The following is a 56833-nucleotide window of genomic DNA, read 5'->3' on the forward strand; positions in this document are numbered from 1 at the left end:
GGTACTTACCGAACTTGACGTGCATAAGGCCGGGCACGGTCGCGGTTTCGTCGGCGTCCTTGTAGTACTGCACACCCTGGACCAAAGAAGATGCGCAGTTGCCCACGCCCACGATGGCCACCCGCACCCCACCACTACCCACACTGTCGACCATCGGTCACTCCCTACTCGGTGCGAAACGGATCGCCCGTTTATCGCGATCAGCTACGCGAACCCGAAGCACATCAGACAAGCGGCCGAACAATTGCTTCCGGTCGACGCTGACGAATCCCAGGCAGCTACGACTGTAGGAGTGGCACCTGACAACAATGACGCAGCCGCCACGCGGCTACCAGACCGAAAACCGCAGGGTGACGATGTCCCGCACCCAGGAATCCGATCGAGTGCGGAGCAGGTATGGGTTAGTGCGGAGGCAATGGTGATGATCACGCGAACGACCCGTTCGGTGCCGGTGAAATCCGTTCTCCCGTAGCTATCCCGTAGCGCCTCCGATCGCTGCTCTCCGATAGCCGAAACATGTGACTGTGTCGCGCGAGCGGTGCCCCCGACACTGGAACCGAAGAATGCGATCAGCAGGGAGCGGATGTGCGGGTAGGACTACTCGGTGCCGGACGAATCGGTGCATTTCATGCGAGCACGCTCGCGGCGACATCCCGGGTCGAGTCGCTGACACTGTGGGACCCACGCGCCGACGTCGCGCGAGTCATTGCGGAGCGAGTGGGCGGGCGCGTCGCGGAATCTCCTTCCGCGTTGCTCGGCGACCGGCTGGACGCGTTGCTGATCTGCTCGCCCTCGACCACCCACGAGGACATCCTCGCCGAGGCCGTGCACAAGGGCATACCCACCTTCTGCGAGAAACCGGTGGCCACCACCCTCGACGCGACGGCGCGGCTGCGCACCCTGGTCGAATCCACCGATGTGCCGGTGACGATCGGATTCCAACGACGTAGTGACCCCGGCTACCGGGCGCTGCGCCAACGCGTCGTATCAGGCGAACTCGGCAAGCTGTATCTGGCACGCATGATCTCCGCCGACGAAGCTCCGCCGCCGGCGGAATACCTGGCCTCCTCCGGCGGGCTGTTCACCGATCAAAGCGTGCACGACTTCGATATCGTTCGCTACATCACCGGTGCGGAGATCGTGTCGGTGTACGCGACCGGCGCGGCTCTCACCGGAGCCGCCGGGTTCGCCGAGACCGCCGACATAGACACTGCTGTCACTGTCCTGACACTCAGCAGCGGCACGATGGTCTCGCTCACCAGTTCTCGGCACAGTGCGGCCGGCTATGACGTGACCTTCGAACTGGCAGGCAGCAGCAGCGTCGCAACGGTTTCAATGGCTACCCGCCGACCCGCCGCGGACGGAGTGGCCGATGTCGTCGCCTCCGACGGGGGATTTCTGGCCACGTTCGCCGACGCCTACCGGGCCGAGGTCGGCTATTTCCTCGACTTCATCGAGGGGATCGGCGACAACCCCTGCTCGATGCGAGACGCATACATTGCTTTCTCGGTGGCACAAGCGGCGGATCACAGTCGGCGCAGCGGGATTCCGGTACGGATCGACCAGCATACTTTGGACGGGATTTTACGATGACTCTCGGGATCGCACTGATCGGCACGGGGTGGATGGCTCGTGCCCACACGCATGCGGTGCGGGCCTTGCCTGATCTCGGCCTCGACTTGCCGGACGTCCGCCTTGTCACGGTGGCGAGCCGGGACAAAGCCAGGGCTGGCTGGGCGGCGGACCGACTCGGCTATCAGCACGCTACGGACGACTGGCGGGCGGCCATCGATGATCCCGGCGTCGATATTGTGGTCAACGTCGCTGCCAATGAATCGCACGCGCAGCCATCGATCGCCGCGTTGAGTGCGGGTAAGCATGTGGTCTGTGAAAAACCGCTGGCTATCGATGCGACTACCGCGGCGACAATGGCCGCGGCCGTGCCGTCCGATTCGGTCGCCGTGTGCGGATACAACTATCGCTTCGTTCCGGCGCTGCGGCTTGCCCGCGACCTGATCAAGGAGGGTCGGCTCGGGACCATCCGTCATGTGCGGTTGAGCTATTTGCAGGACTGGGCAGCCACCGCCGCCGCTCGCGACGGCTGGAAGTTCACCGATCCGGTGGCGGGTAACAGTGTCGCCGACTACTCGCACATCATCGACCTGCTGTGCTGGCTGGTCGATGAGCCGACCCGGGTATGCGCGAGCATAGCCACGCTGGCCGAGCCCGAGGCGCCCGCGGGTCTGCGCCGGGCCGAGCCCGGCACCGACCACGAGGACTGGTACGCGGCGCTGGTCGAACTCACCTCGGGCGCGACCGCAGTGCTCGAGGCGTCCCGGGTTGCCACGGCCAGTAAGGGGCGCCAACTGGTGGAGATTTTCGGGTCGGAAGGGTCGCTGCGCTGGGATATGGAGGACATGAACCGACTGCACGTCGCGCAAACACGTGACGATGAACAAGATCCGCGCACCGCAGGTCCACGCGCAGTGCTGGTAACCGAACCTTGTCAGCCTTTCATGGAAGCCTGGTGGGCGCCTGGCCATATCCTCGGCTGGGAGCACACCCTTGTACATCAGTGGATCGCGGTGCTGAACCAGATCACAGGGCAGGGCAGCACCGACGATCGGGCCGCGTCTTTCATCGACGGCCTGCGTGCCTGCCGGATTACCGACGCGATTCGCCGTTCCGCCGCGGACGAGGCTTGGTGCTCGATCGAGCGGGGGTAAAGGGCCGGGGTATACGGCTTCCAAATGACATTCCACAAGCGTTCTGTCATGATCGACCACGCAGGGGTCAACTGAGGCGTGGGATCGCATGGTCGATGATGAAATCAGTGGCAGCCCCGGACAATTGGCAGCAATAGTACGGATGTATCGGCGTCGCTCGGGTCTGACTCAGCAGGAGACAGCTGAGTCTGCCGGACTGAGCGTCGGTGCCCTACGTGATCTCGAACAGGGCCGAGTGGCCCGCCCTCGCGGATCGACGCTGCGCAGGCTCGGGGACGTGCTCGAACTGTCCCATGGCGAACTCACCGAGTTGCTGTGCGAGGTCAACGACGGTATCGCTGTCGGCCTGCGCATAGAAGTGCTCGGCCCACTCCGGGTTTGGGCGCACGGCAAGATCATCGACCCCGGGTCGGAAACACAGCAGCTACTGCTGGGCATGCTCGCGCTGTCGCCGAACCATCCGATACCCAGGAACGCGCTGCTCGGAGTGATCTTGGGTGACGGTCGAGAAGGCATGCGGGGTCAGGCCGGGCATTTGCTCCAATCTCGCATCTCGCGGCTGCGCAAACGCCTACAGCCCGACCAGTCGGAGTCCGGCCCCGACGACGTCCTCGCGGCGGTGCACGGCGGCTACCGTCTGTCGGTAGCCGACGGACAGCACGACCTGAAAATCTACTACCGCACGGTGATTCGAGCCCGTGCCGCCCGTGAGCACGGAGACCTCACCCTGGCCTGCGAACTCTTCGCCGAGGCAGCCCGGCTGTGGCGAGGCGAGCCATTGACGGGGCTAGACGCTCTGCAATCTCATCCGACAGTGGTGCGGCTGGCGCACGACTATCGGAGGGTTGTCGTCGAGTACGCGGCGGTCGCCGCCGAGCTCGGTCGATACGACGAGGTACTGCCCTTGCTGTGGAAGGCGGCCGATACCGACCCGTTGAACGAGGCTGTCCATCGTGAACTGATGCTCGCGCTGACAGGCGCTGGGCAGCAGGCCGCCGCGCTCTCCGTTTTCGATACGCTGCGCCATCGTCTCGCCGACGAGCTCGGCACCGATCCTGGACCGCGCTTGACCGCCGCCTATCACCGCATACTGCGCCAGGAAGTCGCTGCGCCGGAGCCGGAGCCGATCACGGCCCATCGCCAACTCCCGCCCGCGATAACCGATTTCACCGGGCGGGCGGCGCAACTGCGGGAACTGCGGGACGCCCTGCCCGCGCCGGGCGAGAGCGACTCGATGACGATCTGTGCGGTTCTCGGCATGGGCGGGGTCGGCAAGACCAAGCTGGCGGTGCAAATGGCGCACGGATTGCTCGCCGAAGGACGCTACCGCGACATCCAACTCCATGTGGATCTGCACGGCTATGCGAGTCTGCCGGCCGCAGAGCCTGCGGTAGTACTGGGGTCGTTCCTGCGCTTGCTGGGAGTGTCGAGTGACCGGATGCCCGCGAGCCTCGACGAACGATCCGCGCTATACCGGGATCGCCTCTACAACAAGCACGCACTGGTGCTGTTGGACAACGCCGCGTCCGAGAGTCAACTGCTTCCGCTGCTCCCCGCCGGACCGAACAATCTTGTCTTGGTCACCAGCAGGCGGACGCTGTGGCTGGATGGCGCCCACGCGTTGTCGCTGCCCGAGTTCACGGCGGATGAGGCGCGGCGAATGTTGGTACGTGCCCTCGGCGAGGCCAGAGTGGCCGCCGAACCCAACGCTGTCGACCAGGTGCTGAACCGCTACGGCAGACTTCCGCTCGCGGTAGCCCTGGTTGCACGACGGCTGCAATCCCGCTCGACCTGGTGTTTCGCCGATTTCCTCGAACGACTGGACGAGGTCGGTGGCCCACTGAACGAGCCGATCCGAGGCAGCAGGCACCTGCGGACCGTCTTCGACCTTTCCTATCAGGCGCTCGACCCCGCCCATCAACGTTTGTTCCGGCTGCTCGGATTGCACCCTCGTGACAATTTCACCTTGTACTCCGTTGCAGCCCTTGCCGGTCTCACCCCGGCGCAGGCCCGGCAGCAACTGGACCGTCTGGTCGACGAGCACATGGTCGTGGAGGTAGGCAGACAGGACTATCGGTTGCCCGGTTTGCTCGCCGACTACGCCCGCGACCGCGCCGCGAACACCGAACCCCCACAGGAGCGGCGATCCGCGCTCACCCGTCTGCTGACTTCTCGTTGCACCGTTGCCCCGAGTACTTGGCACGATGATCTGTCATCTACACCGTAGGAAGCGTTCCGTTGCACGCGTCAGGGACCGCAGTTGTGCCTCCCTCTGAATTCTGTTGTGCCCGTGGCTGTTTCGCACGATCGCCGAAGTGGCCCGCTAGTTCGGCCGCGACGACGACCCCGAAAGATCGAGGCTAGACATCGTCGGAGGGCTTACTCAGAACGCTCGCGCCGAGGAAACGGCACACCTGCAGGGCCAGCGCGATATCTAGTTTGTCGGCCGGGGCGGTGCTGCCACGGGTTGCCTTTATCGCCTTGGTAATCCGGTACTTGACGGTGTTGCGGTGCACGGTGAGACTTTGCGCGGCGTGCACATGGCTCTCGCCCTTGGCGTAGTAGGTGCTGAGCGTATGGCGCAGGGTTGCCGCCTGTTCGGTGTCGTCGGCGAGTTCCCCTAGAACCTCGCGCACCCAAGCTCTGGTGGAGCCCAGATCCTTGGCCAGGAGGGAGACCACTGCGACGCCCGGGTCCCCGAACCCGACTACGGGACGAGACGACGGCGAGCCGGGTACGGTCGCGACGAAATAGGCGGCACCGGCCTGTTGATGCGAGCGGCGGAATCCTTGCGGGCCATGGCCGGGCAGCCCGACGGCAAGACGAGTGCCATCGGTGATGTTCGCGATCGCGTACAGCTCGGCGGCATCGGTGACAGGGTGATGCCGACCGAACGGCAACCATACCCACGCTGTTCGCCGGTCGATGGCCGTGACGATCGGAGGGCCGTTGGTGCGCATGGCCCGTGCGATAGTGCGCGCCTGGGTGTCCAGGCCGTTGAACGCGCCCGACTGCTCAGGGCCGGGACGCCACAAGATCAGCGCCAGGTGGGTTCGGCTCAGGCGGTAGCCGGTCTCGCTTTCGAAGGCGCCGACGTCGGGTCGGTCAGCGGAGAGTAGGGCGTGCACAGTAGACGAACGCACGCCGCCGCGGGCGTTCACCCACCGGATGCGTTCAGCCTCATAGGCATCGAAGACGTAACGAGTAATCCATTCGATGTAGCTGTAGATGATCTCGGTGAGTCGTTTGATGACGGCCATTGCCATCGGCGCAGGCAGCTCTCGGCGGTCGATTTCGTCGTAGCAGATGCTCAGCATCTCATGCTGGCCCATGTGATATGCACGTACCAAAGAGTTGGACGGAACGTCGCGCTGAGCCAGCCGGAGCGCGTATTCGACGGATGCGGTGGTCGGTTGGAGACGGTCGACGGGAATATCGTTGACCAGTACGTGGATGACAGTGGCGAGATTGCCGTGCACACTGGCCTCGAGCATTTCCCCCAGTTGCGGATCGTCGAGCTGGTCGATTTCGCGAGCCATCCGGGTACTCATTCTCTCGGTGATCTCGCGTTCGCGCGACTTCAGCTCACGGGCCATCTCCGCTATCGCCATGACGACCTCGGCATCGGTCACGACCGATACGCGCGACGGCTGGCGCTGATGGAATGGCACTGGGGAGAGAGACATGATGCGCCTACTGCCTAATTCGTGGGCGATGCCGCGTCCGCAAGCACCGCAGCCCGACTCGGGGGCGTGCCGGCCGCCTACGCCGTGCACACCTGCTCGGGGTGGAATGGCAAGCAGAGGATCTGCCGCCGACAGCGACTACCGACCATGGTCGTACCGCATTGGCCGTGGAATCGAGCATCTGAGCCTCCGGGGATGGACGGCTCGGTGGGAGCCCGCGACCGTTGATAACGAATGCCCGCTCCACGTAGCACGGAACGCGACCGTTGAGCAACAGCGTTTTGGCCGAATACTAAGGCCTGCACACGGAATCCGCGCACGATGTGCCGCGCACCCAGCCCTCGTGCTCATTCTTCGGTGAAGACCTCCCAGCGGGTTCGACCCGCAAAAGAGTGGTCGTGCCCACCGCCGCGCGGCAACATCCATCCGGAGCCGTGATCATGATGATGACGAGACCGCCGGGGACTCCATCGGGCGTACCCACGGACCGGTGTCGTCACGGACGCCGGAGGCGGCTCCGGCCGGTACAAAGTTCGGGTTCTCGATCATCCCGGCACTCGGGTCGTTCTTGTCCCGCAGCACGCCCATCACTTTGTCCGCCGGAATTCCGTCTTCGACCGCTATCTCGTTCTCGGGTGCGATAAGTCTTCCGTCCCGCATCAGATTCCAGTCATCGATATTCACAGCTCCAGTGACATCCTGGATTACGTAGACATACCCGTCCGCTCCATACCCGTGCGGACCGTCCGCATGGTGGGCGGCGTTGGCGGGGCTGGTCGAGGTTGCGACATAAGCGGAGTCGCCGTATTCGCCCTGATGATCGCCGAGGTCACGGTTGTCACCTCTCGGTGCGAAGCCTTGTTCGAATATCACTTCCGGGGGCCGTGTATCTCCGCGATACAGACGTCCCATATACGGCACCAAGCGAGGATCGACTGAGAACGGAAGACCGAAGCCGCCCTCTCTGGCCTGTCGTTCGAGTCGATCAGCCAGTTCCCACATGCCCTGGTCATACTCACGGCCGGTAATCCCTCGACTTTCGAGGCCGGCGCGCTGAAGCCGCATGGCCTCAGCCCAGGTCGCCTCGTCCAACACCAAATCGGCGACCGACGAGTTCGGATTGAAGGTCGCGGGCATGCGATGCTGTGCCACGTAGCTTCGTATGTCCTGGTAGCTGGGCGGCGGATCGGCGTCGATCACGAACACCGGCCGTTCGGGCGTTTCGACGCGTGCCGGTTGCACGGTGTCCATCTCGTCGTCGGCGCGGACACCGTCCTGGTCGGTGTGGCGAGGTTCCTCGGCACGTGGTCGCGGTGCCGAACCATCCTGACCACTGTCATTGTGGGTGAATTCCCTTCCCGCGCTACGGACGAGAGCCGCGCCACTGCTGTCCCCATCGTCCGCTCCGGTCGCGACGCCCCGCATGTTCCCGGTCGTGCCGAAATAGCGGGACCTGATGATGAACGCCGCTTGCCCGGCGATATTGCGGGCACGCCCGGTGGCGGCCATCATGGCATCTATAACAGCCCTATTCATCCGGGTCCTCACACGTTCGTCCGCCACCGCGTCGCAACAGCTAGCACTCGGAGTCGAAGTACAACCCGTTCCCCAGGGTAACGAAAAACGGCCCGGAACAACGTGTTCCGGGCCGTTTCTGTAGTAGCGGGGACAGGATTCAGAATTGAGTGCTCAGGCGTTCCCGCCGGGTTGCGTCGGAGAGGGACGGCGCGTCGTGGATGTTGTGCAGCGCAGGTCAGTACGAGCCAACTCGGCTTCAGAACAGAGGTTCCGTCGGAGCGGGACCTAGTTCGAGGCGCTTGCTTGTCGGATCGAGTTGGCACCGCAGCCGAATTCCGGTTCCAGCGGTGAGGTCGACCTGATACGAGGCCGATCCACCGCCGCGTGACAACACCTCGACAGAGACGGGTCCCGTTTTTTCGACCGGAACGGCGACAACGTCGGCCAGACCGACCGAGTAGTTGGTCGTGAGGCCGGCTCCGTGCCAGACCTCACGACCGTCCACAAGAACCCGTAGGTCGTCGTCCTCGAATCCTTCGCCGATCTCGAGTTCTAGACCTTGATCGGATTCTCTGGGTTGCACCGGATCCTCACCTCTCACTTATTCAGTCCGAATTTCACTTCTTCAGTCCGTCGACGATGTGCGCCGGTACATGCTTCGAGCGAGCGAACTTGACCGCATCCTCGCGTGTCTGGTTCGCGGCGGCGGTATCGCCCTCGATGCGATAGCCCGTGGCGAGTCGCGACATGACATCCAGAACCGTGAGGTCGTCGATGCCCTTGTCGCCTTTGGACGCGCTGATGACCGCCGACAGATGCTTCTCCGCGCGCTCCATGTCGCGGGGCCGCACCTCGACGGTGCCGTCGGGTGCAACCCGCGTGAACTCCCGCGCCGCGTTGGTGCCGAGCGCAAAGTCGGCGTAGACGGCGTTGGGATTCTTGGGGTGTTTTTCGAGGAGCGTTTCGAGGGCCTCCGTTCCGGCGGCGAGGTACTCGGAGTCGGTGCCTTTCAGGGTGAACACCATGCCGACATCGTTGGTGAGCAGGAGTTCGGCAACATCGTCCTCCTCCCGGGTTCGGGGTGCGCCGATCCTGATGGTCTGTCGCCGCGAGACCACCTCGCTTCCATCCGGCGTCGCGTAAACCGCCTGCACGTGATAGGTACCCGGATCCTCGAATACCTGCCCGACCACGGCGTCATAGCCGATGTAGGCGCTCACCGCCACGTTGTCACCAGCGTGCACGGGCACCAGTTCCGGTTCCGCGCACGCCGTCACCGATGGCCGGTGCACGAAGCGATCGCCGCGAGGACGATCGATCAACACTGTGACAACACCGAACTTCGGGTGCAGTTGTTCGGAAGTGTGGACTTGCTGCTCGGACTGCGACGTGAGCTGGATCTCCAAGACCACGGGCGTCCCGAGCATGGGATGGCTGGGGACTGCTGTGACGTCGAGCCGCAAACTCGTGGACGTGGGCTCGCCATTCGCCGAACTCTGGTTATTTTCCATGGCAGCGCCGGTGCCGAATGGGTTGCCGCCCATGATGACATCGTTTCGGAAGCCGTGCCGCAGATGCGCCAGTTCGAGCCTGTCGAATTGGAATGGGAAGGCGCCCCAGAACGCGGCTTCGCCTCCGGGGGCGGATCCTCCCGGCTGGTAATTGCGTGGATAGTTCATCCATGACAGCGAGCCCAGCCGGTTCGGGAGCGGGGGACTCATGCTTTCCTTGTGGAAGGAATGGAAAAGGTTGAAACAATGCCCGAGCTCGTGGACATTCACATAGAGCTGTTCACGCAAATTCTGCGCGGTCGGTGCGGAGATCGCCTGGTAGAAACTGGCGCACCCTTGCCGTTGCGGGCCCTGCTGGTCGAACATGATTCCGCGAAGGCCGGTGCCGAATGAGTGTCGCATTGCGTGCAACAACCACACCTGGAACTGGGGGACGTCACGGAACCGTGAAAAATGTGTCTCCATTGCGTGGTGCAGGCTGGCATTGTTCCAGACATGGTTCGCCGGTGTCGCGATGATGTTGTCGCGGCCGGTCCCGAGGATTTGGATACCGGCCTCCAAGTAGGCGCCCGCGGTGGAGAGCACCCGGGCCGGTCCACCGCTGGGTAGCGAACCGGTGTTATAGCTGGTGAACGAAGGCACTCCGGCCTCGATGTCCTGTTCCAGTGCGACCGTCCGGAACGCGGCCGATTCGTGGCCGCAGACATATGTTGCTCCGGTTGCCCCACTGGGGGTGCTCCAGCGGAGGGTCGCTGGGGCCGGCGGCTGGAGGATCGTGGTTCGGGGAATGATGACTGTGGCCACCGTGAACGTCGTGGACCAAGTCTGGCGTGCGGTGCCCCTGATGATGATCTGTGTTGGCGTGGCAGAAATGGTGGTGGCATCGACGGTCCATGAACCGAAGTACGAGGTCACGCCGCCGGAAATGGTGTAGTAGTCACCACTCAACTTGCCGAGCGGGTTGTTGCCGTCCACGTCGACTCGCAGTTCGAGCTGGAATCCGGCAATCGGCGATCGATATCGACCGCTGACCTTTTGAACGAGAAGGCCGGCTCGTTGCTCGGCACGCCTCGCAGCTTCGTCGCGTTCGAGTATCGTGGGCGGCTCTTGCTCCGCCTCCGGTTCGAGGAGACCGACCCCGTCGCCGGCGGGGTCGGTCGCAGACGGCAGCCCTGCCTCGACAGCCCATTTCGACCGTGCGGCGTCGAGCTTCGCTGAATCGATGTCGACCGTATTCTCTTCTACGGGCACTGCATTCGGATCGATCACAGAAGTCATGTTTTATCGCTCCTTGCGTGCTCAGAGGTGAGTGATTACTCGCTGGCTTCGTGAACGCGTTGCCGCTCGCCGGTGGAAGTCCGGTGCGGGTAGCTATCAGAAGGACCTGCGATTCAACCGCTGGAACCGGCAGAGCCAAGACCTACGTCAGTGATCACACTCCTCCAGTTCGCGAGTCGACGCGGTTGAGGTGATGCGATGCGGATAGCGTTTCCGTGCAGCGCAATTTCCACATCCGGGTGGGGCTTGGCGCTCGTCAGAGATGTTGGCGCACTGATCTGTCCGCAAATATCGGACAGGCAGGGAATGTGGCCACGTCCTCATAGATATTGCAGTTCGAGCTAGCGGATTGATGCTACCCAGCTATCGTTGCGGAAGTCGAGTCTCCGTTTATCGCTGAACGATCGCAGCTCGGCTATTTCTATGTTCAACGAGTGACAACCGCGCAACCGTTCACACCACTCCACAGGAATCGTCCGCGTACCCAGGAGGTGCAATGATGCGTCGACTCGTCATGTGCTGCGATGGCACTTGGAACACGCTGGGCCAGTTGGCGGTTACGAATGTGCGCCGTTTGTACAACGCCCTCGCCGATACCGCGACGGACGGGGAGGAACAGCTGAAGTGGTACCGGCCCGGAGTCGGGACCGAGAGCGGTGGTCTGGCCGGCTGGCTGCTGGGAGGAGTAGCCGGGGTCGGGTTGTCGAGCAACGTGATGGACGCCTACCACTGTCTCACCACCACCTACCGACCTGGGGACAGAATCGCGCTGTTCGGTTTCAGTCGCGGCGCCTACACCGCACGCAGCCTCGCCGGGCTGATCGCGGCGTGCGGGCTGATCGATACCACGTGCTCGGACGAAGACGAGGGCTGGCGTCAGATCCGGCAGCTGTACCACCGGCGTTACCGCCTGCGGCGGGCCGCCGATCAAGGGTGGCGCGACGCTCTCCGCTTCACCTACGACCCGGAGCAGAACGATCCGATTCCGGTGGACTTCATCGGAGTATGGGACACCGTCGGAGCGCTGGGTATCCCGGACAACCTGGGCTGGCTCAACCTGTTGGACCCCGCCCGTCGGCATGCCTTCCACGATGTGAGGCTCAATCCGGCCGTGCGCCACGGTCGCCACGCGGTGGCACTCGACGAGCAGCGGGGGCCGTTCACTCCGACGCTGTGGTCCGACCCGGCGCCGAACCAGGACATCAAGCAGGTGTGGTTCCCTGGCAGCCACATGGACGTGGGTGGTGGCCACCCGGAGACGGGTCTGAGCGACGGCGCGCTGAAATGGATGATCGACGAGTCACGCGCCGCGATCGGACTCGAATTCAGCAAGGAGGTCGAGGACCAGATACGGCCCGACGCGCTCGGCACGCTGCACGATGACAACCAAGGCGTCTACGGCTTGCTCGAGCCGTTGTACGAGCCCTTTCTTCGCCCGCTACTGGAGTCTGTTTGGGAGCCGCGACCCCGCGCCGCCCCCGAGATCGACAAGGACGGGAACAACCCCTTGCTGCACCGGTCGGTGTATGAACGTCACCAGACTCCACCGATCACCAGCGGCCCGTACCGGAGCACCCGGACACTCGCACCAGGTGAGTCCAGCACGGTCAGCGTGTCCGCACGTGATCCGTGGAACTGGACGGGCCTCTACCTCGAGGCCGGCGACTACACCTTCGCTGCGCGGGGTCGGTGGAGGGATCTCGACACCCCGTCCGGGCCCGCCGGCACCACCGGCTGGCGTCGCTTCCGCCCCGGCGAGGTTTTGCGCTTGGCCAGCACGCTGGTCGGTCAGGGCGAGCGGTTGTTCCAGCGCGTAACCCGCAACCCTAGGGCCAACTTCCTGCTGACCCGCCGGGACGAAGGCATGCCATGGATGTCGCTGATCGGCGTCGTCGCCAACGACGCGATCCCGCTCGAGGGCGCACAGGCTCTCCACCAGCGCATCGCCATCGGTGCAGGAACCAACCACCGGATATGCCACTCCGGGTACCTGTATGCATTCGCCAACGACGCGTGGAGCTTCTACGACAATAACCGGGGCAGTGTACAACTCGAGGTGACCAGGAAGGGTTGATGGCGATAAAGGTCTAGAAGACCGAAAAATGGCCCAGGTCAGAGAGATTGAAATCTCTCTGACCTGGGCCGTTTGTAGCGGGGACAGGATTTGAACCTGCGACCTCTGGGTTATGAGCCCAGCGAGCTACCGAGCTGCTCCACCCCGCGTCGGTAATTCCAGTGTACTCGACTTGCGAGAGCCCTTTTACCAACGGCCTGGTCAGGTTTCAGCGAGGTCGGCGGGCGGCGCGGCGGAGGTGGCGCGGAACGCGGTGTTGACCTTCCGGTTACCTGAAGCTTCATGATGGCCGAGTGGCAGGTTTCGGGTCGGATGAGTTGATCACTATCGGGGTACTGGCGCGGGCGAGTGGGCTTACCCCGAGTGCGTTGCGGTTTTACGACGACTGCGGGCTGTTGGCTCCCGCCAGGGTCGATGAGGTCACCGGGTATCGGTATTACGGCGAAGCTCAGTGCGGACGGGCGGTAATGATTCGGCGGCTCCGAGGGATAGGGGTGCCGCTGGAGGTCATTGCCGAGGTTTTGGCCAGCGATGTCGAGAGGGCGGAGCAGTTGCTCGATGCGCATGTGCTCGACCTGCGGCGGCGAGCGGATGACGCGGCCGAAGTTGCGCGCGCGATCAAGGAGACGCTCGGGGATGAGGCAACGGCGCGGGTCGGCGCGGCCGCCGCGACACTTGCCGCAGCCATCGAGCAAATGTGTTCCGCTGCGGCTCGTACCGATGAAATACCGGTACTCACAGGCATTTTGATAGAGGCGAGCGGCAGTTCGTTGACGTTGACGGCGACCGATCGGTACCGGCTTTCGACCAGGACGCTCGCGCTGCGGCGGCCGGTCGATGACTGGTCGCTGGTTGCCGAGGCGGGTGATCTCGCGTCGATCGGGTCTTGGCTTGGTGAGGTCGAGGACGCCACCGTGGCGGCCGTGGCGGGAGAGCTCGTCTTTGTCGGCGGCCGCGTCGAACGCCGATGCCGCACGATCGATGAACCGTTCCCGGACTACCGCGCGATGCTGGCGGGGTTGACACCGGTGCGGACACGTGTGGTTGTGGCACGTGACCAGCTGCTGGAGATGATCGAGGGCGACGACACGATCGCCTTCTCCGTCGACGCCTCGGAGTTGATCGTGTCCTGTGGCGACGGTCGGGCCGGGCGACTGCTCGCGACAGTGACCGGCCCCGGCATCGCTCTCGCCTTCGCGCCGACCACCCTGTTGCCCGCGATCGGAGCCGCGCTCGGCCCCGAAATCATGCTCGACATCGCCGCTCCCCACTTACCGGTCCTCCTGCGATCGGCGACCGACGGCGACCTCACCACGCTGGTGATGCCCATAAACAATTCGAACCCGAAGGGACACAGCAATTAACGCTTCCCCTGCCTGAAGGCAGGAGATTCACAGCTCAGACCGCAACCGAACCACCCACCCGAAGGAGGTGACCCGCTTGTCTCACACCCTCAACACTGCTGTGGCCACGCTCTGCCACAACCAGAAGCACCCTGGCAGCGTTCCGATCCCGACAAGCGGTGAAGCCACACTCGGAGCATCGGAAAGTTCTCTCGTCCAGGTCAAGTCGCTTGGTTCTCGCGAAACACTCACTGCACGTCATCGACGTAAAAGCAGGCTGAACCAACACCACCCTCCGGCCAGCCCGCACACCACACTCGACCAACACCCGCTTCGCCGCACCAATCGCCGCATCCGCCGCCTTACGAGCCAACGTGGCCTTCGCCAAGAACTTCGGCTTGAAATCCTCCACCGCGATCAATCCATGCTCGGCGACAACACGTTTCGCCCACACCCGCGAATTTTGCCGCGCCGCTTTCTTATGCAACTTCGCCGCCTCATGGGCGGCCCGCTTGTAACCGCGAGACTGCGGGCCACGCTGACCGCTGCGCCGCCGCGCCATACAGCGTTGCGCTTTTGCGAGTTCCGCCGCGCACCGTTTCCGATAACCCAGAAACGGCAGATCGAACCGCGTGTCGGTGGTCGTGGCTGTGACACTCACACCCCAGTCGACACCGACACCCTCAACCGCTGGTATCGCTTCCACTTCACGGCGGACGACGAACGAGGCATACCAATACCCCAGACTGTCCCGGGTGACACGAACCGACGTGGGTTCGGACGGCAGGTCCCGCGACCAGATCACTGGGATGGAAACGCCTTTCGGCAGCAGCAGCCTGCCCTCGCGGATGCTGAACCCACGCACGGTGTACTCCAGCGACGGCAACACCTTCTTCCGCGCTTTGAACGCCGGTCGCCCGCGCCCTTTCACCTTGAACGAATGATCAAGGGCTTGCGCGTATGTGCGCAGTGTTTGCTGCTGGGCGACTTGGGACCCGGCCCGCAACCACGAGGTCCTGGCACGCGCCTCGGTCAGCAGCTTCCCGAGTTTGGAGAAGGTAGGACGGTCACCCGATTTCTGTTGATACACAGCCTCATTCCACACAAACCGGCACCGATCCCACTCCGCGAGCAGTGCCCCGCCTGCACACCAGGCCGCAGCCGATAGCTGTAACGCACCACCTCCCCCATACCTGACAACCTAACCGACCCCACCGACAAACCGCCCCGACCTAACCTCTGGAAGGAGGACGGCGCTTCCTCTCCCCCGTAAACGAGGGAGCATCCGCGCCACACACCCGATGACTACCTCGACCACATCTGAATCGCCGAACGAGACGATGGCGGCAATCACCCGTGCGGTCGCGCTTGGTCGCAAAGGCTCTACCAGCGGTGCTCGCGCCGCTCTGCTCGAGATCTGGGATTCGCTCGGACCACAGGGCGATCCGCTGCACCGCTGCACATTGGCGCACTACCTGGCCGATCTGTACGAAGATGCGGCGCAAGCGCTTTCTTGGGACATCCGGGCGCTGGACGCGGCCGACAGCCTGACCGCCGAGCGCATGGGGCAATACGATTCCCAGGTCGATGTGCGCGGCTTCTACCCGTCACTGCACCTGAACCTGGCGGACAACTATCGGCGGCTCGCCTCCTTCGACGCCGCGCGACGCGAGATCGACGCGGCCCGTGACTGTCTGCACACACTCGGCGACGATGGGTATGGAGCTGTCATTCGCAAGGCAGTCGCCGAGGTCGCCGAGTCGATTCGGTTGCAGGACACAGCGCGCAGGCAGTCCGCACCCGACGGGCGTTGAGGCGCAGCATGGTCCGATACGCGCCACAAAGTGCCGTCGCCTCACCTTCCGAATGACGCGGCCAGCGCCCCGCCCAAGATGAGTCTCGCCTGGATGGTGCCATCGGAGGCTTGGTCACCTTGCACAACAATCATGGTGCCGATGCGCACGTCAGAAGCGCGGGGGGAAGCCAACATCAGGACCCGAGTGCGCGTGTCGACCCGCACCAGGGCAGTGCTGCCGAGCACGCCTTCGACGGTAAGCGTCGACCCGTCGTTCGCGGTGACCTTCCCGATGGCCAATCCGCGGAAGAACTTAGTTGCCTTCGCGACCGGCGCGACCTTCGTGCTCGTTGGCGCGACAGGGGGCGCCTTGGCACTCGACGAGCTGCCGGTCGAGGTCGAGTTGTCTTGCAACATAAGAGGTAGCAGCCCGATGAAGATCAACAGCAGCACCCCGATCCCGATCAACAATCCGGTTCTGCTGGGCGGCTCCGGCTGTAGCTGTGGCTGTGGCTCTGGGTCCGGCTGTGGCTGCTCCGGCGGAAAATTCTCGCCGGTTTCGACGCTCGCCTTGCCGTAGAGCTCCTCGCCGGGCGAATACGGTACCGGCGGACCGAATACCGCCGTCTCGGGCATGGGACCCGGATTGCCAACCGTGCCTTCGCCGCGCCGCCCCGACTGCTCGCCACCGGCACCGACCCGCGCCGGCCCCGACACTGGCGCACGGCGCCGCTCGTTGGACCAAATCCTGGGCGGATCGGACCACGGTGTCTTCGGGGCGGACATTGATAAATTCTAGGTGAATGCCAAGCTCGGACCTATCGAACGGCACCATGCACAGTCGCTCTTATCGACTAATACAGTTGTGGCACTTGATATTTCGCGAACACATCGAGCACACGCTTCCCGACACTGGCAACAATCCAATCGCGAACGATGCATCGGCGTTCACGAGGCTACACACCAGCAAGCCGACGCACCCGATGACGGCGCGCGGTTTGCCCCTCCCCCGCCGTGCTAGACCCCCTCGGCGAGCGCGGCGATTCGGGATCGGTGACGTTCTTGGAGTTCGCGGGAACGGCGCAGGAAGTCGATGACGGTGCCCAGTTGAGCCGCGGTGTAGTGCGAGATTTCCCGTGCCCCTTCCTCGGCGATCGGGCCGTAGATCTGCATGATCGGAGACAGTGCCGTCTCGGTGATACGAATGAGCACCTTGCGGCGATCCCCCGGCTCGGGATGGCGCACAACATAGTCGAGTTTCGAAAGCCGATCGAGCATGGTCGTCACGCTGCCGCTGGTGAGACCGAGTTTCGCGGCGAGTTCGCCCGGGGTGGAGTCGCCGCCGAAAAGAATCTCCAGACAGCGCAGATCGGTCCTGTTGACGCCGAGGACCGCCGCGGCCGTCTGATCTACGGAGTCGACGGCGGCCTGTAGCGCCTGTGACTCACGACCGGCCTGCGCACGGAGCTCATCCAAATTTTCTCTTGACATTCAAACCTCTTGATAGTCAAACTACTTATGTCTTGATTATCAAGATACATCAGGACGAAGAGATCTAGAGGAGAGACACTATGAAGAAGGCACTGATCATCGGCGGCGGGATCGCGGGACCGGTGACCGCCATGGCCTTGCGGCAGGCCGGACTCGAGCCGATCGTGTGTGAGGCGTATGACGACGTGGCCGGAACGCAGATCGGCGCATACCTTACGGTCGCCGTGAACGGGCTTTCCGCGCTCGCGCTGCTGAACGCCCACAGCATTGTCACCGAGATCGGCCATCCGAGCGGCACATTGTCCTTCTCGACCAGCTCCGGTAAGCACATTACCGATATGCCGATCGGCGGAACCCTCCCCGACGGCACCGTCACCCACAGCGTCAAGCGGCGCGATATGTACCGAGCGCTCAATGCCGAGGCGGCCCGGCGCGGCGTGCGCTACGAATACAACAAGCGGTTGGTGAATGCGACGCCGACGGCACAGGGCGGCGTCAGCGCTACCTTCGCCGACGGAACGACCATCGAGGCCGACGTGCTGATCGGCGCCGATGGAATCCGCTCCCGTACAAGGGAAATCATCGACCCCACCGCACCGAAGGCACACTTCCTCGGGATTTACGGACTCGGCGGGTTCGTCACCGACCGCTCACTGCATGACGCACTCGGTCTGCGGCCCGGCGTTTACAGCATGATTTTCGGCAAGAAGGCATTCTTCGGCTATTTCGTCGCGCCGGACGGCGAGATCTGGTGGTTCGCCAATATGCCTCGCTCGCGCGAACTTTCACGATCCGAGAGCGAGAACACGACCCCGGCCCAATGGCGTGATCAACTCGTCGCATTGCTCTGGGCCGATCGCGGCCCGGCCGCGCGCATCGTGGCCGCGACTCCCGATGACACCTTCGTGCCCGGCTTCAACCAATACGACATGCCGACGGTCACAACGTGGCACAACGACAACATGGTTATTGTCGGCGACGCCGCACATGCGGTCGCCTCCTCCTCCGGCCAGGGCGTGTCCATGGCGGTCGAAGATGCCGTGATGCTGGCGACCTGCTTACGCGATATCCCCGACACCGCAACGGCATTGGCCGCCTACGAAGACCGTCGCAGGGAGCGGGTCGAGCGCGTGGTCGCCCACGGCGCGCAGACCAGCGGCGACAAGGCATCCAACGGCTTCGGTCGACTTCTGGTCCGGCTGGTCACGCCGTACTTTCTGAAGAAGGCGGCGAAAGCCGGTGTCGCACCACTGAACTGGATGTTCGATTACCGGATCAACTGGGGGCCGGAGCACCTCGCGCCTGGTCAGCCGGTGATCGATAGGTCACGTTGACGCACTGCGGAATTCGGGGTCGACTCGAGAGTCCTGTCCAGGTTGGTGCGCATGGTGGTCGCGGAGTCCAGCAGGTAGTTCTGCCGAACCTTCCACGGATGGCGGTCACCTTGACGGGGAAAGTCGCCGATGGAGCGTTGGACGTATCCGGAGGCGAGGTCGAGCAGGGGGCGCTCGGCGAGTTCGCCATCCGGCTTGGGCACCACCGCGGCATAGCCGTTCTTGTCCATGTGCTCGAGGATTCGGCAGACCAATCGCGAAGTCAGGTCGGCGCGCAGGGTCCACGAGGCATTGGTGTAGCCGATGCAGACCGCGAAATTGGGAACACCGGTGAGCAGCGCTCCCTGCCAGACGAATTGGTCCGACAGCGTCACGGTCCGGCCATCGACCTGCGGGGCGATGCCACCGAAGGCAAGAAGTTGCAGGCCGGTCGCGGTGATGATGATGTCGGCCTCCAGGATTCGGCCGGACTTCAGCCGAATACCTTCGGGGACAAAGGAATCGATGTGATCGGTGACGACCTCGGCTTTGCCCCGTTTCATCGCCTTGAAGAAGTCGGCGTCGGGGACGGCGCACAGGCGCTGATCCCAGGGGTCGTAGCTCGGGGTGAAGTGTTCGGCGACCGCCTTTTCGTCCTTCAGGATGCGGGTGGTCAGGTCGGTGAGCAGTTTGCGCGCGGCGGCGGGACGGCGGCGGCAGTACTGGTAGAAGCCGATGTTGAACAGGATGTTCTTGGTGCGGATCAGGCGGTGCGCGAGGTTGGGTGGCAGCGTCGCGCGCAGGCGGTCGGCCACCTTGTCGCGGCCGGGAACGGCGCTGATCCAGGTCGGCGAGCGTTGCAGCATGGTCACCAGTTCGGCCTTGTCGGCCATCGAGGGAATCAGGGTGACGGCGGTGGCGCCGCTGCCGATGACGACGACGCGCTTGCCCGTGTAGTCGAGGTCTTCCGGCCAGAACTGCGGGTGCACGATCTGTCCCGCGAAGGTGTCCGCGCCTGGGAAGTCAGGGGCGTGGCCGTGGTCGTAGTTGTAGTACCCGGCGCATGCGTATAGGAAGCCACAGGTCAGGGTGCGCTGCGCGGTGTTGCCCGCGGCGTCGCGCTGTTCGAGGGTGAGCGTCCAGCGGGCGGTGTCGGTGGACCAGTCCGCGGCGACGACCTTCGTCGCGTACCGAATGTGCCGATCGATGCCGAACTCCGTGGCGGTCTCCTGGACGTAGCGCAGGATCGACGGACCATCGGCGATCGATTTGGCGTCGCGCCACGGCTTGAACGGATAGCCGAGGGTGAACATGTCGGAGTCCGAGCGAACACCCGGATAGCGGAACAGATCCCAGGTACCACCGAGCGCGTCGCGCGCCTCGAGTACCGCGTACGTCTTGGTCGGGCACTCGGATTGCAGCCGGTGGGCGGCGCCGATCCCGGACAGTCCCGCGCCGACGATCACGACATCGAGGTGTTCCGGAGCTACGACAGTCTCGGTCATGACTCCAGTGTGGGAGGGTTTCGAGGCAGGTTCTTGACTTTGCGCGACAAGTATTTGACTCTGGACGACATGTCGGTGATTCGGTCCGCGGGACTGCGCGGCTTTCGCGCCACGGTGGCCGAGCTGGGCGGAGACGCCGAGCAGTTCGCCACCGCCTGCGGCCTGCCGATCGCCGCCCTCGACGCCGACGACATGCTGGTACCCGACCAGGCGGTCGCCGCGGTCCTGGAACTGGCAGCGCATCGGCTCGGCTGTCCCGATCTCGGCCTGCGCATCGCGCGCCGCCAAGACCTCGACATGCTCGGCCCGCTCGCGCTGGCCATCCGCAATTCACCGACCTTGGCCGATGTTGTCGAATGCTCCTCGCGCTATCTGTTCCTGCACGCCCGCTCATTGAGCCTGATCCTCGAGCCGGATCCGTATGGGGACCGCGGGGTGATCGCACTGCGCTACGGCGTGCAGCCCGGCTATCCGACACCGATCCAGGGCACCGACCTCGGCCTTGCCTTCGTGCATCGCACGATCCAACGCCTCGTCGATGATCGCTACGGTCTGCGCTCGGTCGAACTCCCCTACCGACCGGAGGCGCCGATCCAGACCTACGAAGAACTATTCGGGGCACCGGTGCGCGTCGATCGCCCCGCGGCGATCTTGCGGGTGCCGAGCAGCCTCGCGACGCGCGCACTGAGCGGCGGCGACGAAAACCTGCACCGCCTCGCCATGGCCTTCCTCGCCGAACAGTCCGGTGGCGCGAACGCGTCCATCGTCCCGCAGGTGCGCGCGGCCGTCCAACAGCTGCTCGGCACCGCTCCCCCCGAGATCGGTACCGTCGCACGGCTTCTGACCGCACACCCGCGCACCCTGCAACGCCGCCTCGCCATCGAAGGCACCTCTTTCGCCACCATCCTCGACACCGCCCGCCGCGATGCCGCGCGCCGTTACCTCACCACCACCGACATGCCCATGAGCCAAATCGCCTCCCTGATCGGCCTATCCGAGCAATCGACCTTCACCCGCTGCACCCAAAGATGGTGGGCCGCAACACCCACCGCCATCCGCCGCGAAGGTACCCACGGCCGCCCGTGACCCCGCCCCTTCCCTGAGTGGCTCCTGAGCGTGTGGGCTATTCGACGTCTCCGCCGACACCGAATTGTTTGCCCGGTGGCACGCTGGTCGGTATGACCGCTGTCTCCGACGACGAACTGGACCGCGACGCTCAGCCCGTGCACCTACCACAGCCGATGCCCGATGAGCCGCGGATCGCCTCTTACTCGTTCCGGCGCACGCGTTTGCGGCGTCCCCGCCCACCGCGCGACTTTATGTATCGTCGAAACGTGTCCGGCCTTCGACGAGCTGGTTTGCTGATCAGCACGCTGCTCGTTTTGGTATTCGTTCTCGGGCTGGCGGGCGTGCCGGTCTACATCCACCCACAGACCGATCCGCTGCGGAAGGCGGATGCGATCGTTGTGCTCGGCGGGACGGCCTACGAGCGCTTCGATATGGGCCTCGATCTCGCCGAGCGCGGATACGCGCCGCAGCTGCTGATCTCGCGGTCGACCGGTATCAACGACGCCGCGATGGACAAGTATTGTGCGGGCCGATTCGATTTCACGGTCAGCTGTTTCGTGCCGGATCCGTGGACGACCGATGGCGAGGCACAGGAGATCCGTCGGCGCACGGAGTTGTACGGGTGGCGTCACATCATCGTGGTGACCTACACCCCGCATGTGTCGCGGGCCAGGTACATCGTGAGCAAGTGCTTCGACGGCGAGTTGACCATGGTCGCGAGCCCAAGTGACTCCGGAGTGAAGTTCTGGACCTGGATGTACATCCGCCAGTCCGCGGGCTACATACGCGCATTCTTCAGCCGGGGCTGCTGAAGCACCGGCAAAGATACGGTCTGCCTCCTAAAGTGAACAGGACACGCGAGCCTGACAGGGGGGTTCGTGGCCGGGGTGTCTTGCGGGAGAGGAACCTCCGTTGCGTATCGATGATTTGCGATCGGTCGGCGACGACGAATTGGCCGCCGATCTGTGCATTGTCGGGTCGGGCCCGGCGGGGCTGACCCTCGCCGCCGAGCTGGCCGGAACGCCGCTGCGGGTGCTGGTGCTGGAGAGTGGCGGCCTCGAATTGTCCGACGAGGTGGACGCACTCGCCGATATCGACAATGTGGGTGCGCGCAGGGCCCAGTCGAACCGGGTCTCCGGCGATCGAATCCTCGGCGGCGCATCCCATACCTGGAGCGGACGCTGCGGGCTGCTCGACCAGCTCGATTTCAGTGACCGCCCTTGGGTTCCCCACTCCGGCTGGCCGATCGGCGCCAGCGAGCTCGCACCCTTCCTGGACCGCGCCGCCGAGCACATAGGGATCGGCTACGGCAGCGGCTTCACCGATGACGCGTTCTGGCGGTTGGCCGGTCGCCCGCAGCCGACCGACTCGCTCGATCCCGCTCGATTGCGCCCGTACTTCTGGCAGATCAGCCGGGATCCGGTGGATCCGTTCGACTGCAAGCGATTCGGCGCGCATGTGAAAGGTCTCGTCGCACCGAACATTCGGGTGTTCCTCAACGCGACAGTCACCCATATCGACACCGATCCCGACGGCGCTCGGGTGGATTCGGTCCAGGTGGCGGGGACCGAACCCCGGCCGCGAACCGTACGGGCCGCGACATTCGTGCTCGCCACCGGCGGCATCGGAAATCCACGGCTGCTGCTCGCCTCCCGGCGGGTCCGTCCCGAGGGCATCGGCAACCGGCACGACCTGGTCGGACGGTTTCTGATGGACCACCGCTGCGGCGCGGTCGGCGCGCTCGACCCATCCGTGGCGGACACCGTGCTCGAGCGTTTCGGCAAATACGTCGTGCGGACACCGCACGGCAAGCACACCTTTCTGCACGGTGTCGCACTGTCTCCCGATATCCAGGAGGCCGAAGGCCTGCTCAATTGCGCGCTGTGGCTACAGGAAGTGCCCGCCGAGGACGACCCATGGGATTCGGTGAAGCAGCTGCTGCGCGGCCGTGGCACCAGGCGCGACGCGAAGGTCGCGCTGGCCAACTCCGGTTTGCTGTTGTCCGGTGCGCGGCGCAGGCTCATCCAGCACACCGGATTGCCGCACCGGCTCGACCGAATCGAGTTGCGCTGCATGGTCGAACAGTCGCCGAACCCGGACAGCCGCGTCACGCTGGCCGACCGAGCCGATCGGCTCGGCATGCCGTTGGCCAGGATCGACTGGCGGGTGAACGCGCAGGAGGACACCGCTGTCCGTCGCGCGGCCGCGCTGGCGATCGGGGAATTCGCGCGCCTCGGCTTCCCCGCACCCGCCCTCTACGACTGGGCGCGCGAGGGGAGTACGTTGCCGCTCCAGCTCACCGACTGGGCACATCCGACAGGAACGACCCGCATGTCGGCGCACGCACGCGACGGGGTCGTGGATATCGACTGCCGGGTACACGGCGTGGACAACCTGTTCATCGCGGGCAGTTCGGTTTTCCCGACCACCGGGCATGCCAACCCGACCCTGACTATCGTGGCGCTCGCGGTCCGGCTGGCCGATACTCTGCGGACTTTGACATAGTGTGCGGCTCATGGACGAGACGACCGAGCCGGGCACCGGTGCGCCACATCCGCACGAGCCGCACGGCGAGGGCTTGGCGTCGAGGCTGAACTGGCTGCGCGCGGGCGTGCTCGGGGCGAACGACGGCATCGTGTCGACCGCGGGCCTGGTTGTCGGTGTCGCCGCGGCGACGACGAATACGTCGTCCATCTTCACCGCGGGCATCGCGGGGTTGAGCGCGGGCGCTATCTCGATGGCGGTCGGTGAGTACATCTCGGTCAGCACCCAGCGTGACTCGGAGCGCGCGCTACTGGCAAAGGAACGCAGGGAACTCAGCGAAGAACCGGACCTCGAATTGGCCGAACTGGCCGGCATCTACCGGGCCAAGGGCTTGTCGGCGGACACCGCACGGCAGGTCGCCGAGGAACTGACCGCTCACGACGCCTTCACCGCACACGCGGAGGCCGAGCTCGGACTGAATCCGAGAGAACTGACCAGCCCATGGCAGGCGGCCATTTCCTCGGCGATCGCGTTCACCCTCGGCGCGCTGCTGCCGCTACTGGCAATCCTGTTGCCGCCGACAACGGCTCGCATCCCGGTGACCTTCGCGGCGGTGCTTGTTGCGCTCGCGGTCACCGGCACCGTGAGCGCCCGCCTCGGTGGCGGCCGTCGCGGCAGGGCCGTTTTGCGTGTTGTCATCGGCGGCGCACTGGCTATGGCGATCACCTACGGCATCGGCCAGCTCGCCGATGTGTCCGGGATCTGAAACCCCCTGAGACACGGTGGTGGCCGAGGAGCGCGATCGCTCCTCGGCCACAGGGTCCACTACCGCAGACCTGACATCGCACACGCGGTCAGCGTTTGAAGGCGTCCTTCAGCTTGTCCGCAGCACGTTTCGCGTTGCCGCGAGACCGGTCTCGGCGTCCCTCCGCCTCGAGCCGAGCGTTTCCTGTCGCTGCGCCGAAGAACTTCTTGATGCTGCCCCGCGTCGTCTGGATTTGATGCGAGATTCTGTTTTCGATGCTCATATCATCCTCTGCTGTCCGGCGTTCTAGTAATAGTGACGTCGGCCGCCGACAGGGCGGCCCACCGATCCGGCTACGAACAGAACAGCTCCGATAATCAGCAGGATGATGCCGGCTGTGGTGAGCAATGGAATACCGATCAGGTATCCGACGACAAGCAGAATCAGTCCAAGGACAATCATTGTCATTTCCTTACTTTTTCGGCCGGGGCTGCCCCGGCAGGTTGGCGCATAAACCGGTTCCAGCTCCAGACCGACTTCTCGCCCGACGGCGAGCCTGCGGGTCGAGATGCGGGCGGCGCCTTGGCAGGCGGCGTGGCAGCAGGTGGCGTATCGCGGCGCACCGCGGCCACTTCCTTGCGTGTATGCCGTAGTTCGCGGCGCGTCGCCATGCCGCGTCGAGAACTGCGCCAGAAACCGGCCAACAGCAGGCTCAGCCCCAGCATCCCGACGGCGCCGACAGCCGCTCCGTAGCCGAACAGCTGCCCGGCATTGGCGGTGAAGTGATAGTCGAACATGGCGAAATCATTCGTGGACGTGCTCACTTCGCCCATGTTGGCCGCTACACCGGCCACGCCGATGATTACCGCGGCGATCAGGACGACGAGTCCGATAAGTATGATCATGATAATCCCGTTGCGTTGGTTGGTATTACAACCTCGATATTCCCGGTAACCCGAGAGTCAAACAGCCGCTACCGATGTGTTTAGAACCGGTCGATCGGGATATGGCCACCACATGACATACACATTCGATATGCCCAACTATTCCGATGAAAGCGCCAGGGCTGCCGAACAGACACTGCTCGGCCTCGGCGGCGTGGATTCTGTTGACGTCGACAGGTCCTCGGAGACGATGACTGTGAATTCGACGACGCTCAGCTACGCCGAAGTCCTCGACGCGATCCGCTCGACCGGAGTCGCCGCGAAGTAGCGCGGCTAGCGCCGCCCTGGATCGAGGCGGCGCGTCACGCGATCGACCAGATCTGGCGGCATACCGGGTTCCCGGTGTGCGGCAAGGGCTTCGCGGCGGCCCGCTTCACGGACATCGTCTCTGATGTCGCGAATTTTGTTGGTCAGTTCGAGGTTCCGGGCGGCCTGCGACTTCGCGTCCGCGTCTGCGGCTTCCGGGTCGGCGCGCGCGAGACGCTGGTGCAGATTGCCGCGCAGCCGTTCGTAGACGTCATCGGACAGGGCCTCTGATTCGGCTATCTGCTCGAGCCGCGTCAGTTCGGCGCGCACGCCCCGCTCCCACAACTGTCGTTCGAGCTCCCGTTCCTTCTTCGTATTCGCGTGCACGCCGGTGAGCCGGACCACCAGCGGCAGCATCGGCCCCTGGTGAACAAGACCACGAGGTCCATGACCGTCCAGTCTGCGACGACTGACAGCGGATCCTCGCCAGCCGCGCCGGACCCTCCGGGACGCCCCGTCGACGGGGCCGGGCGGTGCGTGACCACGTCGTGCGGGCGCGTGTACTTTGGTGCGCGTCGGGCGGTCGCGGGAAATGTTGGCAGACAACGGGGATGGTGATCGGTGCAAGAGATTTTCGATGCCGAGTTCGCGGCGAATCCGTGGCCGGTGCTCGACCGGCTACGCCGCGAGGGTGGCGTGCACAGGGTGCGAACTCCGGATGGACCGCCGGCCTGGCTGGTGACGCGATATCACGACGTGCGGGTCGGATTGCTCGATGATCGACTGGTCACCGACATTCGCACGGCAGGCCCGACGGACTACCGGGGCTTCGCGGTACCGCCACCACTGGACGCGCTGCTTGTCACCGCGCATGCCGATCACGCGCGCCTGCGCAGGCTGGTGACCGGCGAACTGTCACCGCGTCGCCGCACCGAATGGGCCGAGCTCGCCCCGGCACTGGTCGAATCCTTGCTGCGGGATATCGATTCCGATGCGGAAGTGGATCTGGTCGAGCGGCTGGCGGTGCCGCTGCCGGCCGCGGTGCTCGGCGAGCTGCTAGGCCTCGGCGGCGGCGAACAGGAAGCGCTTGCGGCATGGGCGAATTCGACCTTGCTCACCTGCGCCGCCCTCCCACGGGCCAGAGACACCCTCGCGACGATGCGGGCCATCATTACCTCGGCGATCGAGCACGCGCGGGCCGAGCGAGCCGACACCATGCTGGGCAGGGTGGTCGCCGCACACGACGACACCGGGTCGCCGTCGGAGCAAGAGCTTGCCGGGTTGCTGTTCTACCTGCTGTTCGTCTGGTACGAGGTACTCGCCGACCTGATCTCGGGTTCGATCCTGGCCCTGCTGAACAATCCCGACCAGCTGCCCGTCCTGCACTCCGCGGCGGACAAGCAGCCTGCCGTGGAAGAGCTGCTGCGCTATCTGTCGCCACAGGTGCTGGCCGGGCCCCGTTTCGCGACCACCGACCTGAGATTCGGCGACTACACGATCCGAGCCGGGCAGACAGTGCTGCTGTGCCTGGCCGGGGCCAACCACGATCCGAGGGTGGTTACCCGACCCCGCGAATTGGACCTCACCCGCAAGCGCAACCCCCACCTCGGCCTCGGTTACGGCCTCCATTCGTGCCTGGGCACCGCGCTGGTACGCACCATTACCGCCGCTACTCTCGACGCGGTATTCGCCCGTTGGCCCGGCACGGCTCTTTCGGTACCGCATCGAGATATCCTGTGGCGCTCCGGGTTCCGGCATCGTGGTCCGCTCATGCTGCCCGTGAAACTCGGCTGAGCAGCAGCTCACCAACGCCGCGGCGGCCCGGCCATGACGGCACGCTTCCAGCGTTCCTCGCGGCTGAGGCGGATCGGCACCGGCCGCCACCAGGTGACGCAGCGCCAGATCCATTCGAGCGGGCCGTAGCGCAACCAATGCAACCAGTAGTAGCTCAACAGCGCCTGTACCGCGATGATCGCGGCGGCCAGGCCGAGCAGCCTGCCATAGTGGGTCGAGCCGGAGAGCCCGAGCCACGGGTCGGCGACCAGAATCAGCGCGGTGGCCGATACATAGTTGGTCAGCGCCATCCGTCCCATCGGCTCGAGCACCCCCGAGAACAGTTCCCCGACATCTGTGCGCAGGAACAGCAGGAAGCCGGTCAGGTAGGCCAGCGCGCCGAGCAGCCCGGCTACCGGCGCGGCAGCGCTGATCCACAGTTCCGAGTACGGCGTGCGGAACTCCCAGACGCTCGCGGCCACGGCTGCCGATAGCGACGCCACGAAGGCCACCGCGAGCGGCCAGCCGCGACCACGCAACCGATCGACGAACTCCAAGTGGTCGGCGGCCAGGCCGAGCAGGAACAGTCCTGGCACCAGGCCGAGCCCGCCACCGAGGGCGAGCGCGACACCGATGGTCCCCGCTGATCCGGCAAGCAACAGCACCCAGCCAGGTAGACCCGCCGCAGGCAGCAGGATCACCGATCCGACGATCGCGTACGGAAGCAGCGCTTCGCCGGGTCGAAAAACATGATGGACCGCGCCGAGCACGCCGAGCGCAACCAGCCTGCGCGCCAATACCAGGCGCGGCCGATCCGTGCGCTGCGCCGCAGTGTCGAGGAACAGGGCGAAACTCAGCCCGAAGAGGAACGAAAAGATCGGCAAGAATCGGCCCTCGAACAGCACCGACAGCACATGCCGCGTCGGATCGATGACCCCGGGGGTCACCGTCGCCGACATACCGGTGAGCTGCCAGATGTCGACTACCAGAATCCCGCACAGCGCCATCCCACGCACGGCGTCGAGCTCGTGGATGCGCGGACGCGCGGCGAGAGCGTCGTGATTCATGCATCCACGCTATCGAGACGCGGCGTGTACTTGCCGCTTCCCGGATGCGGAATCGCGCTATGTCGGAATTGAAAAGAACTTTGACCGGCGCGCTAGCCCGAACCCCCGTGCACTTGCCCGGCGCCGAGTACGGCGAGGCGAACTCGGTTGGTGGCACCGGTCTTCGCCATCAGATTGGCGATGTGGGTTTTGACCGTGGTGACGCCGAGGTGGAGTCGGTCGGCGATCTCGGCATTGGACAGGCCGGTGGTGACCAAGGCCAGTACCTCGGCTTCGCGCGGCGTGAGCGGCTTGGCCGGAATCGGCACGGCGCCGGGCCGGGTCGCGGAATACCGGTTGTCCGACGCACGTGCGGCCACCGCCGAACCGACCAATCGTTGCAATATGGCCTGGGTGAACGGGGATTCGCCCGCGGCGGCGCGATGGATGCCGTCGAGCAGGTCGGTCGGCGACGCGTCCTTGACGAGGAATCCGCACGCACCCGCCGCGAGGGCCGGGTAGAGGTGATCGTCGTCGTCGAACGTGGTCAGCACGAGCACCCGAATCGAGGGGCGACCGGCGAGAATCCTTTCGGTGGCACGAATTCCGTCCATACCCGGCATCCGAAGATCCATCAGAACGACATCCGGAGACATCTGCTCGGCAAGCCGGACCGCGTCAGCGCCCCCGGCCGCCTCCCCCACCACGTCGAGCTCGTCATCGGTTTGGCAAAGCATCCGCAGACCGGCCCGCACCAACTGCTGATCATCGACGATGAGCACACGAATGGTCATGAGCCACACCGTGCCACAGTCACTCCTTCTGGCAACCGAACTGCCTGGCGGAAAAGCATGCTCACGACGGCACTCGTGCCCCGGCCGGCAACCGGGCGATCAGTTGCCAGCCCCTGGTGCCCGGTCCCGCGTCGAAGGCGCCACCGAGTAGCTCAACTCGTTCGCGCAGCCCGACAAGTCCGAGACCATGCCCGGTTCCGTTGGGCTCGGTATGTATCCCGGTGTCACGTAACACGAAATCGACGGTGCCATCGGCACCGACGTCGACGATCAGCGTTGCCTTCGTACCGGGGTCGGTGTGTTTCGCGATGTTCGCGATGCCCTCCTGTGCCAGTCGCAAGAGCGTCAGTGCGCGTAGTGCGTCGACGGTGGTGACGGTGTCGCATATGTCGACCTCGACGGTGCGGCCCAGTTGCACGGCACGGTCGGCTACGGCGGTCAGTGCGGCAGGCAGATCGGTTGGTGCGATGAAGGATTCGCTCGCCATCGCGGGGTCGCGCAGGACCGAAACGAGTAGGCGCAGGTCGGCGAGGGTTTCGGTGCCGCTGGCATGGATGTCGTCGAGCACCTCCCGGATGGCGGGCGGCGCGTCGGGAACCGCGTGCCTGGCCACACCGACGCGAAGCACGGTCGAGGAAACATGGTGGGCGATCAGGTCGTGCAACTCCCTGGCGATGGCGGTGCGCTCCAGTGCCCGCGCGGCGGCGATATCGGACTCACGGCGTTGCGCGATCTCCCCCGCGGCCCGCTCGGCCCGCTCGGTACCCGCACGCGCCGCGCGTAGCAGGCTGCCGACCAGCAGTGGCGCACCCGCCATGACGAGCGCGCGATAGCTGGTCGCGGCGACCGCCCCTGCCGGATGCAGCAGGTACGCGCCGCCCAAGGCCGCCGAGGCCACCAGCGGTCGCCAGCCATCGCGGCGCGCCGCCAGTTCGATCAGGGCGATGGCGGCGGCAACCTTCGGCACCACCGGCCCGACCTGGCCGATCTCGAACCCGAGCACCAGCAGCCCGGTCGTGACGAACGACGTGGCCAGCGGCCAGCGCACACCACCCGCCGTCGCCACTATCGCGAGCAGCCCGATCACCCAGTCCACCAGACCTGGTGAATCCGAAAGCAGCAGCAGACACCCCGCGGCCAAGGCGCCGAGCACGATCAACCGCACCGGCAGCGACCGCGCATCGAGCACCCACTCGACACCGCGAGTCACACCCACCGAATCCACCACCCAGACCATGATGCCCGGCACCCGCAACATCCGGTTCCTCCCGCAGGAGGAGCACCTCTCCTCCATCGGGCCACACCACCAACACCCGAGGAGACCTACGGCCGGGCCGACCTATGTCGCTCCCGGACGGCCTATCCGACTACTACCGAGGAGGAGCCGGGCCCCTACTCGAGGCCGGGACTCCGGCCCATCGAGGGAATCGCTTGGCCGTCGCTTCGGCCACGGTTGTGGCATGACAACCGATGAGAACGACATCGACACAGCAACTTCCGGGGCGACCTCGGCCGAGCCGAATCGGCGCAAACTGTTCGGTTTGGCTGCTGCCTCCGGGCTGGTGGTCGGCGCGACCGCTGGGCTGGCGGGTGGGGTTGCGCTCGGTGCTGATTCGAATCCGCCGGTGTTTCGTCCTTCGGGCTTACGGCGCTTCGAGAACAAGGTTGTGCTGATCACCGGCGCGACCTCGGGGATAGGGGCGGCCGCCGCTCGGCTGTTCGCCGCCGAGGGTGGGCGGGTCGCGTTCTGCGGCAGGCGGGTCGAGCGTGGGCGGGCGGTGGAGCAGGAGATCCGCGCGGCAGGTGGTGAGGCGACCTATTTTCGTACCGACGTCCTCGTCGAGGACGAAGTGCGGGGGTTCGTCGACTCGGCGGTGCGCACCTATGGCGGGCTCGATGTGGCGTTCAACAATGCCGGGATCACCATTCAGAAGAAGCTGCACGAGTACAGCGCCGAGGAGTTCGACCGGGTGCTGCACACCAACCTGCGCGGCACCTTTCTTGCCATCAAATACGAAGTGCCGCATCTGCTTCGGGCGGGAGGCGGCACCATCGTGGTGACCGCGTCCAGCAATGCCCTCGCCACCGACACGAGCCGCGGCGCCTATACCGCGAGCAAACGCGGCCTCGCGGGTCTGGTCCAGGCCGCGGCCCTCGACTACGCCGCCGACGGCATCCGCGTCAACACACTGATCCCCGGCACCACCGACACCGAACTGATCCGCCGAGCCTCCGGCATGGAAGCCCTCCCCGACGACGCCTGGCAGGTCGCGATGAGACAGTGGGCCAAATCGAACGTCCCCGGCCTCGGCCGCCTCGCCACTCCGCACGAGATAGCCTCGTTCGCACTGACCCTCGCCTCCGACGAACACCCTTATCTCACCGGCGCCCAACTGGTCATCGACGGCGGCAAAACTGCCCACGCCTAGCACTCGGCGCCACCATTTCACTACGCTCGATATCGAAAAAGCCCGTCGCGGTCGGCATTCAGGGACAGTCGTCGGTGGCGGCGGACGAAGATGCTCGGAAGCCATTGGGCGGCATCGGGTTCTGTGTCGATGCCGAATGATTCGGTGCCGGACAGGAGGGTTCGGAGGGCGATTTTTGCTTCCAGGCGGGCGAGGGTGGCGCCTACGCAGAAGCGGATGCCTTTGCCGAAGGCGAGGTGGTTGCGGGTGGTCGGGCGGTCGAGGCGGACAACATCGGGGTCGGGGAAGACGGCGGAGTCTCGGTTGGCGGCGGCCCAAAGTAGGAGCAGGTGGCTGCCCGCGGGGAGGGTGACATCACCGAGGGTGGTGTCGGCGATGACGTGGCGGTGATGGGCGCGGAAGGGTGATTCCACGCGGAGAGTCTCCTCGAGGAATGGCACGATCAGGTCGGGGTCTGCGCGCAGGCGGTGCTGGAGGGCTTGATCGGCGGCGAGTAGGCGGGCGGCATTGCCGATGAGGCCCGCCGTGGATTCGCCGCCCGCACCGACCAACTGGATGAGAATCAGCACCGCGACCTCGGCGGTGAGATCGCCTGCGGCACAGGCTTTCGCGAGGTCGCCGAGCAGGTTGTCGCCGGGGTCGGTGCGCACGTTCGTGAGCTGTTCGTGCAGATATCCGGCGAGTTCAGCGGCGGCCGCGACGGCTACGCCGAGCCGCTCGGTCGTGACGACACCGCCGAGTAGCTCGGTACTGGTGTATCCCCAAGCCACGAGCTGCGGAATATCCTCGTCCGGCAGCCCGATCAGGCGAGCGACCAGCGTCATCGGCAGCCGGTCGGCCAGTGCCGACATCCATTCGATGCGACCGTCTCGGAAACCCTCCTCCCACAACCCATCCGCGGTCGCGACGATGGTCGTCTCCAGTGCGCGAATACGTTTCGCGACAAGGGCGGGCAAGACCGCCTTGCGATGCACCATATGGGTCGGATCGTCGCCCGTCGCCAGGACGTGAATGGCCTGACCGCCGCCGTCCATGTCGAACACCGCGGCCGAACCGTCGGATTGCCGCACCAGCACGCCGGTGAGATTCGAGGAGAAGTCGGCGGCCCGCGCCGTCGCCTCGGCGACCAGATCCCAGCGGCTCACCAGATAGAAGTTGGTATCCGCGACTCGATGCACCGGTGCCGTGGTGCGCAGTCGCTCGTAGAGCGGGTACGGATCGTCGAGCAACTCGTGGTCGAACACATTGATCTCATCCAATGCCCGGGTCATCCGATTCGCCTTTCCTCACGCACGGCAACTGCTTGCGCACACCAGGTTTCGCGTTGGCGACCACCCCGTCAATAGTTTCGAAAAGATGAGAAGTCGACCTCGAATCACCAGGTCAGCCCAGGTCTCAGGCGGCTCGCCTACCTGCGAGCGACCCCGGATACCCCTTCCGAAATGTCTCACTGTGAGACAAAATTGACCAACCGTTTCTATCGCAGAATTAGGAGCAACGGCGATGACCGACCAACCAACGCGGACACATTCCACCCAGACGCACCAAATCCCGTCGGTTGGCCCGAATGATGTGGGCACTGCCCGACAGCCCGACTGGCTTGCCGGCGGTGACCGCCGCGCGCTCGCCATCGAACGCATCCATGCCGCCGCGGCCGAGCTCATTGCACGCGACGGCATGGCCGGACTCAATATCGACCACGTAGCCGCACGCGCGGGCTGCTCCCGCGCCACCGTCTACCGCTACGTCGGCGGCAAATCCGCCTTGCGTGAGGCCGTGCTGACCACCGCGACCACCCGGATCGCCTCGACCATCCAGCGTTCGATCGGCGCACTCACCGGCCCCGACCGCATCGCCCGCGCAATCCTCGCCGCCCTGGATGCCGTGCGCGCCGACCCTGTCGCGGTCGCCTTCCTCGCCGCGACCACTCCACAGGAAGTCGACAAATACCTCGCGGGAAACCCCCGGCTCGCGGATGCCGCGACCGCGCTCACCGCAACCACCGACGACCCGGCCGCCGGGCAGTGGATAGTTCGGGTAGTGCTGTCGCTATTGTTCTGGCCCGCCACCGAGCCCACCAGCGAGCGCGCACTCGTCGACCGATTCGTAGTCCCCGCCTTCAGCCCGTAGCGACAGTCACCGAAACGGGTTCGACCGCACCGGACTCACCGGCGACGAATCGGGCGGCGAGCACTAGATCTGTTGGGTGGTCGGGTCACTGTCGCAAAGGCGCGCACACAGTTTCGCGAGGGCGCCGGGGCGGGGCGGGTGATGTGCCTGGCTAGTTTTCGCTTCATTGCCGCGGTTTCAGCGCATTGCCCATGGGGCGATGGCTTGAACGGCGGGCCAGCCGAAGTCTTCGGTGTCTTCGTCTTCCACGAACCACAGCCAGTTCCTGACGGCGAGGACGAGGGTCCAGGCACGAGCGCGGTCGGCGTCGAGGTCGGCGATATCGACGATGGTGGCGAAGCGGTCGTCGAGGACGGACTCGGTGCGCCGGTTCCACAGCAGCGAGAGCATGGTGTACTCGAGGTCGCCGATCAGCGGCTGCGGGTCGATGACCTGCCAGGGTTCGCGGATGCCGCCGAGGACGTTTTCGAAGTGCAGATCCTCGTTGACCAGCAGCCGGTCGGCGGTCGGTCCCAGTTCACGGCATACCTCGACCGCGGCGTCGAGCATCTTGCGCGGGAACGGGGAGCCGAGCCGCTCCCACTCCTTCGGCAGTTCCTCGACCCAGAGCTCGGACTCGCGGCGCAGGTCGCGGGTCATACCGGGTGGTGCCGCAATGGCGAGCCGACGGAGCAGGCTCGCGATGATCGGCACGGCTTCTTCGATCGGCTCGGTGGCCAGCGATCGGCTCGGGTCGAGACGTTCGAGCAGCAGCACACCCTGTTCGGCATCGCTGTCGAGCAGCAGTGCCGCGCCCTGTCCGCGCCAGGCGGCGAGCGCGACCGGCTCGTCACGTGTTTCCGCGTTGAGATAGCTGAGTTTCAGTACGGCGGGTTCACCGTCGGTCCTGAGCACCGGCAGTACCAAACTGGCATATCCGTGCATCGGCGCTCCGACGAGGCGCAATTTCCACCGGTCGGCGTATTCGGCGGCCAGCGCGGGCACTCGGTTCAACCAGAGCTCGGCCGCTGGTTCCATACCGACCAGGCGGGTGGCGAAGAAGTCCGGGACGACAATCACCCATCGAGCATCTCAGCCATGTCCATCGAATTTCCCGACCGTCAGCCCTGGAGTCACCACTTAGCCGTCAACGCGCGCCGGACGTAGCGGGAAGCGGTCCGTGGCCGCCGGGCGCGGTGGGCACGGCGGGCACGGCGGGCACGGCGGGCACGGCGGGCACGGCGGGCACGGCGGGCACGGCGGGCACGGCGGGCACGGCGGGCACGGCGGGCACGGCGGGCACGGCGGGCACGGCGGGCAACGGACCAGGCGTGGCAGGCAACGGTCCAGCCTCACCGGGCACAGCGGGCAACGGTCCAGGCTCGCCACCACCCTGCGCCTGCGGCACACACTCCCATCGCTCGTTGCGCAGGTGCCACTGCGCGACGGTGTTGTCATGTGAGCAGTCGTCGCCGATCCGACGCGCATGTTGCGGTGGTGGCAGCGGCGGGGCACTCGATGGGCGACGGGACTGCGATAGCGGCGGCGGCAGTCCCACGGATGTCGCGTTCGGCGTCGAGGTAGCGGTCGCGGGTGGGGTGATGACAGGGCCGTCGGCCTTCTGGTCGGCTTGCAGGATCAGCGCGATCGCGACCACCAGCGTGAGCACCGCGGTCATCACGGCCGCGATAACCAGTACTCGGCTGTCGTCGGGTCCGCCGTCTGGTGCGGAACTGCCGGGTTCCTCCATCGCACCGCCTTCGTTTCGAGTCGACCGTCACGAAAAGCTCGCCAAAAGGCACGCTACCGAAAGTTGCGCGGTAAAAGATCAACTTCCGCGCATCGTGTCGTCCCAGGTAGAAGCCACCAACATCCGGATGCCGGAAACTTGCTCGACTTCTCGAGGTGCCACTCACGACCGCTATGGACTTGCGGCCAGGAACACAAAAGCCGAGAACAATGCCAGGTGGACGCCGCCTTGGAGCAGGGTCGCCCGACCGGGCACCACGGTGAGCACGCCGACCACGACTGTCAGACCGAGCAGGACCATCTGGGTCGCACCGAGGCCGAGCACCAGCGGGCCCTCTAGCCAGATAGTCGCCAGCACGATCGCGGGAATGGTCAGACCGATGCTCGCCATCGCCGAGCCGAGCGCGAGGTTGAGACTGATCTGCACCTGATCGCGACGGGCCGCACGCACCGCGGCGAGAGTCTCCGGCAGTAACACGAGCAGCGCGATCACCACACCGACCGCGGAGGGCGGCAGCCCGGCCGAGGCGACCCCCGACTCGATGGACGGGGACACCATCTTGGCCAGCCCGACGACGCCGACCAGCGAGACGAGCAGCAGCGCCAGGCTGATCAGCGTGGCACGCACCGACGGCCGATCATCATGAACGTCTTCGTCATCGGCCACGACGCCGTCGGCCTCCACCGGCAGGAAGTCGCCGGGGTGACGCACCGTCTGCACCATGACGAACAACCCGTAGAGCGCCAGCGAGGCCACCGCGGCAAAGGCCAGCTGCGCGGCAGAGAACTCCGGCCCCGGCTTGCTCGTGGTGAACGTCGGCAGCACCAGACTGAGCGTGGCCAGCGTCGCCACCGTGGCCAGCGCGGCCCCGGTGCCCTCGGCATTGAACACCGCGACCCGCCGACGCAGTGCCCCGACCAACAGCGAAAGACCGAAGATGCCGTTGCAGGTGATCATGACCGCAGCGAACACCGTGTCGCGCGCAAGTGAGGCGGTCTTCTCACCACCGGAGCTCATCAAGGTGAGGATCAGCGCCACCTCGATCACCGTCACCGAGACCGCGAGCACCAACGATCCGAGCGGCTCGCCGACCCGATGCGCGACGACCTCCGCGTGATGCACCGCGGCAAGTACCGCGCCCATCAACGCCGCGACCACGATGATCACACCCACCGAATGCAGACTTCGCCCCCAGGTGACGGCCAGCGCCACGGCGGCCAATAGGGGTACGAGCACGGTCCAGCGGGCAGTCAACGCACGGATCATGGCACCCATCGTCCCAGCAAATTATCCGCATTCGATCGCGCGCGGTCGCGGTCATGCATCGGTGACGGCGTCAGACCGCCGGCACCGGTATCCTGCGCACACCGAGGCGGCCGGGTGCGGGAACCGCAGCACACCCGCAGAATCCGCACCTCCGGCAGTGATGCCGCCGACGGCGCACAAGTGATTGATCTCTACGTCACCGAATCGAGCGATCGGCGTCAGTCGTCCAGGTCGATGCGCACGGTCAGCAAGTCGGTGCCGACCAACCGGACGGCGGCGCTATTGCCCTTCGGCAACGTCAGCAGGCGAGCGCGGGCATCGTCGTCGGGCAACAGGTGCGCGGTGCCCGTGTGCCAGTGGCCGTGCAGACGCAACCGAACCCGATTGTCGGCGTTGATGTTCCGAATGTACTGGGAGCGCTGGCCGAATTCGGAGACGAGCCAGAACTCATTGCCGGTCCGCCGCCCACCGATCGGCGTGACACGAGGCTCGCCGCTCACTCGCCCGACCGTCTCGAGTAGCTGCTGGCTCGGCAGTCTGCGCAGGATCGGATTGCCGACCCGCCGTTGAAAAGCCGTCACTACCCGATGCTGAATATCGCGCTTGCTCGGCACCTGTCGACGGTAACACCGAATCCTGGCATCGGCGGGGCGCCGGGCCGAAGGGCGTCAGAGGTAGATAGTCGGACGAATTCTGCTCGACACCAACGTTTCCACGTGGCGCACCGGGATGGTCGATCTCGACGTGGTGGGCAGCGCCGATGTCTCGCTCACCACAGCGAAACCGGATCGGCGCCGTTGTCGAGCGGTAGGTGGCCGTCGACGACGGCACCCACCCTCATGTTGTTCACGTAGACCTCGCCGCCGTGATTGTCGAGAAACGCGACGTCGGAAGCGTCGCGCCCGGTGGCAATCCGGACCAGCGACGAGCGCGGAGCCAGGCCGGTGGCATCGAAAGCCCGCCACACGCCATCGACATACGCCTCGGCGATGGCATGGAAGTCCATGGGAAACAGGCCGGGCGCGTATACCGACACGAGCCGGGCGGGCACTTTGAGCGCACGCAACAACGCCACCTGCAAATGCGTGAAGTCGCGGCACACCCCGGCCCCGGACAGCAGTGTGTCCACCGCACCATCGATCGGGTCGCTGCTGCCCGCGACGTAACGGAGGCGTCGACCGACCCACGCCGACACCGCTGCGGCCGAATTCGCGTGCGTTGCGCCACTGGGGAATTCGGTCGCGGCGAAACCGAGCAGCTTGTCGGACTCGGCGAAGCGGCTCGGCCGTAGGTATACCGCGAGGTCGTAGCCGGAAACCGGCTCCGGAACCGCGGCACCGAATACCGACGCGCTGTAGCGCACCTGCAACCCGCCGGTGCCTGCGGCGAACTTGTGAATGCGAGTGCCGTGCGGACCGAGGATTTCCTGCGGCACGATCGTGCGGCCGTCGAGCTCGAACACCAGCGACTCGTTGAGCTCGGGGCCCGATTGTCGGGCGACGGCGATCTGGAACTCGAGGGTTGTCGGCCCCGAGATCGCGATATCCAGCTCCACAGAGACGTCCCGCTTCATGCCATGGTCTCCCGCACCTCACCAATCTTGCCAGTCGCAGCGCTACAGCCTGCGAGTTCCCGCCGAAGCGGCGGTCGACGCGGCCATCGAGTACTCGATTGCGCGCGGATAGGCGACAATTTGCCGGTGCGGACCCAGTTCACTCGCGAGCTCGTCGCGTTGACCAATGATTTGACGCTGATGTGCGGGCTCGCCCACGACGGCGCCGAGCGGGTCACCGATGCGCTCGTCGGCGCCGACCTCACCGCCACCTACGAGGTTTTCGCCCTCGACGAGCAATTACAGAAGATGTACAGCGCCTGCGAGGCGCGGACGGTGGTACTGCTCGCGCTGCAAGCGCCCGTCGCAAGGGATCTGCGCCACGTGGTCACCGCGATCCAGATCGCCAGCGAACTGTCCAGGATCGGCACTCTGATCAGCCGCGCCGCCGAGCAGGTCTACAGATCTCACCCCGAACCCGTTGCCCCGCAACCCATCATGGATGTGCTGGTGGCCATGGGCACGCTCGCCGCGCACCGAATCGCGATCACCGGTCAGACGGTCGCCACCAGCCATCAATCGCCCACAGCACCGGCGTCCAGCACATGCTCCATGGAACAACTACACCAGCAACTACATTCGGCCCTCGCCGATCCGGCCTGGACCCGGCCCACCGATGCCTCCATCGATATCGCCCTGGTCGGCAGTCACCTGGAACGCTGCATCGACCACACCGCCCGCATAAATCGACTGATCCACTTCCTGGACACCGGAATTCCGCCGACGGCCCAGCCCGAAGACGCACCCGAGAGTCCCGATATCTGACTCACACTCAGCCGTGGTGGCGTTGGTGTCACAAGACGGAGTGCTCGGGTCAGGTGGTACGGCGGGCGATGGTGTAGAGGTCGCGGGCAGGGCCGGTCAGGCGTTGGCCGGTCGGCCAGATGGCGCGCAGGGTTCGGTCGAGGTCGAGGCCGGTCACCGTGGGCGACACGAGAGTGCCCGCGGTGAGCTCCGCGGCGACGGCCAGCGAACTGAGCACCGCTGGGCCGACACCGGAAGCGACGGCCGTTTTGATTGCGGTCGTCGAGGACAACTCCAACGCGACGGTGGGTTGCCAGCCGGGAACCCCGCGCGAGATCGCGTGCTCGAACCAGGTTCGGGTGCCCGAGCCGACTTCGCGTTGTATCAGCGGGGTTTCGGCGAGTTCTTCGAGGGTGACCGCGCCGTGGCGGGCCCAACGGTGTTGTGACGCGACCACGACCAGCAGTCGATCACGCGCTACGACATGACTTTCGATGCCGCGGAAGTTCTGCGGACTTTCGATGAATCCGATGGCGGCCTTTCCATCGAGCACCGCCTTGGCGACCTCGACGGAGTTGCCGGATTCCAGTGCGATGGTGGCGTCGGGCGCGGCGGCGCGCAGGGTCATCAGCCAGCCGGGGAACAGGTACTCCGCGACGGTCTGGCTCGCGGCGACGCGGAGGCGGGAGTCGCGTTCGGTACGCAGTGTGTCGATGCCCGCGTCGAGCTGGCCCGCGGCATCGACCACCGCGCGCGCCCATTCGGCGATCAGCGCCCCCGCGGGCGTCGGCCGGGAGCCGAGTGTCGTGCGTTCCAGTACCGGCAGCCCGACGAGCTTCTCCAGATAGCGGATCCGCGAAGACGCCGAAGGCTGGCTGATGCCATGCGCCTGTGCGGCGCGACCGAGGCTGCCCAGCTCGATCACCGAAAGCAGCAAGTCGAGCGCGGCCAGATCGGGGACACGCGGCGACAGTGGCATAGAACGAGCCTATGCCACCGGCCTTCGACACTGCCGATCTCGTGTCAGTCGTCCGGTGTCAGCCGGGTATCCCGTCGGCGATGACCATTCGTACGTCGATCGCCGTCTTCCGGATTTCCGCTGCCGCAGTGTATTCCGGGGATGCGTGCCACTGCTCGAGACGAGCCTTGTCTGGAAACTCGAGCACGGTCATGCGCCGGGAAGCGGGCCACGTACCTGCGAGCGCCTCCGGCTCGGCACCCATGACGAGGTAGCGCCCCCCGTACTGATAGATCGACGCCTCCGCCAGGGCTCGATATTCAAGAGCACGCTCGTCATCGAATTGTTCGGCGTCGACGATCAGGTAAGCAACCATTGGATTCTCCCGTCAGGATCAATATTATGCACCAGCCAGTGCAGTCTATTGATACGGTCGGTTCACTGCAACGGGAAGGTGGAACCGCTGCACTGACCAGTGCGCAAGCCGACGGCTTCCCGGCGGATAAACTGCCCGAATGAGTGCTGCGAAGCCCCCCACCGAGCCGCGCCGCACCGGCTCCCGTGGACGCATCGACAAGCGGCAGGCCATCCTCGACGCCGCGTTCACCGTCTTCGCCCGCGAGGGATACACCCAGGCCGTCGTCGATTCGATCGCGGCGGAGGCAGGCGTCGCCAAGCACACCGTCTACAACCACTTCGGCGACAAAGAGACCCTGTTCCGCCAGATCATCGAGGCCGACGCCGACCGTTCCGTGGCAAAGAACCTGGCCGCGGTCGACCACCTACGCGCCTGCGGCACAGACCCGCGTCCGATGTTGGAGGAAGTAGGTTTCCGACTGGCACAGTGCTATTGCGAAGACCGCTCGATGGCACTACGCCGACTGCTGTACGCCGAGATCACCCGGTTCCCCGACCTGCTCGACATCATCAGAACCCGCGCGATGGACCGCGTCAACGACGCCCTCGCCGACCGCCTGGCCCGCCTGTCCCTCGCTGGCCAACTAACGATCGACAACCCGGCCGAGGCCGCCGAACAACTCACCGCCCTACTGACCGGCCCTATGGAAACCCGCACCCGGCTCGGTACCCGCCGCGTCCCCAACCCCGAAATACGTAGCGTCACAAAGGCTGCGGTGAACACGTTCCTGAAAGCATTCGGCAGACCGTAGTCGCCGAACGCGATCCACTCGGAACATCCGAGTGCCGCCAGAGGCTGAGCTGCCACTCTGCCCTTGGATGTGGACGGGGCCGAAGCGTTGGTAGTGGACGTGGCCAAAGGTTCCATCGAGGATGTCCAAGACATCAGTGCCCGGCTACGCGCTACGCGCGTTGAAGTAATGGCCCGCCAGCGTACCGATCGGGCATAGAACGAATCTATGCACCCATAGGGACACGGCGGCTACTCGCAGCATCCAGATGCCGCGACGCTGTAGACATGACCGCCACAGTGACTCCTCAGCCCGCCGGTTCGCGGCGTCTCCTCGGCGAGCTCGACAAGGATTCCGGGCGTCTCGAGCGTCGGGGCCGCAGCACCGCGCAGGACGGCCGGACCGACTCCGGACGCGACCACCTGCCGAGGACTTCCGGTGTGAAGCTGCTCAGCGGCTCGCGAGCCGAACGCCTCGGCGACCCACTCGAGCCCGACACCAGGCAAGACGACCAGCGCGACGCCGCGAGGGAGAACCGGCTCAGCGCCTTGCGGGAGGAGCGTCTCCGTCGGCGCGCCGGCCTGCGGCATCTCGGACCCAACTGGTTCGCCGCGGTGATGGGTACCGGCATTGTCGCCAATGCCGCCGTAACGCTGCCGTTGCATTTTCCAGGGCTGCGCGGGGCCGCAACCGTGGTGTGGGCGCTTGCCGCGCTGCTGCTGGTGGCGCTGAGCTCGGCGTGGGCGGTGCACTGGGTGCGGTTTTCCGACTCGGCGCGTGATCACCTGAATCATCCGGTGATGTCGCAGTTCTACGGCGCTCCCCCGATGGCTCTGCTGACCGTCGGCGCGGGCACCCTGCTGCTCGGGCCCGACGTGATCGGACGCTCGGCGGCGGTGACCGTGGATTGGGTGCTGTGGTCGGTCGGCACCGTACTCGGGCTGCTGACCGCGTTCGCCATTCCCTATCGCATGTTCACCCACCACCACGTCGAGCCCGACGCAGCCTTCGGCGGGTGGCTGATGCCCGTGGTACCGCCGATGGTGTCCGCCGCCATGGGTGCGCTGCTGGTGCCCTACGTCCCCGCCGGTCAGCTGCGACTGACCATGATCCTGTTGTGCCTGGCTATGTTCGGCATGAGCCTGATCGCCGCACTGGTGACCATCACCATGATCTGGTCCCGGCTGGTGCATCACGACACTCCCGAGGCGGGCATGGTCCCGACGTTGTGGATCGTGCTCGGCCCCCTCGGCCAATCAGTCACCGCCGCAGGTCTCCTGGCCAACGCCGCCCCATCGGCGCTGCCCGACCTCTACGCCAGGGGACTGACCGTCTTCTCCGTCATCTTCGGCGTCGTCACCTGGGGCTTCGCCATGCTGTGGCTGGCACTGGCCGCCGCGGTCACCATCAAGACGGCACGCGCGGGCGAACTGAAGTTCAACCTCACCTGGTGGGGCTTCACCTTCCCTCTCGGCACCTGCATCACCGGCAGCACCGTCCTCTACGGCCACACCGGAGCCAATCTCTTCGCCGCCGCGGCGGTGGCGCTTTACATCGTGCTGGTGAGCGCGTGGGCGGTAGTAGCAATGCGAACCGCCAGCGGTCTGCTGACCGCGACACTGCTCCGCCCGGCCCCTCGGAACTATCGTTTGCCGAACTGAAGAGGTTCGCGACGCCTGGCTCGAGGTTTCGTATTGAGACGCCTGGCTCGGGGTTTCGTATTGACGAGCGATATGTCGCCGCCGTAGTGGGCCAGGACCCGGTGATTCATGACCGCGCGCCAGAGCGGGGGCACGGCGGCCAGCACGACCATGCTGGCGTAGCCGGCCGGCAGCTGTGGCGCATGCTCGGAACTGCGCAGGGTCTGGTAGCGGCGGCCGGGGTTCGCGTGGTGGTCGCTGTGGCGTTGGAGGTGGAACAGGAAGAGGTTCGTGACCAGACGGTCGCTGTTCCAGCTGTCGCGTGGTGAGCAGCGCACGTACTGGCCGTTGGCGCGGCGCGGGCGCAGCAACCCATAGTGCTCGACGTAGTTGACCGTCTCCAGCAATCCGGCGCCGATCAGCGCCTGCAACGCCAGAAACGGGACGATACCGAGCCCGAAGACCAGGATCATCGTGCCGAACAACGCGACGCTCATCGTCCATGCTTGCAGGATGTGGTTTCCCGGGCTGAACCAGCGTTTTCCTTTGCGGGATAGCCGTTCCCGTTCCAAGGTAAGCGCCGAGCGGAAGCCGCCGATCATGCTACGCGGTAGGAACTCCCACAGTGACTCACCGAATCGGCCGCTGGCCGGGTCCTCGGGTGTGGCGACGCGGACGTGGTGGCCGCGGTTGTGTTCGACGAAGAAATGCCCGTATCCGGATTGCGCCAGAGCGATTTTCGCCAGCCAGCGTTCGAGGTGCTCCGCCCGGTGACCGAGTTCGTGGGCGGCATTGATGCCGATACCCGACACAACGCCCATCGTCACTGCCAATCCCAGCTTGTCGACGAGGCTGAGCGCAGGCCTGGCCCACAGGTATCCCGCGATCATCAGGCCGATGAACTGCATCGGTAGGAACAGGTAAGTGCACCACCGATAATAACGGTCGTTGGACAACGTCTCGTAGTCCTCATCGCGCGGATTACTGCCGTCATCGCCCACCGCCAAGTCCAGCAGTGGGATCACCACGAACACGATGATCGGACCGATCCACCAAAATATTTCCAGCCCCGTATGGGCGACCAGTTGTGAGGGAAGTAGCGCGCACCCAGGGGCGATCAAACCGAAAATCCAGAGATAACGCTTTGGGTCGCGCGCTTCCGTATTCTCGAAGATTGGCATAGCCGTCCCGTTGATCCATGACACCCGGTTGGGTGTGCGGCCGACGAAAGACAGATCCGTCTGAATTGTCAATTCAGAATAGTCGTTTCCTCGCCGCAGACCAGCGATCCGCTGAAATCATCGTCTGACGGGCGGGTTCCCCCCGCAACCGAAAGCGGATCCGCACCGGATCCGGATGCGGGACATGCCAATAAATGCACAGCAAAGACAAACAGGACGCCGTCTATCCGATCGGATAGACGACGTCCTGTTTGTCATCCGCAACTAGGGCAGAGCGGCGCAGTTGTTCGGTGCGGGCTGACCTGCTAGTCGATCCGTCAGCCACTGCTGCGAGGCTGCCATTGATGGGAAAAAGGCCAGGTTATGCGTGCCCACGAGGCCGAAGATGGTGGGAATCTCGGCGTTCGGTTCCAGCTGAACAGTCACGCCACTACCGCACCAACCGGCGGCCATGTCGCGGATGGGGGCAAATGGCGCTCCCTCATCGTTCTTGGCCGCAGAGATAAGCACGGGCACCGTCGGGGTGCGAGTGCCGACACGCTGATCGTCGAATGCTGTTTTCAACGCTGGGGACTGATCGATCACGGCGTTGAGAGGTTGTCCGCTGGTGGTCCATTGGGACGTGTGCCGCTGTTGTTGGGCCAGTCCGACCGCGACGGCGCATTTGTCCTGGGAGTCGCGCAGGAGCGCCTTGCCGGTCTCGTTGAGTTCAGCGTCGAGAACCGGGCGGGTGTCGGGATAGTCGGCGGCGACACCGTTGAGAATGAAAGCGAAGATGGCCGCCTCGCTGGATTGACCGTCGTTGTACCCGATGAAGTACTGGTTGTCCACCACCGGCCCGCCGATGTAGGCGCCGCGCACGTCCAAATCAGGGGCATAGCTCGGTTGCAGCTCAGCCGCACCGGCGGAGGCCATACCGCCCTGGGAGTACCCGTAGAGAATGACCGGCGGCCGGGCGGTGAGGCTGGTGCCGGGCAACTGCTGCGCGGCACGCGCGGAGTCCAGAAGCGCGTAGGCCTGCGCTTTCCGGTTGAGAAAGTCGTGAACCTCGGGCGTGCCGAGGCCGTGGTAATCGGTCACCACTACCGCCATGCCACGGGACAACAGCGAATAGAGCGCCAGTACATCGTATTCGGCTATCACGTCGAAGGGAGGCTGGTATTGGGCGAGCTGCGGAAGCAGCTTCGAGGGCGCGCACTGATCGCCCTGCCCCTGCGTGCCGACACCGTACGCGATCAGGGGGCGTTCTCCCGGGCCGGTCCACGGCAGTGCCGGCTCCAGATACGTTCCCACCACCGCGGTCGGCGCGTCGTGGGTATCGCTGCTGAGATACATGATGCGCGTCGCCGCCGCCGGGATCACTCCGGGCTGTCCTGGGGCCGACATAGCCAGCTGCGACGGTTCGGCGCGGAGAATGGCGCCTGGCGCTCCGCCTGGCAGCGGCGAAGGCGGTATGTAGAAATCATTGGAGACGGCCTCAACGGCCGGCTGTGTCCATCCGGGTGGCGCGGACACCACCCCACCTCCGACCACGATGACGGTTCCGGTCAACACTGCGGCCCAACTGCCCATCCGGCTCATCAATCGATCCTTTCTGTGATTCGGAAGAGCTATGGCATACACAATCGGATGCAGATAATACCTTTAAGGGGTATCGGTTTACGGCGAATCGGAATGACAAATCGGCATGTCTGCGAATCAGGATGAAAATCGGCGGCCGCGTCGAGCAATGCAGGGCAGGCTATCCGGCATCCGGATTTTGGAGTTGACGGCGAATTCACCTTCGGGGGTTAGGCGGATTGGTTGCCGGATACCAGCGCAACCGCACACGACGAGGCCCTCGACGACCGCTGGCGAAAGCCCATCGCCAGTCGCCGGTTTTCGCCCGCCGGGCTGCATCGGAGGCGACCGGGAATCGTCAGAACCGAAAGTGGCAATCAGGAAGCGCTGTAAGGCATTGGCATTACCGACAATCGGCAGCACTCAGTCCAGCATGGGAAAGCGACCGGAATTCAGCAGCCCGGTGATCGCGTCCATCTTCGCCTGCGGCGCTGCGTAATCGGGATGCGCGCGCAGCACGCCGGCGGCATCGTGCAGTCGGATCATCTGGCGCTCAGCTTCGGTGACGGTGCGCCCGCCCGGACTGATCGGATGCTTCACGAATCGCGGCTCGCGCGGATCGATGCGCCCGATCTCAATCGCTTTGTCCACACGGCGCGAACAGCGGCAGAAGGCTTCAGGATTCGCGATGCCGCAAGTCGAGTTCAGGAATGCGCCGATACGCTTCTTGGCCCGCTGCAACCGCTTTCGATAGGCGGGTGCGGTGACGTCGAGAATCCACGCGGCGTCGGTGGAACTCAGCTCGAAGACCTCACCGAGTACGAAGGCGATGCGCTCGTCGCGGGCCAGGCATTGCAACATGGCCTGGCTGCAATTGAGACGAACCTCGGCCGAGAGCAATTCGGCCTCCGGCCCGCGGTAGTCCTCGGCGGCGAGACCATCGGCCAAGCCCTCCCGATAGGTCTCGAGGCTCAGGTGCGCCGCCTCCTGCGGAGTTTGCCTGCGCAGATTCGACAGATAGTTGACTCCGACCCGGTACGCCCAGGTGAGCAGCTTCGCTTCGCCGCGCCAGGTCGCGAGGTTCCCGACCACCCGAAGCAGAATCTCCTGCGTCGCGTCCTCCGCCTCGGCCGGTCGCCACACCATGCGCAGCGCCAACCGATACAGCGGATCCTGCAACCGGCGCACGACGTCGGAAATGGCCGCGTTGTCACCGGCGACGGCACGCGCGACCAACTCCCGCTCCGTCGCACGGTCGGACCCGTCGGCTGCGGGTGCATCGGTGTCGAGCTCGATGTCCACCACACAATCTTTCGGCGGCCACCGACTTCGCGCAAGTACACCCCTGAGCATTACCGGGCACGGCGAGTCAGGCTCGCATGGGAACCTCGGTCAGCGCATGCTTGCGCACCCATGCCGAAATCGCGTCGCCGATCGCGTCGGGCTGGTCCTCCGGGGCGTGATGACCCCCGTCCCCAACCGAAACCGCCTCCGCAGCGGCGAACGCCTCCACCGCCTCTGCCACGTTCACGGGCGCCCCGAGACCGACACCGTTGCCCAACGCCATCACCAGTTTCGGCACGTCAGGGGTCTGCGCCATCCAGCGGCCATAGTTCTGCACGATCGCGACCATATCGGCGGGTTCGCCGTCGAGCGGGAACTCGCGTGTCCACGCCAGTATCGGCTTGCGTGACTCGGGGGTCGGGTAGGGCGCGCGGTAGACATCGTGATCCTCTGGGGACAGTTCGGCGATCCCCCTCGGCAGGTTGAACTCGATGAAGCTGTTCTCCTCCAGCACCATTCGCGCACCCTCCGGGGTGCGGTATTTGCGGAACAATTCGGCGCCGAGCGGCGGCAGCTCATTCCAGCGCATCGGCCGCAGGAACGTCTCGATCAGCGCGACGCCGCGAACACGGCCAGGGTGTCGTGCCGCCCAGTCCATGCCGAGCGCTCCACCCCAGTCGTGACCGACGATGATCACCTGATCCAGCTCGAGCGCGTCGAACCAGGCGTCCAGGTACCGGGCATGGTCGACGAATCGGTAGCCGCTTTCGGGTTTGCCCGACGCGCCCATACCGATCAAATCCGGTGCCAGGGTGCGGGTTTGGTCAACGACATGCGGAATGACTTTGCGCCATAGATGCGATGAGGTGGGGTTGCCGTGCAGGAAAACCACCGGCACCGAGCCGGTGCCGAGGTCGATGTAGTTGATGAAAGAGTCGAGAACGTCGACGGTAGCCATGATGTGTGCCCTTCCTGGATCAGGCTTTTTGCCTTCATCTGGTTTGGACACACGATCTGGGCCTGCTGTGACCGAATGTCCGGACATCTCGATGTGACGCTCGCCACTACACCGGGCGAGATCGTCTCCCGCCCGGTTGCGCCACGACCACCCGCACATTCGCAGCTGATAGGCGCTTCCTTACCGAGGTGGCAAAAGTATCGACTTCCTTCGACACACCCGGGCGGAGTTGCGTCGAAGGTAATGGGATTGCAAAGAGATCAACTCTCATCTACTGTTTAACTACGTAGGAAGCGGACGATTGGAATGGGGGTACGCGATGCATCGGCGACTAGCGGATCCGCGAACTCCCCCACCCGATACCTACCCGTAGACCATCACGACGAGTGGGTCGTGCGACAAGACGCCCGAGACCTCCCTCATCGGCCTCGAACGTCGGGTGCGGTCCTGGTCTGGACAACCAGCCCGCTCCCGCGTCACATGGAACAACAATCGCTCGATCGTGATCAGTCACCCCCGAGTCGGCGCCGGCACGCCGACTCGGGGGTGATCTGCGTTTTCAGCCGCCTTGCCGCACAAAAAGTTTCCCCTGGACTGTGCCGAAGGTCATAACGGACAATGACTTCCATGAACACCCGAACCCGGTAGCTTGACGCCCGGTTCTCAGTTCGGTATCGGCGTAAGGAAGTTCGATGAAGCTCTCGTTGGGTCTGGTAGTCGCGATACGGATCGGACCGGCCTGGTGAAGCTGCTTTCATCCCGCACCGTGCGTCGAGTTTTCGCCGTTTGTGCGCCGATCTGCCTCGCTGTGCTCGTGGCCATCGCCTACGCGTATGTCGATAAACCGACGAGTCCCGACGGCCGGGAGTCTGGTTCGGCCAGCGCCGCAACGGTTTCCGCCAAGGATGCCACCGAATTGGTCGGGCAGCTGGTTGAGGCGCCGGAGGCGGCGATGACCGGCTACAGCCGCGAAAAGTTCCCGCACTGGGACACCAATAAGCCCGAACACGGATTCGGCGCGGAGTTCTCGCAGTACAGCCGCTGCACCAGCCGTGAGGTGATGATGCTTCGCGACGCCACCGGTTCGGTCACGCTCGACCCGAAAACATGCGAACTCTCGGTCGGCAAGGACGGGGGCTGGCGCGACCAATACGGATTCATCGACTCGAAGACCGGAAAACTCAAGCCGTACAAGTGGATGACCGACCCGGCCACTGTCGACGCCGAGCACATCGTTGCCCTTGCCGAAGCATGGCGGTCGGGAGCAGGCAAACGTGATGAAGATACTCGCCGCCGCATCGCCAACGACGCCGTCAACCTGGAGGCCTCCGATCCGTCGGCCAACAGATCCAAAGGCGACCAAGACGTCGCGAACTATCTGCCGCCAGGAACTTTCCGGTGTGTCTACCTCGAACGATACGTCCAGATCAAGATAAAATATGCGCTGACCGTTGATCCCGCCGAGCACACCGCACTGCGTACCGCAGTCGAGGACTGCGTCCGTCGAGGAGAGTTCAAATAAGCGACATCATCGAGATTTCCGCCAAGACCGCCGTCATGACCGAGGAAGAAGGGACGGTGTCCGGCGACCTCGATATCACCGTCGACGAGACCGGCAAGGGCCTGGTCCGCTACCGGGGCACCGACAGTTGGTACACCATCGGAAACCTCGAGGCCGAGCCACCACGCACCTGGACCAGGGTCGCCGATCTCGCGGCCGCGATCGAATCCGGTATCGGAAAACGTGACGCGGCAGGCAATACCGCGCCGTTCGAGGCGACACCCGCAGGTAGCGAAGGCGACCAACCGACCGACAGCCCGAGCGACCAGCCGACCGACAGCCCGGGCCGCCAGGCGGATCCAGGTCAGGGCGGCCGATCGGCGGCGGACAGCACCGGTCGAAAGGATTCCACGACAGCGGATCTCGACGATAGGCCCTGATCAGGGCATGGTGACGACGACCTTGCCGAACGGATTGTCCTCACGGAAGTAGCGGTATGCCTCGGCGGCCCGGTCCAGCGGGAACGTCCGATCGATGACCGGGCGCAGCCGATGCTCGGTGATCGCCCGGTTCATCGCCTCGAAGTCGCCGCGGCTGCCGACGGCGATGCGGCGGATACCGAGGTACGCCCCGACGAACGGGTTCTCGAACGACTGTCCCTCGGGTAGCTGCGACGCACCGATCATGGTGATCGTCGCGTTGTATCCGGCGGCCCGCACCGACTTCGACAGCGTCGGCAGCCCAACGGCTTCCAGCACATGTTCGACGCCGTGTCCGTCGGTGAGCTCGAGCACGGCCTCGTCCCAGTTCGGTGTAGCGCTCCGGTCGATGACCTCGTCCGCACCGAGCTTGCGCAACCGCTCGGCCTTGTCCGGCCCCGAGGTGATCGAAATGACCCGGGCGCCGAGCATTTTGGCGTGCTGGACGCCGAACAGCGCCACCGCGCCACTGCCGACAGTCAGCACCGTTTCACCTGGCCCCACCGGCACCGGCTTGGTCAGCGCCGCCCATGCGACGACACCGGCGCAGGTCAGCGTGGCCGCCTCCACATCGGTGAGGTGCTCGGGCACGTGCACCACCGAGTCCTCTTCGATCAGTGCGTAGGTGGCGAGCATCCCGTTGTAAGTGGCGCCGTATTGCTCGGCGACCTGTGCCAGCCGCTGCGGCCCTTCGATCCACCGCACGAAATACGATGCGGTCACCCGATCGCCGAGCACGGCCCGAGTCACGTTGTCGCCGACGGCGATCACCTCGCCGACCCCGTCCGACAGCGGAATGATGTCAGGGGTGGCGGGCAGCGGGTAGACGCCGTCCATCAGCATGACGTCGCGCCGATTGATCGAGGCCGCCCGAACCCGGATGACCACCTGATTCGGCCCCGGCTGCGGAACCTCCTGCACCCGAGTCGTCAGCCCTTCGCGGCCGAGCCGCGAATCGAGGTGGTAGGCAATGGCATTCATGACACTCTCCTTGGTACGAATCGTGCGCTACGCGGTGATCCACCGTCCTCGGTGCTCACGAGCCGGCTGTATCGCAACGTCTCCGCCGTCGCGGTCATCGCACACCCTCGATGAACTGGTGGTCCGTCACGATCCTGCCGTCGGCGTCGAGGCCGATGACCTCATAGCCACCGCCCGCGATCGATCCGTCGACCCGCGAAACCATCGACCAACCGAGTCCGACCAGACCGGCGGGCAGCCGCGTCGCGGCTCCGACCTCGAACACGTACTCGCCGGGTTCGACGAACATCTCATAAGCCCGGGTCACCCGGGCATCCAGCGCCTCGTGGCCACGCACTTCCAGCGCGGGCACGGCGAAGTTGAGTTGCGAGGCCGATTCCCGGATCTCCGCCGGAGGATCGACGAGCGTCTGCACGCCGAACGGCGCCCAATTTTCCTGGATCAGCTTGCGCCGGATCTGCGGATCGGACTCGTTCCACTGGGTCATGTAGCGCTGCGCGAAGCGGGCCAGCTCATTGTCGTCGAATTGCTTGCTCATGGCACCGAGTTTTGCGAACGCGGCCCAGCAGCGCGATTCCCTCCAGGGAATGACAACGATGACGCCCGAGTGTGGTCCGCCGATACCCTCCTAGGAATGGCGCGGACCGTCCAGTTCGGATATCACTGCAACCATGACCACGGTGCTAGAGCCCAACCCCTTCGCGCAACAGCTGCGGCACTGGCGGACGCAGCGGCATGTGAGCCAGCTCGACCTCGCGATTCGAGCGGACACCAGCCAGCGGTATCTGAGCTTCCTGGAGCAGGGGCGGTCGCGACCCGGCCGCACGATGGTCGTCCGGCTGGCCGAGTCGCTCGACCTTTCGCTGCGTGAGCGCAATGGGCTGTTGCTATCCGCCGGGTTCGCGCCGGTCTTCCCCGAATCGGACATGGACACCCCGGAACTGGGCCCGGTGCGCGATGCGCTGGTGCGGATTCTCGACGGGCATATGCCCTACCCCGCTGTCGTCGTTCGGCCCTACGGGATTCTGCTCGCCGCCAACGCCGCGTTCGACGTGCTCACCGAGGGGGCCGCCGCGGAGCTGCTCGCGCCGCCGATCAATGTGCTGCGCCTGGCTTTGCATCCCGATGGTCTTGCGCGGCGCGTCGTGAACCTACCGGAGTGGGGAAGGCACGTCACCGAAAGCCTGCGAGGCAAGGCTATGCGCAGCCCCGACGCCCATCTCGACGAGTTCATCGCCGAGCTGGAAGGCTATCTCCCGGAAGCGAATCCGGGCCCCGATCACCTCGGTTTCGCGGTTCCACTTCGGCTACGCAGCGACGACGGCGAGCTCACACTCATCACCACCATCACCTCGTTCGCCACCGCTGTCGACATCACCCTCTCGGAACTGCACCTGGAGGCGTTCCTGCCCGCCGACGAGCAGACCACGAACATCCTGCGCCGTCGCGCGGAACGCGACAGCTCCGGTACCGCCTGAGAACGCCCCGTATCTACCACTCGTTGCGAGCCGCGCGGAGGTGCTCGTGCACCAAGTCGATATGTGGGCGTGCCGTTGTGCCGAGCCTGCGCACCAGGAATCCGGTGTTGATCGGCGGGTCGTCGGGGTCGAGCAAGGCCACCAACGCACCGGTGGCCAGTTGCGGCGCGCAGAGGTAGCGCGGCAGCACGCTGATGCCACCACCGGCGGCCACCACGGCCGCGACCGCCCGCAGATCGGGGACGACGACGGCGGCTTCGGCGATCAGTCGCACACCGAACACGTGCCGCCAATACCGCCGCAGGATAGGCAGATCCGCGGCGTAGCTGGCCAATGGGACCCCTGCCAGAGCCGCAGGACCCTCGCTGCGCAACCGGGCGAGATCAATCCGCGCCGCGATGGCTGGTGCGGCGATCAGCACGAACTCCTCGTCGACAAGCGCTTCGGCGACAACGGCTCTGCCACGCGGCCGGACGGTCGATACGACGAGGTCGTAGTGACCGGCACGCAGCCCGGCCACCAGGTCTTCCGAAAGCCCCGCCGTGACATTAAGCCGCACCCCGCGCGCGATCAGCGGGGCCAGCACGGGAAGCGCCTGCACCGCAAGCATTTCGGCGGGACCGGCGATCCGGACCGGCGGCTGCGTGACCGGACGTACCGGTGCCGAGTCGCCTTCGACGCTGCCGAGCGCGTCCAGCGGCCCCGCCACCCGCGCCGCGAGTTCGATGGCCGCGGCGGTCGCCGCCACCCCGCGCGGCAGCCGGTCGAACAGCCGATAGCCGAGCCGTCTCTCCAGCGCCTGTAGCTGCGTGGTCACCGTCGGCTGAGACAGACCGATCAGCCGAGCCCCCGCGGTAATGGATCCTGCCCGGTGCACGGCCAGGAAGCTGCGCAGTTGGTTCAGATCGAGGATACCATCGGAATCCCTATCGCTCACTCGATCAGTGTATTCCCCTGTCGATGACGCGAGAGACTTGTCGCAGCCTGCGGCGTCACTGCGGCCGACAAGCCGCGAGCACCTCGCCACCGTCCGGTTCAAAGACGATCCTGCCGGTCGCGCACGACCGGCAGGATCGCCTCTCACGCCGCCGAAGCGGCCAGTTCCTTTTGGACCGGCGCATCCCAGTCGATGCGATAGCGCTGCTCGGCCCCCATGGTCTTCTCCATATCCATGAACCTGACCATCAGCCGCATGATCACCGGCATCACCTTGCGGGCGACCGGACCTGGCGTCTTGCTGTGGTTGATCTTCGCGGCACGCGCGGTGATGCTCTCGACCCGCGACCGCCGCGACCGCTCGTAGGCGGCGAAGGCCGCAGTCGGATCGGGCAGGTCCCGCAGGCATCGCGCGAGTTGGACGGCGCTCTCGATCGCGAGTGACCCACCCTGCCCCGAGCTGTTGGACGGCGCGTGCACCGAATCGCCGACCAGCACCATCCGACCGCGATACCAATGCGGTACCGGCGGCATGATGTGCAGCGCACCAGTCGTTTCGAGTGTTTCCGCCGTGGTGTTGCGTGCGAACTCACCACCGGGCGTGTCGTCGGCGTAGGTCGCACGCAAGACCTTCAGCCAGTGCTCGACCGGGACCGCCCGCGCCTCGCTCAGCGACATGTACTCCTTGTGCGGCAGGTTCGCACCCCACATGATCCGGCCGCGCTCGACCGCACCGTAGAGGTAATACGCCTGCTTGCCGAAGGCGAAAGTCATTGTCCCCAGCTCTATATCGATATCGCTGTCGATGATCGCGCCGAAGCCGAGCATGCCGGTGTAGTTCGGTCCCGGCGCCTTGGGATCGATGAGGCCGCGCACCGTCGAGCGGATACCGTCGGCCCCGACCAACACGTCCGCGCTGGCGGAGGTGCCATCGGCGAAATGGGCGGTGACGCCGGACTCGTGCTCATCGACACTGACCAGTCGTTTGTCGTATTCGAACGGGACCCCGGCGGCGACCGCGTGATCGTGCAGCGCCTGATGCAGCTCGTTCCGATCGACCAAGTGCAGCAACGTGTTCGGCAACGTCGGCATGCGCAGATGCTTGCCGCCGACCGACATCTCCATGTTGGTGATCGGCGACGCCAGCTCTCGAATGCGATCGCCGACGCCGATGATATCCAGTGCGGCAACGCCATTCGGGGCGAGGGCGAGCCCGCTGCCGACGCCGAAGGTCGGGCCGGGGTATGCCTCGTAGACTCGTGCCTCGATGCCTGCCTTGTGCAGCGCGGTGGCGGTCACGGGTCCGGCGATTCCGCCGCCGATGACGAGTGCGGTTCGTGTTGTAGACATGGGTGTCTCCAGGTTTGTGCGATACGGGTGTGTTCGATCCCCGAACCGACTCGCCTACCGCTCACCCAGTTATCCTGTGGTTGCCAACCTCGTGGCCGGGTGCGCGTATGCGGGCACGGTTCGAGACGGTTACATCGGGCTCGGCGGCGGTGTTCCCGCACCCCGCCGGGCCTGGTCTCGATCTGACGCTGCGCCTATAGCGGCGCGTTCCCCCCTTCTACGATCTTCACGATTTCCGCGACTTCCACGCCATCGGCGTGTAGTTGCCGCCACCAGTCCACGCCGGGGAATGTGCCCGCGGCGAGTTCCTCGCGAAACGAACGGGCCCATGCCTGCTCGGCTTCCAACATGGCCAGCCCGAACTCGGACTCGATGATGAACAGACGAGGCAGGGTGGTGGCGATGGCTTCGAGCTCGGCGCGTACAGCGTCGATGATGTGACCCAGCGCCACGATGCGCTGGCCGAGCAACTCGATTACTTCTTCCGGCGGCAGCGCCGAGGCGATGGAAAGTCCGGCGGTGAACCGATGGTGTTCCGGTGCCGGTTCGGCGATCAATTCCCTTGTCCAGTCGGCCATTTCGGCGCGACCAGCGTCCGTGATCCGGTAGATCGTGCGTTCCGGCCGCGCGCCGTCCCGCTCGCTGCCGACGATCTCGAGGAAGCCCGCCTTTTCCAGATTCTGCACGACGGTGTACAGCGAGCCCCACTTGATATCCATGTCGCGGTCCTTGCCGCGATCACGCAGTGTCGACGCGATCTCGTACCGGTGCATCGGTCGTCCGACGATCACCGAGAGCACGGCCAGCGCGAGCAGGTTGTTCACCTTGCGCTTCGTGGCCATGACTACCTCCCGATTACTCGTATACGAATATACGTCTACGAGTAATCTGGCGCAAGGCTCAGGCGTTGACGGATTCGCGTTCCTCGACCTCTTCGTCGAGGAGCTTGGTGGCGATGTTCTCCAACGCCTGATCCAGCAGCGCGCGGTCGGCCGGGTCGCTACAGTCCCAGTCTTCGAGTTTCGTGTCCAGCCAACGTCGCCATGCGGCCTGGATTCGGTCGACCTCGGCGCGGCCGGTATCGGTGAGTTGCAGGCGCTCATCGTCTTCTATGACATAGCCCGCGGCGGTCACCTGGTCGTACACGGGCCGAATCACCTCGGGCGGCACGTTGTGAGCACGCGCGATGGCCACTCGGGTGGCCGCACCGCGGACCCGTGTGTGCATGTACACCTGACCGAGCGCCCACGCTCGGCCCGGGCTCAGATATGACCCCGAGTCCGCGAGAATTCGCGGTCCGATCGGCCCCTCTGCGTTCGCCTTGCGCATGGCACCGGAAACCTCGCGTTCCAACCACACCACGCGGTCCGGGGAATCAGGCACCGAAAAGCCCTCGCCCACATCGGAAGCGCCCGCACGGACGCTGTCACGCAGCGGCACTTCCTTCAGAAACCAGGCGACAAGGAAACCGACGAGTGCGACAGGAACCACCCACAAGAACACGTTATCGATGGACGTCGCGTAGGCGTCGATGATCGGCGCGGCCACCTCCGCCGGCAGCGCGCGCAGCTGCTGCGGATTCGCCGCGACCTCGGGCGGCACGACCTTCACCTCGGTCAGCGCCGCGGTCAGATTGGGGGTGATCTGGTTGGTGTACAGAGTGCCGAATATCGCGGTGCCGAAGGCGCTGCCGAGGGTGCGGAAGAACGTGACGCCGGAGGTGGCGGTGCCCAATTGCGCGTAGGGCACGGTGTTCTGCACGACGATCGTCAGCACCTGCATGGCAAGGCCGATGCCGAGACCGAGGATCAGCATGTACAGCGATTCCTGCCAGATGCTGGTGTCGCGCCCCATGGTCGACATCAGATACAACCCGACCGCCATCACTCCGGTGCCGACGATCGGAAAGTACCGGTAGCGACCGGTCTTGCCGACGACCTGACCCGACAGGATCGAGGTGACGAGCAGCCCTGCCACCAGCGGCAGCGTTCGCACGCCGGACATGGTCGCCGACACACCGTTCACGTATTGCAGATATGCGGGCAGGTAGGTCATCGAACCGAGCATCGCGAAACCGACGATGAAGCTCAGGATCGAGCAGACGGTGAACACTCTGCTGCGGAACAGTC

At 65.2% G+C, this 56833-nt stretch carries 54 protein-coding genes, 1 tRNA gene and 1 pseudogene (1 of these 56 cut by a window edge); 21 read left to right on the forward strand and 35 right to left on the reverse strand.

All coding sequences use genetic code 11. The features are described 5' to 3' along the window. Positions 1-154 (reverse strand): annotated as a pseudogene (locus ACLMAJ_RS34795) (inositol-3-phosphate synthase); the annotation flags it as partial. A 431-nt stretch (positions 155-585) separates the two neighbouring features. Here ACLMAJ_RS34795 and ACLMAJ_RS34800 point away from each other — a divergent pair. The 3 genes from ACLMAJ_RS34800 to ACLMAJ_RS34810 all read left to right on the forward strand — a co-directional run bounded on the left by ACLMAJ_RS34800 (position 586) and on the right by ACLMAJ_RS34810 (position 4953). Then, on the forward strand, positions 586-1593 hold the full coding sequence (locus ACLMAJ_RS34800; RefSeq protein ID WP_412018143.1) for a Gfo/Idh/MocA family protein: 1008 nt from the start codon (positions 586-588) through the stop codon (positions 1591-1593). Beyond that, positions 1590-2726 carry a Gfo/Idh/MocA family protein gene (locus tag ACLMAJ_RS34805; protein ID WP_412018144.1) on the forward strand — a complete coding sequence of 379 codons (1137 nt, stop codon included), beginning with the start codon at positions 1590-1592 and terminating at the stop codon, positions 2724-2726. The genes ACLMAJ_RS34800 and ACLMAJ_RS34805 overlap by 4 nt, the downstream gene beginning before the upstream one ends. Before the next feature lie 88 nt (positions 2727-2814). After that, positions 2815-4953 carry a BTAD domain-containing putative transcriptional regulator gene (locus tag ACLMAJ_RS34810; RefSeq protein ID WP_412018145.1) on the forward strand — a complete coding sequence of 713 codons (2139 nt, stop codon included), beginning with the start codon at positions 2815-2817 and terminating at the stop codon, positions 4951-4953. Between the two features lie 133 nt (positions 4954-5086). On the opposite strand, the gene ACLMAJ_RS34815 is transcribed toward ACLMAJ_RS34810, so the two are convergent. The 4 genes from ACLMAJ_RS34815 to ACLMAJ_RS34830 form a co-directional block, all read right to left on the reverse strand. Next, positions 5087-6412, reverse strand: a complete 1326-nt coding sequence (locus tag ACLMAJ_RS34815) for a PucR family transcriptional regulator (protein WP_412018146.1) — start codon at positions 6410-6412, stop codon at positions 5087-5089. A 438-nt stretch (positions 6413-6850) separates the two neighbouring features. Further along, positions 6851-7948, reverse strand: coding sequence for a scabin-related ADP-ribosyltransferase (locus ACLMAJ_RS34820; protein WP_412018147.1), 1098 nt, complete (start codon positions 7946-7948; stop codon positions 6851-6853). A 238-nt stretch (positions 7949-8186) separates the two neighbouring features. Beyond that, positions 8187-8513: a hypothetical protein gene (locus ACLMAJ_RS34825; protein WP_412018148.1), complete on the reverse strand. Its 327-nt coding sequence runs from the start codon at positions 8511-8513 to the stop codon at positions 8187-8189. A gap of 34 nt (positions 8514-8547) precedes the next feature. After that, positions 8548-10719: a hypothetical protein gene (locus ACLMAJ_RS34830; RefSeq protein ID WP_412018149.1), complete on the reverse strand. Its 2172-nt coding sequence runs from the start codon at positions 10717-10719 to the stop codon at positions 8548-8550. 496 nt (positions 10720-11215) lie between these two features. Here ACLMAJ_RS34830 and ACLMAJ_RS34835 point away from each other — a divergent pair, with 496 nt between their 5' ends. Further along, complete coding sequence (locus ACLMAJ_RS34835; protein WP_412018150.1) at positions 11216-12793, forward strand: DUF2235 domain-containing protein; 1578 nt, start codon at positions 11216-11218, stop codon at positions 12791-12793. A gap of 75 nt (positions 12794-12868) precedes the next feature. On the opposite strand, the gene ACLMAJ_RS34840 is transcribed toward ACLMAJ_RS34835, so the two are convergent. Beyond that, a tRNA-Met gene (locus tag ACLMAJ_RS34840) sits at positions 12869-12942 on the reverse strand. 144 nt (positions 12943-13086) lie between these two features. Between ACLMAJ_RS34840 and ACLMAJ_RS34845 the strand changes: the two genes are divergently transcribed. After that, a complete protein-coding gene (locus ACLMAJ_RS34845; RefSeq protein ID WP_412018151.1) occupies positions 13087-14157 on the forward strand; it encodes a DNA polymerase III subunit beta family protein in 1071 nt (356 codons plus the stop codon). 34 nt (positions 14158-14191) lie between these two features. On the opposite strand, the gene ACLMAJ_RS34850 is transcribed toward ACLMAJ_RS34845, so the two are convergent. Then, on the reverse strand, positions 14192-15241 hold the full coding sequence (locus tag ACLMAJ_RS34850; RefSeq protein WP_412018152.1) for an RNA-guided endonuclease InsQ/TnpB family protein: 1050 nt from the start codon (positions 15239-15241) through the stop codon (positions 14192-14194). A gap of 235 nt (positions 15242-15476) precedes the next feature. Here ACLMAJ_RS34850 and ACLMAJ_RS34855 point away from each other — a divergent pair, with 235 nt between their 5' ends. Continuing rightward, the gene (locus tag ACLMAJ_RS34855; protein WP_412018153.1) at positions 15477-15950 is read left to right on the forward strand and encodes a hypothetical protein; all 474 of its coding nucleotides are present in this window, start codon (positions 15477-15479) and stop codon (positions 15948-15950) included. 41 nt (positions 15951-15991) lie between these two features. Here ACLMAJ_RS34855 and ACLMAJ_RS34860 read toward each other — a convergent pair whose 3' ends face one another. Next, positions 15992-16717 (reverse strand): hypothetical protein, encoded by a 726-nt coding sequence (locus tag ACLMAJ_RS34860; RefSeq protein WP_412018154.1) that lies wholly within the window; start codon positions 16715-16717, stop codon positions 15992-15994. Between the two features lie 231 nt (positions 16718-16948). After that, positions 16949-17422 (reverse strand): MarR family winged helix-turn-helix transcriptional regulator, encoded by a 474-nt coding sequence (locus tag ACLMAJ_RS34865; protein WP_412018155.1) that lies wholly within the window; start codon positions 17420-17422, stop codon positions 16949-16951. Positions 17423-17502: 80 nt separating this feature from the next. Between ACLMAJ_RS34865 and ACLMAJ_RS34870 the strand changes: the two genes are divergently transcribed. Continuing rightward, positions 17503-18756, forward strand: coding sequence for an FAD-dependent oxidoreductase (locus ACLMAJ_RS34870; RefSeq protein WP_412018156.1), 1254 nt, complete (start codon positions 17503-17505; stop codon positions 18754-18756). Here ACLMAJ_RS34870 and ACLMAJ_RS34875 read toward each other — a convergent pair. Beyond that, positions 18729-20240, reverse strand: a complete 1512-nt coding sequence (locus tag ACLMAJ_RS34875; protein WP_412018157.1) for a flavin-containing monooxygenase — start codon at positions 20238-20240, stop codon at positions 18729-18731. The genes ACLMAJ_RS34870 and ACLMAJ_RS34875 overlap by 28 nt on opposite strands. A 69-nt stretch (positions 20241-20309) precedes the next feature. Here ACLMAJ_RS34875 and ACLMAJ_RS34880 point away from each other — a divergent pair, with 69 nt between their 5' ends. The 4 genes from ACLMAJ_RS34880 to ACLMAJ_RS34895 all read left to right on the forward strand — a co-directional run bounded on the left by ACLMAJ_RS34880 (position 20310) and on the right by ACLMAJ_RS34895 (position 24558). Further along, entirely contained in the window at positions 20310-21326 is a 1017-nt protein-coding gene (locus ACLMAJ_RS34880) for an AraC family transcriptional regulator (RefSeq protein WP_412018158.1), read from the forward strand. A 233-nt stretch (positions 21327-21559) separates the two neighbouring features. Beyond that, the gene (locus tag ACLMAJ_RS34885; RefSeq protein ID WP_412018232.1) at positions 21560-22120 is read left to right on the forward strand and encodes a YdcF family protein; all 561 of its coding nucleotides are present in this window, start codon (positions 21560-21562) and stop codon (positions 22118-22120) included. A 100-nt stretch (positions 22121-22220) separates the two neighbouring features. Next, on the forward strand, positions 22221-23813 hold the full coding sequence (locus ACLMAJ_RS34890; protein ID WP_412018159.1) for a GMC oxidoreductase: 1593 nt from the start codon (positions 22221-22223) through the stop codon (positions 23811-23813). 10 nt (positions 23814-23823) lie between these two features. After that, positions 23824-24558, forward strand: coding sequence for a VIT1/CCC1 transporter family protein (locus ACLMAJ_RS34895; RefSeq protein ID WP_412018160.1), 735 nt, complete (start codon positions 23824-23826; stop codon positions 24556-24558). An 88-nt stretch (positions 24559-24646) separates the two neighbouring features. On the opposite strand, the gene ACLMAJ_RS34900 is transcribed toward ACLMAJ_RS34895, so the two are convergent. Genes ACLMAJ_RS34900 through ACLMAJ_RS34910 form a run of 3 tightly spaced genes read right to left on the reverse strand, consistent with a single transcriptional unit; the run spans position 24647 to position 25442 of the window. After that, the gene (locus tag ACLMAJ_RS34900; protein ID WP_412018161.1) at positions 24647-24820 is read right to left on the reverse strand and encodes a CsbD family protein; all 174 of its coding nucleotides are present in this window, start codon (positions 24818-24820) and stop codon (positions 24647-24649) included. A gap of 23 nt (positions 24821-24843) precedes the next feature. Further along, complete coding sequence (locus tag ACLMAJ_RS34905) at positions 24844-24999, reverse strand: DUF6131 family protein (protein WP_412018162.1); 156 nt, start codon at positions 24997-24999, stop codon at positions 24844-24846. Between the two features lie 2 nt (positions 25000-25001). Continuing rightward, positions 25002-25442, reverse strand: a complete 441-nt coding sequence (locus tag ACLMAJ_RS34910; RefSeq protein WP_412018163.1) for a hypothetical protein — start codon at positions 25440-25442, stop codon at positions 25002-25004. A 112-nt stretch (positions 25443-25554) separates the two neighbouring features. On the opposite strand from ACLMAJ_RS34910, the gene ACLMAJ_RS34915 reads away from it, so the two are divergent. Further along, on the forward strand, positions 25555-25749 hold the full coding sequence (locus tag ACLMAJ_RS34915) for a hypothetical protein (RefSeq protein WP_412018164.1): 195 nt from the start codon (positions 25555-25557) through the stop codon (positions 25747-25749). 5 nt (positions 25750-25754) lie between these two features. On the opposite strand, the gene ACLMAJ_RS34920 is transcribed toward ACLMAJ_RS34915, so the two are convergent. Further along, complete coding sequence (locus ACLMAJ_RS34920) at positions 25755-26144, reverse strand: hypothetical protein (RefSeq protein WP_412018165.1); 390 nt, start codon at positions 26142-26144, stop codon at positions 25755-25757. 204 nt (positions 26145-26348) lie between these two features. On the opposite strand from ACLMAJ_RS34920, the gene ACLMAJ_RS34925 reads away from it, so the two are divergent. After that, positions 26349-27521 (forward strand): cytochrome P450, encoded by a 1173-nt coding sequence (locus tag ACLMAJ_RS34925; RefSeq protein WP_412018166.1) that lies wholly within the window; start codon positions 26349-26351, stop codon positions 27519-27521. Positions 27522-27529: 8 nt separating this feature from the next. On the opposite strand, the gene ACLMAJ_RS34930 is transcribed toward ACLMAJ_RS34925, so the two are convergent. The 3 genes from ACLMAJ_RS34930 to ACLMAJ_RS34940 all read right to left on the reverse strand — a co-directional run bounded on the left by ACLMAJ_RS34930 (position 27530) and on the right by ACLMAJ_RS34940 (position 30598). Then, complete coding sequence (locus ACLMAJ_RS34930) at positions 27530-28567, reverse strand: DUF418 domain-containing protein (RefSeq protein ID WP_412018168.1); 1038 nt, start codon at positions 28565-28567, stop codon at positions 27530-27532. A 92-nt stretch (positions 28568-28659) separates the two neighbouring features. Next, positions 28660-29340 carry a response regulator gene (locus tag ACLMAJ_RS34935; RefSeq protein ID WP_412018170.1) on the reverse strand — a complete coding sequence of 227 codons (681 nt, stop codon included), beginning with the start codon at positions 29338-29340 and terminating at the stop codon, positions 28660-28662. A gap of 61 nt (positions 29341-29401) precedes the next feature. Beyond that, the gene (locus tag ACLMAJ_RS34940; protein WP_412018171.1) at positions 29402-30598 is read right to left on the reverse strand and encodes a sensor histidine kinase; all 1197 of its coding nucleotides are present in this window, start codon (positions 30596-30598) and stop codon (positions 29402-29404) included. 202 nt (positions 30599-30800) lie between these two features. Here ACLMAJ_RS34940 and ACLMAJ_RS34945 point away from each other — a divergent pair, with 202 nt between their 5' ends. Beyond that, a complete protein-coding gene (locus ACLMAJ_RS34945; RefSeq protein ID WP_412018172.1) occupies positions 30801-31769 on the forward strand; it encodes an SDR family NAD(P)-dependent oxidoreductase in 969 nt (322 codons plus the stop codon). A gap of 20 nt (positions 31770-31789) precedes the next feature. On the opposite strand, the gene ACLMAJ_RS34950 is transcribed toward ACLMAJ_RS34945, so the two are convergent. Next, positions 31790-33040 (reverse strand): cytochrome P450, encoded by a 1251-nt coding sequence (locus ACLMAJ_RS34950; RefSeq protein ID WP_412018173.1) that lies wholly within the window; start codon positions 33038-33040, stop codon positions 31790-31792. Positions 33041-33272: 232 nt separating this feature from the next. Here ACLMAJ_RS34950 and ACLMAJ_RS34955 point away from each other — a divergent pair, with 232 nt between their 5' ends. After that, the gene (locus ACLMAJ_RS34955) at positions 33273-33899 is read left to right on the forward strand and encodes a TetR/AcrR family transcriptional regulator (RefSeq protein ID WP_412018174.1); all 627 of its coding nucleotides are present in this window, start codon (positions 33273-33275) and stop codon (positions 33897-33899) included. Between the two features lie 177 nt (positions 33900-34076). On the opposite strand, the gene ACLMAJ_RS34960 is transcribed toward ACLMAJ_RS34955, so the two are convergent. From ACLMAJ_RS34960 to ACLMAJ_RS34980, 5 genes are all read right to left on the reverse strand, one after another. Continuing rightward, positions 34077-34958, reverse strand: coding sequence for an aminoglycoside phosphotransferase family protein (locus ACLMAJ_RS34960; protein WP_412018175.1), 882 nt, complete (start codon positions 34956-34958; stop codon positions 34077-34079). A gap of 67 nt (positions 34959-35025) precedes the next feature. Beyond that, positions 35026-35628 carry a hypothetical protein gene (locus tag ACLMAJ_RS34965; protein WP_412018176.1) on the reverse strand — a complete coding sequence of 201 codons (603 nt, stop codon included), beginning with the start codon at positions 35626-35628 and terminating at the stop codon, positions 35026-35028. 171 nt (positions 35629-35799) lie between these two features. Beyond that, complete coding sequence (locus ACLMAJ_RS34970) at positions 35800-36903, reverse strand: calcium:cation antiporter (RefSeq protein ID WP_412018177.1); 1104 nt, start codon at positions 36901-36903, stop codon at positions 35800-35802. Between the two features lie 209 nt (positions 36904-37112). After that, a complete protein-coding gene (locus ACLMAJ_RS34975) occupies positions 37113-37508 on the reverse strand; it encodes a nitroreductase/quinone reductase family protein (protein WP_412018178.1) in 396 nt (131 codons plus the stop codon). 155 nt (positions 37509-37663) lie between these two features. Continuing rightward, a complete protein-coding gene (locus tag ACLMAJ_RS34980) occupies positions 37664-38467 on the reverse strand; it encodes a transglutaminase-like domain-containing protein (protein ID WP_412018179.1) in 804 nt (267 codons plus the stop codon). Positions 38468-38593: 126 nt separating this feature from the next. On the opposite strand from ACLMAJ_RS34980, the gene ACLMAJ_RS34985 reads away from it, so the two are divergent. Continuing rightward, a complete protein-coding gene (locus ACLMAJ_RS34985; RefSeq protein WP_412018180.1) occupies positions 38594-39271 on the forward strand; it encodes a phosphate signaling complex PhoU family protein in 678 nt (225 codons plus the stop codon). 49 nt (positions 39272-39320) lie between these two features. On the opposite strand, the gene ACLMAJ_RS34990 is transcribed toward ACLMAJ_RS34985, so the two are convergent. Beyond that, positions 39321-40229, reverse strand: coding sequence for a LysR family transcriptional regulator (locus ACLMAJ_RS34990; protein ID WP_412018181.1), 909 nt, complete (start codon positions 40227-40229; stop codon positions 39321-39323). Positions 40230-40287: 58 nt separating this feature from the next. Next, positions 40288-40584 (reverse strand): DUF1330 domain-containing protein, encoded by a 297-nt coding sequence (locus tag ACLMAJ_RS34995; RefSeq protein WP_412018182.1) that lies wholly within the window; start codon positions 40582-40584, stop codon positions 40288-40290. Between the two features lie 139 nt (positions 40585-40723). On the opposite strand from ACLMAJ_RS34995, the gene ACLMAJ_RS35000 reads away from it, so the two are divergent. Together ACLMAJ_RS35000 and ACLMAJ_RS35005 are read left to right on the forward strand one after the other, a co-directional pair. Beyond that, positions 40724-41377, forward strand: a complete 654-nt coding sequence (locus ACLMAJ_RS35000) for a TetR/AcrR family transcriptional regulator (RefSeq protein WP_412018183.1) — start codon at positions 40724-40726, stop codon at positions 41375-41377. A gap of 266 nt (positions 41378-41643) precedes the next feature. Beyond that, positions 41644-43017, forward strand: a complete 1374-nt coding sequence (locus ACLMAJ_RS35005; RefSeq protein WP_412018184.1) for a TDT family transporter — start codon at positions 41644-41646, stop codon at positions 43015-43017. Here ACLMAJ_RS35005 and ACLMAJ_RS35010 read toward each other — a convergent pair. From ACLMAJ_RS35010 to ACLMAJ_RS35025, 4 genes are all read right to left on the reverse strand, one after another. Beyond that, positions 42999-44177 carry an alkane 1-monooxygenase gene (locus tag ACLMAJ_RS35010; RefSeq protein WP_412018233.1) on the reverse strand — a complete coding sequence of 393 codons (1179 nt, stop codon included), beginning with the start codon at positions 44175-44177 and terminating at the stop codon, positions 42999-43001. The two genes, ACLMAJ_RS35005 and ACLMAJ_RS35010, sit on opposite strands and share 19 nt — an antisense overlap. Before the next feature lie 264 nt (positions 44178-44441). After that, positions 44442-45539 carry a lipase family protein gene (locus ACLMAJ_RS35015; RefSeq protein ID WP_412018185.1) on the reverse strand — a complete coding sequence of 366 codons (1098 nt, stop codon included), beginning with the start codon at positions 45537-45539 and terminating at the stop codon, positions 44442-44444. Positions 45540-46160: 621 nt separating this feature from the next. Then, on the reverse strand, positions 46161-47039 hold the full coding sequence (locus ACLMAJ_RS35020; protein ID WP_412018186.1) for an RNA polymerase sigma factor: 879 nt from the start codon (positions 47037-47039) through the stop codon (positions 46161-46163). 67 nt (positions 47040-47106) lie between these two features. After that, complete coding sequence (locus ACLMAJ_RS35025) at positions 47107-47979, reverse strand: haloalkane dehalogenase (RefSeq protein ID WP_412018187.1); 873 nt, start codon at positions 47977-47979, stop codon at positions 47107-47109. 742 nt (positions 47980-48721) lie between these two features. Between ACLMAJ_RS35025 and ACLMAJ_RS35030 the strand changes: the two genes are divergently transcribed. Together ACLMAJ_RS35030 and ACLMAJ_RS35035 are read left to right on the forward strand one after the other, a co-directional pair. Continuing rightward, positions 48722-49501, forward strand: a complete 780-nt coding sequence (locus tag ACLMAJ_RS35030; RefSeq protein ID WP_412018188.1) for an HNH endonuclease family protein — start codon at positions 48722-48724, stop codon at positions 49499-49501. A gap of 35 nt (positions 49502-49536) precedes the next feature. Further along, complete coding sequence (locus ACLMAJ_RS35035; protein ID WP_412018189.1) at positions 49537-49920, forward strand: hypothetical protein; 384 nt, start codon at positions 49537-49539, stop codon at positions 49918-49920. Here ACLMAJ_RS35035 and ACLMAJ_RS35040 read toward each other — a convergent pair whose 3' ends face one another. Continuing rightward, complete coding sequence (locus ACLMAJ_RS35040; RefSeq protein WP_412018190.1) at positions 49921-50940, reverse strand: zinc-dependent alcohol dehydrogenase family protein; 1020 nt, start codon at positions 50938-50940, stop codon at positions 49921-49923. 94 nt (positions 50941-51034) lie between these two features. After that, entirely contained in the window at positions 51035-51478 is a 444-nt protein-coding gene (locus ACLMAJ_RS35045; protein WP_412018191.1) for a hypothetical protein, read from the reverse strand. 133 nt (positions 51479-51611) lie between these two features. On the opposite strand from ACLMAJ_RS35045, the gene ACLMAJ_RS35050 reads away from it, so the two are divergent. After that, positions 51612-52418, forward strand: coding sequence for a helix-turn-helix domain-containing protein (locus tag ACLMAJ_RS35050; protein WP_412018192.1), 807 nt, complete (start codon positions 51612-51614; stop codon positions 52416-52418). 13 nt (positions 52419-52431) lie between these two features. Here the strand turns inward: ACLMAJ_RS35050 and ACLMAJ_RS35055 are convergent, their stop codons facing one another. The 4 genes from ACLMAJ_RS35055 to ACLMAJ_RS35070 form a co-directional block, all read right to left on the reverse strand. Then, the gene (locus ACLMAJ_RS35055; RefSeq protein WP_412018193.1) at positions 52432-53355 is read right to left on the reverse strand and encodes a LysR family transcriptional regulator; all 924 of its coding nucleotides are present in this window, start codon (positions 53353-53355) and stop codon (positions 52432-52434) included. A gap of 143 nt (positions 53356-53498) precedes the next feature. Next, on the reverse strand, positions 53499-54704 hold the full coding sequence (locus tag ACLMAJ_RS35060; RefSeq protein ID WP_412018194.1) for an FAD-dependent oxidoreductase: 1206 nt from the start codon (positions 54702-54704) through the stop codon (positions 53499-53501). A gap of 194 nt (positions 54705-54898) precedes the next feature. Beyond that, positions 54899-55546: a PadR family transcriptional regulator gene (locus ACLMAJ_RS35065; RefSeq protein ID WP_412018195.1), complete on the reverse strand. Its 648-nt coding sequence runs from the start codon at positions 55544-55546 to the stop codon at positions 54899-54901. Positions 55547-55604: 58 nt separating this feature from the next. Continuing rightward, positions 55605-56833, reverse strand: the 3' portion of a protein-coding gene (locus tag ACLMAJ_RS35070) for an MDR family MFS transporter (protein WP_412018196.1). It continues 808 nt past the right edge of the window; only the last 1229 of its 2037 coding nucleotides appear in the window; its start codon lies off the right edge, out of view — the gene reads right to left on this strand; its stop codon occupies positions 55605-55607.

Origin of the sequence: Nocardia arseniciresistens, assembly GCF_046764875.1 — a bacterium.
In the GTDB taxonomy this organism is placed as follows: Bacteria; Actinomycetota; Actinomycetes; order Mycobacteriales; family Mycobacteriaceae; genus Nocardia; species Nocardia arseniciresistens.

Coding starts and splice junctions, on each gene's coding strand:
- ACLMAJ_RS34805 (WP_412018144.1), top strand. CDS start 1,590: ATGACTCTCGGGATCGCACTGATCGGCACGGGGTGGATGGCTCGTGCC.
- ACLMAJ_RS34810 (WP_412018145.1), top strand. CDS start 2,815: ATGGTCGATGATGAAATCAGTGGCAGCCCCGGACAATTGGCAGCAATA.
- ACLMAJ_RS34815 (WP_412018146.1), bottom strand. CDS start 6,412: ATGTCTCTCTCCCCAGTGCCATTCCATCAGCGCCAGCCGTCGCGCGTA.
- ACLMAJ_RS34820 (WP_412018147.1), bottom strand. CDS start 7,948: ATGAATAGGGCTGTTATAGATGCCATGATGGCCGCCACCGGGCGTGCC.
- ACLMAJ_RS34830 (WP_412018149.1), bottom strand. CDS start 10,719: ATGACTTCTGTGATCGATCCGAATGCAGTGCCCGTAGAAGAGAATACG.
- ACLMAJ_RS34835 (WP_412018150.1), top strand. CDS start 11,216: ATGATGCGTCGACTCGTCATGTGCTGCGATGGCACTTGGAACACGCTG.
- ACLMAJ_RS34855 (WP_412018153.1), top strand. CDS start 15,477: ATGGCGGCAATCACCCGTGCGGTCGCGCTTGGTCGCAAAGGCTCTACC.
- ACLMAJ_RS34860 (WP_412018154.1), bottom strand. CDS start 16,717: ATGTCCGCCCCGAAGACACCGTGGTCCGATCCGCCCAGGATTTGGTCC.
- ACLMAJ_RS34865 (WP_412018155.1), bottom strand. CDS start 17,422: ATGTCAAGAGAAAATTTGGATGAGCTCCGTGCGCAGGCCGGTCGTGAG.
- ACLMAJ_RS34870 (WP_412018156.1), top strand. CDS start 17,503: ATGAAGAAGGCACTGATCATCGGCGGCGGGATCGCGGGACCGGTGACC.
- ACLMAJ_RS34875 (WP_412018157.1), bottom strand. CDS start 20,240: ATGACCGAGACTGTCGTAGCTCCGGAACACCTCGATGTCGTGATCGTC.
- ACLMAJ_RS34880 (WP_412018158.1), top strand. CDS start 20,310: ATGTCGGTGATTCGGTCCGCGGGACTGCGCGGCTTTCGCGCCACGGTG.
- ACLMAJ_RS34885 (WP_412018232.1), top strand. CDS start 21,560: ATGTATCGTCGAAACGTGTCCGGCCTTCGACGAGCTGGTTTGCTGATC.
- ACLMAJ_RS34895 (WP_412018160.1), top strand. CDS start 23,824: ATGGACGAGACGACCGAGCCGGGCACCGGTGCGCCACATCCGCACGAG.
- ACLMAJ_RS34900 (WP_412018161.1), bottom strand. CDS start 24,820: ATGAGCATCGAAAACAGAATCTCGCATCAAATCCAGACGACGCGGGGC.
- ACLMAJ_RS34905 (WP_412018162.1), bottom strand. CDS start 24,999: ATGATTGTCCTTGGACTGATTCTGCTTGTCGTCGGATACCTGATCGGT.
- ACLMAJ_RS34910 (WP_412018163.1), bottom strand. CDS start 25,442: ATGATCATACTTATCGGACTCGTCGTCCTGATCGCCGCGGTAATCATC.
- ACLMAJ_RS34915 (WP_412018164.1), top strand. CDS start 25,555: ATGACATACACATTCGATATGCCCAACTATTCCGATGAAAGCGCCAGG.
- ACLMAJ_RS34920 (WP_412018165.1), bottom strand. CDS start 26,144: ATGCTGCCGCTGGTGGTCCGGCTCACCGGCGTGCACGCGAATACGAAG.
- ACLMAJ_RS34930 (WP_412018168.1), bottom strand. CDS start 28,567: ATGAATCACGACGCTCTCGCCGCGCGTCCGCGCATCCACGAGCTCGAC.
- ACLMAJ_RS34935 (WP_412018170.1), bottom strand. CDS start 29,340: ATGACCATTCGTGTGCTCATCGTCGATGATCAGCAGTTGGTGCGGGCC.
- ACLMAJ_RS34940 (WP_412018171.1), bottom strand. CDS start 30,598: ATGTTGCGGGTGCCGGGCATCATGGTCTGGGTGGTGGATTCGGTGGGT.
- ACLMAJ_RS34945 (WP_412018172.1), top strand. CDS start 30,801: ATGACAACCGATGAGAACGACATCGACACAGCAACTTCCGGGGCGACC.
- ACLMAJ_RS34950 (WP_412018173.1), bottom strand. CDS start 33,040: ATGACCCGGGCATTGGATGAGATCAATGTGTTCGACCACGAGTTGCTC.
- ACLMAJ_RS34955 (WP_412018174.1), top strand. CDS start 33,273: ATGACCGACCAACCAACGCGGACACATTCCACCCAGACGCACCAAATC.
- ACLMAJ_RS34965 (WP_412018176.1), bottom strand. CDS start 35,628: ATGGAGGAACCCGGCAGTTCCGCACCAGACGGCGGACCCGACGACAGC.
- ACLMAJ_RS34970 (WP_412018177.1), bottom strand. CDS start 36,903: ATGGGTGCCATGATCCGTGCGTTGACTGCCCGCTGGACCGTGCTCGTA.
- ACLMAJ_RS34980 (WP_412018179.1), bottom strand. CDS start 38,467: ATGAAGCGGGACGTCTCTGTGGAGCTGGATATCGCGATCTCGGGGCCG.
- ACLMAJ_RS34990 (WP_412018181.1), bottom strand. CDS start 40,229: ATGCCACTGTCGCCGCGTGTCCCCGATCTGGCCGCGCTCGACTTGCTG.
- ACLMAJ_RS34995 (WP_412018182.1), bottom strand. CDS start 40,584: ATGGTTGCTTACCTGATCGTCGACGCCGAACAATTCGATGACGAGCGT.
- ACLMAJ_RS35000 (WP_412018183.1), top strand. CDS start 40,724: ATGAGTGCTGCGAAGCCCCCCACCGAGCCGCGCCGCACCGGCTCCCGT.
- ACLMAJ_RS35005 (WP_412018184.1), top strand. CDS start 41,644: ATGACCGCCACAGTGACTCCTCAGCCCGCCGGTTCGCGGCGTCTCCTC.
- ACLMAJ_RS35010 (WP_412018233.1), bottom strand. CDS start 44,177: ATGCCAATCTTCGAGAATACGGAAGCGCGCGACCCAAAGCGTTATCTC.
- ACLMAJ_RS35025 (WP_412018187.1), bottom strand. CDS start 47,979: ATGGCTACCGTCGACGTTCTCGACTCTTTCATCAACTACATCGACCTC.
- ACLMAJ_RS35035 (WP_412018189.1), top strand. CDS start 49,537: ATGACCGAGGAAGAAGGGACGGTGTCCGGCGACCTCGATATCACCGTC.
- ACLMAJ_RS35040 (WP_412018190.1), bottom strand. CDS start 50,940: ATGAATGCCATTGCCTACCACCTCGATTCGCGGCTCGGCCGCGAAGGG.
- ACLMAJ_RS35045 (WP_412018191.1), bottom strand. CDS start 51,478: ATGAGCAAGCAATTCGACGACAATGAGCTGGCCCGCTTCGCGCAGCGC.
- ACLMAJ_RS35050 (WP_412018192.1), top strand. CDS start 51,612: ATGACCACGGTGCTAGAGCCCAACCCCTTCGCGCAACAGCTGCGGCAC.
- ACLMAJ_RS35060 (WP_412018194.1), bottom strand. CDS start 54,704: ATGTCTACAACACGAACCGCACTCGTCATCGGCGGCGGAATCGCCGGA.
- ACLMAJ_RS35065 (WP_412018195.1), bottom strand. CDS start 55,546: ATGGCCACGAAGCGCAAGGTGAACAACCTGCTCGCGCTGGCCGTGCTC.